This window comes from Bacillus sp. FSL E2-0195 (genome assembly GCF_038003645.1).
GTDB lineage: Bacteria > Bacillota > Bacilli > Bacillales > Bacillaceae_G > Bacillus_A > Bacillus_A mycoides.
The window spans coordinates 5087054-5144724 of the sequence record NZ_JBBOPN010000001.1 but is presented as its reverse complement, the minus strand read 5'-3'; the positions used below and the strand labels follow the sequence as shown (position 1 = coordinate 5144724).

Genomic DNA, 57671 nt, shown 5'->3' with positions numbered 1-57671 from the left:
TATTCAAGTCCTTAGGGATAAGGAATATCCAAAGAGAAAATATAATAATATACATAATGACAAATTGTACATATTTTTTTTGATTGATCATATAATGGCTCCGTTTCAATAAAGTTGAATCACAGGGGGAAAATGCTAATTTAAATAATAGCATATAAAACAGGAGCTTTTTTACTATAAGAAATACTTTTTGAAAAAAATAGCGCAACGTTACAATTTACCATTGTATTGTTGCGCCTTTTATTCTTTTCACTCCCCTTATAGAAGAGATTTCATCTATTAACTGAAGAAGTGCTAAATCCTTTTGTTTACTTTCAATCATAATATCGAAATCATGGTCAATTTTTTTTGTAATGTGTAAAAAGGGTTTAATAAACTCTAAATCAATATAATTTGCGTGAGCCCTAAATTCTTTTACGGATTTAGGAGAAGAAATATGAACTTTAGGAAGGACATTTGTATGTGACCAAGTTTTAAATATCATAGGAAGTAATTCTTCTAGCGGTTCATTACAAAGGTTCGCTATGTGGTGATGATAATCGAACACGAAAGGGATTTGCTCTTTTTGACAAATAGCCAAAGTTTCAGAAGTTGTATATGTTTTATCGTCATTTTCAAGAGTCATTTGTCTTTTTACATGGTATGGAAGTTTTTGTATATTTTCATGAAAACGTTCGATTGCCTTTTCCTTATTTCCATACGCGCCACCTACATGGATATTAATGTAGGAAGAATCTGCAATTCCCATAGCATTTAACACGTTATAATGATAGGTCATATCTGTAATTGCATTAGTTGTAATATGTGGTTTGTCGCTTGTAAATAGTGTGAATTGGTTTGGGTGAAAACTTACGCGTAAATTGTGTTCTTGAATTAATGCTCCTATTTTACGCCATAGTGGAGCAAATATTTGAATGTAATCAAATTCAACTTCAGGATGTGTTGCAAGCGGGACGATAGAAGATGATAAACGATATAATGGAATTTCGTGTGCAATATTGTAATGAAGGATGCGTATTGTGTGTTCTAGATTTTGCAGTGTAACATTATATAATTTATCTTCACGCTCTTGTTTTTTTAGCTTTTTCCAGCTTGTAAATGTCATTGTTTTGGCAGGCGAACAGTCCCATAATGCCGTAGCATGTGAGACATATCCAAATCGAATTATCATATGTGATGCACCTCCTTGGCCCTTGAAATTTCTCTATAAAAAGAACGCGAGTATCGTTCCTATCCATTCCTTTCCTCTATCGATAATGGAGAGGGGATTGACATCTTCAAAGGAAAGTAATAAGGAGCGTTCCAAATCTTCCTCGAATTTACGTTTTACTTCTTGTATGAAATGTTTATCGTATAAAAGGCAATTGATTTCATGGTTAATATATATACTTCTCATATCGAAATTAGCAGTTCCGATATCACAAGTATGATCGTCTACTATAATAATTTTTGCGTGGAAAAATCCTTGCTGAAAAGCGTAAATATCACAACCAGCTTGTATTAACTTTCGGCAATATGGGAATTTTGCTTCTCGAACGAGGGCGTGATCAGCTTTTTGTGGAACGAGAATAGTTATTTGAACCCCACGTTTTCGCGCTTTTAATAATGCATTCATAATTTTTTTTCCAGGAATAAAATATGGTGTACCGATAAAGAGTTCTTTTTTCGCGCTTTCGATTAAATGTAAAAATGTATTTTGTAAATAGGCACCATCAGTAGGGATGAAACGATGTAGAATGGTCCCTGGTTGTTGCATAGGAAAATAAAGAGATGAATCTAATAAATTTTGGTCTGTATCGTCGAGCCAATCATGTAAAAATTGTTTTTGTAAATCTTGTATCCCTTCTCCTGTAAGACGTAAATGATAATCTCGCCATAACCCTAACCTTTGATTATGCCCTAAATATTCTTCGCCAATGTTAAATCCACCAATATAACCAATTTTCCCGTCAATAACTGTAATTTTTCTATGGTTTCTTTGATTTGCAGAAAAGAAAGGAAAAGGAAATTTCACTTTATGACAAAATGAAAAAGAGACACCATGCTTTTGTAGCGAGTAAATCGCTTCTTTTGATAAATAATGACTTCCAAACCGGTCGAGTAAAAGTCTTACTTCAATTCCTTCTTGTGCTTTATCGATAAGTAACTTTAAAAACGTACGACTTATATCATCGTTTTTTACAATAAAAAATAAAACGTGCACATGGTGTTTAGCTTGTTTTATATCAGTAAAGAGAGCATCGTATAGATCATTTCCGTATGTATAAAGGCGAAAATCACTTTGACGTAAAGGGAAAGAACGAGAACGTACACGCTTTAAATGAACAATTCTCCCATATGAAAGGTCGATTGTAATCCAGAGAGCGCTGCCTAATAACAAGAGAGATAAGAAAAACATAAGTAAATTCCCTCCTTCACGGTCTTTTCACCATCAATTTTTTACAAATCAAAATTTCACTGTATCCCGCTATTTGCGGGCAGTAAGACTCCCACCTCGAAATTGGGTTAAAGCAAAGAAGTTGGTTTGGATTCGGACCGCCCGTAAAATCCCGATTGGTGAGGACTAATAATCAGTAGGGAATAAACAGCTCCCTACTGATTAAAGTTTCACTTTATAGTTTCACCGAAATAAACAGCTTTATTAAAAAATGTGTTGTTGTATAACAAAAAACTGTTGACTGAATGCTCACTCATTATATAATGGGAATAGGGGATATAATTCAGAAAATTATATATTTTCGAAGATTCTAAAAAAGAAAGAGAGCTTACAAAGAGAGGGGTAGCATAAAATGAATAGCTTACTAATCATTAATTGGCTGGCTGCCATTGCTGTTATTGCTTATGCGGGGTATTTGTTTGTATATCTTATACGAACAAGGATGGCCTACATACAATTAGGAAAAAAGATTGAATTTGACCGTCGTTTTAAAGAGCGTTGGGATCTTCTTAAGGTCAATGTTTTCGGTCAGAAAAAGCTGCTGAAAGATAAAAAGAGCGGCATCATTCACGTTATGTTCTTTTACGGATTTATTCTTGTCCAATTTGGAGCAATTGACTTCGTTTGGAAAGGACTTGCACTAGGATCGCATCTTCCACTTGGACCACTATACCCTGCATTTACATTCTTCCAGGAAATTGTCACACTCGTTATTTTAATTGCAGTCTTTTGGGCTTTTCATAGACGCTATATTGAAAAGCTTGTTCGTTTGAAACGTAATTTTAAATCAGGCCTTGTTCTTATCTTTATTGGTGGCTTAATGATTTCTGTGCTACTTGGTAATGGGATGGGAATTATATGGCACGGCGAGGAGCTTTCATGGAGTGAACCTATCGCTTCTGCAATCGCTTACGTTTTCTCGGGATTAAATGAAACCGTAGCCATTTCAGTGTTCTATTTCTCTTGGTGGGTGCATTTACTAATTTTGTTAACGTTTTTAGTTTATGTTCCACAATCAAAACATGCGCATTTAATTGCTGGACCAGTTAACGTGTTTTTTGGTCGTCTTTCAAATCCGGGAAAACTTGAAAAAATTGATTTTGAAGATGAAACACAAGAAACATTCGGTGTTGGTAAAATTGAAGACTTTAGACAAAATCAACTTATCGACTTATATTCCTGCGTCGAATGTGGTCGTTGTACAAATATGTGTCCGGCAACAGGAACAGGGAAAATGTTATCACCGATGGATTTAATTTTAAAACTTCGTGATCATTTAACTGATAAAGGAGCAGCGGTAACATCAAAAGCACCGTGGGTTCCAGTTGTTGCTTTTAATAATACACAAGGAAATCAGTTAGCGATGATGGCAGCTGGAAAAGGACAACAAGAATCAGCGGCTACAGCGCTAGCGTACGACCCAAGTTTAATCGGAGACGTTATTACAGAAGAAGAGATTTGGGCATGTACAACGTGTCGTAACTGTGAGGACCAGTGCCCAGTTATGAATGAGCATGTTGACAAAATTATTGATTTACGCCGCTATCTCGTTTTAACAGAAGGAAAAATGGACGCGGAAGCGCAGCGTGCAATGACAAACATTGAGCGTCAAGGTAATCCGTGGGGACTGAACCGTAAAGAGCGTGAAACATGGCGCCAAGGTGACGATGAAGTAACAGTTCCAACTGTAAAGGAGAAATCAAAAGCTGGCGAAGAGTTTGAATACTTATTCTGGGTCGGATCCATGGGTTCGTATGACAATCGCAGTCAGAAGATTGCGATATCATTTGCGAAGCTAATGAATGAAGCAGGCATTTCATTCGCAATTCTTGGTAATAAGGAAAAGAACTCTGGTGATACACCGCGCCGCCTTGGAAATGAATTTGTATTCCAGGAAATGGCGACTAAAAATATTGAAGAATTTGAAAAAGCAGGAGTGAAGAAAATCGTTACGATTGACCCTCATGCTTATAACACTTTTAAAAATGAGTACCCGGACTTTGGCTTACAAGCAGAAGTCTATCATCATACAGAATTACTAGCCCAGTGGGTGAAGGAAGGTCGTTTAAAACCTGTCCATTCTATTGAAGAGACAGTTACGTACCATGATTCCTGTTACTTAGGAAGATACAACGAAGTATACGAAGCGCCGCGCGATATTCTAAAAGCAATTCCAGGTGTAAACCTTGTAGAAATGGCGCGTAACCGTGAAACGGGAATGTGCTGTGGTGCGGGTGGCGGCCTAATGTGGATGGAAGAAACGACAGGTTCTCGTATTAACGTTGCTCGTACAGAACAAGCGCTAGCTGTACAGCCGTCAATTATCGGTACAGGATGCCCGTATTGCTTAACGATGATTAGTGACGGCACGAAAGCAAAAGAAGTTGAAGAAACAGTTCAAACTTTGGACGTAACAGAGATTTTAGAACGCTCAGTTATCGGACAGAAGAAAGAAGCAATGTAGTTTGTAGGAATGCATTCAAATTTAGAAAGAGGTGCAATAATTGCACCTCTTCTAGGCGCAAGGATACCGAGCGAGCGCTCGGTGCTAAAAAAAGAAATGGGGGAAAGAAACATGAGTAAAACAGTTATTTTAAGTGCTGCAAGAACACCGGTTGGAAAATTTGGAGGAACTTTAAAAGACGTGAAAGCAACAGAGCTTGGAGGAATCGCAATTAAGGCAGCGCTTGAAAGAGCGAATGTTTCCGCTAGTGATGTTGAAGAAGTTATATTTGGAACGGTTATCCAAGGAGGGCAAGGACAAATTCCATCACGCCAAGCAGCAAGAGCGGCCGGCATTCCTTGGGAAGTGCAGACAGAAACAATAAATAAAGTTTGTGCATCAGGGCTTCGCGCAGTTACGTTAGCAGATCAAATTATTCGTACTGGTGATCAATCACTGATTGTAGCTGGTGGAATGGAATCGATGAGTAACAGCCCTTACATTTTACGAGGGGCAAGATGGGGATACAGAATGGGTAACAACGAAGTTATTGATTTAAACGTTGCAGACGGTTTAACATGCGCATTTTCAGGTATACACATGGGTGTTTATGGCGGAGAAGTTGCGAAGGAAGATGGAATCTCTCGCGAAGCACAAGATGAATGGGCATATCGTAGCCATCAACGTGCGGTTTCGGCACATAAAGAAGGGCGTTTTGAAGAGGAGATTGTACCAGTAACAATTCAGCAAAGAAAAGGCGATCCTATCGTCGTGGCTAAGGATGAGGCACCACGCGCGGATACAACGATTGAAAAATTAGCGAAATTAAAGCCTGTATTTGATAAGACGTCAGCGGTGACAGCAGGTAATGCTCCGGGACTAAATGATGGCGGTGCTGCACTTGTATTAATGAGCGAGGACAGAGCGAAGCAAGAAGGAAGAAAACCATTAGCGACAATTTTGGCGCATACGGCGATTGCGGTAGAATCGAAGGATTTCCCAAGAACGCCAGGTTATGCAATTAATGAATTGCTGAAAAAGACAGGTAAGACAATTGAAGACATAGATCTATTTGAAATCAATGAGGCATTTGCGGCTGTAGCAATTGCAAGTACAGAAATCGCAGGGATCGATCCGGAAAAATTGAATGTAAATGGCGGTGCTGTAGCAATGGGGCATCCAATTGGAGCGAGCGGAGCACGTATTATCGTTACACTTATCCATGCACTGAAGCAGCGCGGCGGCGGAATTGGAATTGCTTCTATTTGTAGCGGTGGCGGTCAAGGTGATGCAGTGATGATTGAAGTTCACTAATTAAGATTAGAAGATATATAGTTTATTAACAATTAAGGGGGAAGAAAAAATGAGTGTACAAAAGATTGTTGTAATTGGTGCAGGGCAAATGGGTTCAGGTATCGCACAAGTGTGTGCAATGGCAGGCTATGATGTGAAAGTGCAAGATTTAAAGCAAGAGCAATTAGATAGAGGGCTAGCTGTTATTTCAAAAAATTTAGCCCGCCAAGTAGAAAAAGGCCGTATGAAGGAAGAAGAGAAAGATGCGACTTTAAATCGTCTTACATGGACTCTCGATTTAAATAGTGTCAAAGAAGCTGATCTTATTATTGAAGCAGCTGTTGAAAAAATGGATATTAAAAAGAAAATTTTTGCGAATTTAGATGAAATCGCTCCAGAACACGCAATTTTAGCGACGAATACGTCATCGTTACCAATTACGGAAATTGCAGCGGTAACGAAACGTCCTGAGAAAGTAATCGGCATGCACTTTATGAATCCAGTTCCAGTTATGAAACTCGTTGAAATTATTCGTGGTTTAGCTACAGATGATGCAGTGTACGAAACGATTGAGGATATTACGAAAAAAATCGGGAAAGTGCCAGTTGAAGTAAATGATTTCCCAGGGTTTGTATCGAACCGTATTTTATTACCGATGATTAACGAAGCGATTTATACGTTATACGAAGGAGTAGCGACGAAAGAAGCGATTGATGAAGTAATGAAACTCGGTATGAATCATCCGATGGGACCTCTTACGTTAGCTGACTTTATCGGTTTAGATACATGTTTATACATTATGGAAGTGTTGCATGAAGGATTAGGAGATAGTAAATATCGCCCATGTCCATTATTACGTAAGTATGTGAATGCAGGATGGTTAGGACGTAAAACGGGTCGTGGTTTCTACGTTTACGAATAAAGGCCTCCCTTTATTGAAGTAGTGGTCTTACCAGATTGTTAAAAAGATATATAGCAAACGGAGGCGAAGTACATGAATTTTCACTTTACTGAAGAGCAACAAATGATGAGGAAAATGGTTCGAGATTTTGCACAGAAGGAAATAGCTCCCTTTGTTCCTAGTATGGAACAAGGGGTGTTCCCGAAAGAGATTTTGCAAAAGATGGGTGAGCTTGGACTAATGGGTATTCCAGCGCCTGCAAAATATGGCGGGGCAGAAATGGATTTTATTTCTTACATTCTAGCAATTGAGGAAATTTCAAAGGTAAGTGCAACGGTTGGTGTAATTTTAGCTGTACATACGTCAGTTGGAATGAATCCGATTTTATACTTCGGAACAGAAGAACAGAAGCAGAAATATGTTTCTAAATTGGCGACGGGTGAATATTTAGGCGCATTTGCTCTAACAGAACCGAATGCAGGATCAGATGCAGGTAGTTTGAAATCAAGAGCTGTAAAGAAAGACAATCACTACATCATTAATGGATCGAAAGTCTTTATTACAAATGGTGGTGAAGCAAGTACATATATCGTCTTCGCGTCTACAAATCCAGATGCGGGGAAAAGCGGGATTTCAGCATTTATAGTAGAGAAAGATACACCAGGCTTAATCATTGGAAAAGATGAGCATAAGATGGGTCTTCTTGGTTCTCGTACAGTGCAACTTACGTTTGAAGATATGAAAGTACCGGCCGAGAATTTACTTGGTGAAGAAGGACAAGGATTTAAGGTGGCAATGGCGAATTTAGATGTTGGGCGAATTGGGATCGGAGCACAGGCATTAGGAATCGCGGAAGCGGCGCTTGCATGTGCGATTGATTATGCGAAAGAGCGCGAGCAATTCGGCAAGCCAATTGCGGCGCAGCAAGGAATCGGATTCAAACTTGCAGATATGGCGACTAGCGTAGAAGCAGCGCGATTACTTGTATACAGAGCGGCATCGCTAAGAGCACAAGGGTTACCATGCGGTAAAGAAGCTTCTATTGCGAAATTATTTGCTTCTAAGACGGCCGTTGAAGTTGCGATTGAAGCGGTGCAAGTATTTGGCGGTTACGGTTATACGAAAGATTATCCAGTAGAAAGATTTTTCCGTGATGCGAAGATCACGCAAATATATGAAGGAACGAGCGAAATACAAAAGCTTGTAATTAGTCGAGCTTTATAAAAAGGCAGAGGGGGAGACGGGAATGCATTTTAAGTTATCAGAAGAACATGAAATGATAAGAAAAATGGTTCGGGATTTTGCAAGGAATGAAGTAGCACCGACAGCAGCAGAGCGTGATGAGGAAGAGCGATTTGATCGTGCTTTATTCGATCAAATGGCAGAGCTTGGTTTAACCGGTATTCCGTGGCCTGAAGAATACGGCGGAATTGGAAGCGATTACTTGGCGTATGTAATTGCCGTTGAAGAATTATCCCGCGTTTGTGCTTCTACAGGTGTAACGTTGTCTGCACATACTTCACTTGCTGGATGGCCAATTTTTAAATTTGGAACGGAAGAGCAAAAACAAAAGTTTTTGCGCCCAATGGCTGAAGGGAAGAAAATTGGTGCATATGGCTTAACAGAACCAAGCTCTGGATCAGATGCTGGTGGAATGAGGACGACTGCAAAACGAGATGGAGACCATTACATTTTAAATGGTTCGAAAATTTTTATTACAAATGGCGGTATTGCTGATATTTATGTTGTTTTTGCATTAACAGATCCTGATTCGAAGCAGCGCGGCACGAGTGCATTTATTGTGGAGAGTGATACGCTAGGATTTTCGGTTGGGAAGAAGGAAAGCAAGCTAGGAATTCGTTCTTCGCCAACAACTGAAATTATATTTGAAGACTGCCGTATTCCTGTAGAGAATTTACTAGGGGAAGAGGGCCAAGGATTTAAAGTTGCGATGCAGACATTAGATGGTGGCCGTAATGGTATTGCGGCACAAGCAGTCGGTATTGCACAATCCGCTTTAGATGCTTCTGTAGAATATGCAAGAGAACGTCATCAGTTTGGGAAGCCAATTGCGGCGCAACAAGGAATTGGCTTTAAACTTGCGGATATGGCAACGGATGTAGAGGCAGCGCGTCTTTTAACATATCAAGCGGCTTGGCTTGAATCTGAAGGGCTTCCGTATGGGAAAGAGTCAGCGATGTCAAAAGTATTTGCAGGTGATACAGCGATGAAGGTAACGACTGAAGCGGTACAAGTATTTGGTGGTTATGGTTATACGAAAGATTATCCAGTAGAGCGTTATATGCGCGATGCAAAGATTACACAAATATATGAGGGAACACAAGAGATTCAAAGGCTTGTAATTTCTCGTATGTTAACGAAGTAGGAACAAAAGCGTAGGTATTTTCCTACGCTTTTTACTTCCAAAAATAATAGAGAGAGGTGAAGGGATGGTTAAACATAATGTACATGCGTCAGTGAAAGATGAAAAATTAGTTGCGTTAAGACGTGAACAAATGATTAAAGGTGCGGTGCAGCTGTTTAAGCAAAAAGGATTCCCACGTACAACAACGAGAGAAATTGCGAAAGCGGCTGGATTTAGTATCGGAACACTTTATGAGTATATTCGCACAAAAGATGATGTATTATATTTAGTTTGTGATAGTATTTATGAACATGTAAAAGAGCGGTTAGAGGAAGTAGTGTGTACAGAGAAGGGAAGTATAGAAAGCTTAAAGATAGCGATAATGAATTATTTTAAAGTGATGGATGAATTGCAAGAAGAAGTATTAATTATGTATCAAGAGGTACGTTTTTTACCGAAAGAATCACTCCCATATGTATTAGAAAAAGAGTTTCAAATGGTCGGGATGTTTGAGGATATTTTAGAGCAGTGTACGGAAAATGGGACATTTACACTAAATAAAAAGGAAATACAGCTTCTTGCACATAATATTTTCATACAAGGACAAATGTGGGGATTTAGACGTTGGGCCCTGCAAAAACTGTATACTCTCGAAGAATATACAGAAATGCAAATTAGGTATGTACTGCAAGGAGCACATATGTCTCCGAAATAAAGAATGGACAAATTATAATTTTATTGCCCGTAAATAGCGGGATAAAAGTTTCCCGTTTTTTTTGTAGCATATTTGTGCGACTTTTGTTTATAATGAATAGTATGGATTTTTTTAAGCAGACCGTTATATATAAGCTTATATTTGAAGAAAGGAAGTGCCGCATAAGTGGGTTTTAAGCAATATTCACCAGAAGAGCTAAAAGAATGTTCAATGATTGAAGTTGTACATAGTGTTTTAGGGAATAAAAGACAAGCAACGACATTCAACGAGTTGGTTCAAGAAATCGCTCAAGTGCTGGGACTATCTCAAGGGCAAGTTAATACGAAACTCGCACAATTTTATACAGATTTAAACATCGATGGACGTTTCATTAATTTAGGAGAAAATCGTTGGGGGCTACGTAGCTGGTACCCATATGAGCAAATTGATGAAGAAATTCTGCCTCAGCCAAAACCGAAGAAGAAACGCAAAGTTGAAGAAGACGGTTTTGACGACTACATTGAAGAAGATGATGTAGAAGAAGAAGAAGAAGCAGAAGAAGTAGAAGAAGATGTAGTAGATTTGGACAAAGTTCTTGAAGACGAAGACGCAGACGATGAAGATGATGATCTTGATGATTTAGAAGAAGATAATGAAGACTTCGCAGAAGAAGAACTTGAGTATGATGAAACTGAAGAAGAAGAAGAGGAAGAGCGGTAGTTCTTGACTTTTCATTATCGTCCATGTAGAATCATTTTTGGGCTCTTTAAAAAAAGACGATAATACTTTTAAAGTGTAAATATAAAAGAAAATTGCTCCCTACTTATTACTTTATGTGATGAGGGGAGCAATTTTCTTTTTTGTTTTTTGTTTAGAAAATAAAAAGAGCCTAACAATAAGATAGATACAGTGTTATCTACATACGTTGCGCTTTGCAACGGTGATTATATAACAACGAAGTAGAAGGGAGTATTTTCATGACTAAGTATATTTTTGTAACAGGCGGTGTAGTATCGTCTTTAGGTAAAGGTATTACAGCAGCATCTCTTGGAAGACTTTTAAAGAATCGTGGTTTAAACGTAACTATTCAAAAGTTTGATCCATACATTAACGTAGACCCAGGGACTATGAGCCCCTACCAACACGGTGAGGTATTCGTAACAGATGATGGTGCAGAAACGGACTTAGACCTAGGTCACTATGAGCGTTTTATCGACATCAACTTAAACAAATACAGCAACGTAACAACAGGTAAAATTTACTCTTCAGTTCTTCAAAAAGAGCGTCGTGGTGAATATTTAGGAGGAACAGTTCAAGTTATTCCTCACATTACTAACGAAATTAAAGAACGTGTATATCGTTCTGGTCGCGAAACAAATGCCGACGTTGTTATTACAGAAATCGGTGGAACTGTTGGTGATATCGAGTCTTTACCATTCTTAGAAGCAATTCGTCAAATTAAGAGCGACATCGGTCGTGACAATGTAATGTACATTCACTGTACGTTAATCCCGTACTTAAAAGCAGCGGGTGAAATGAAAACAAAACCAACGCAACATAGCGTTAAAGAGCTTCGCAGCTTAGGTATTCAACCAAATATTATCGTTGTTCGTACAGAACTACCTGTTTCTCAGGACATGAAAGACAAGCTTGCATTATTCTGTGACATCGATACAAAAGCAGTTATCGAAGCACGCGATGCAGATACTTTATATGCGGTTCCATTATCTCTTCAAGAACAAAACATGGACCAAATCGTTTGTGATCACTTGAAGTTAGACAATCCAGCTGCAGATATGACAGATTGGACTGCGCTAGTTAATAAAGTACGTAACCTTTCTAAGAAAACAAAAATCGCTCTTGTTGGTAAATACGTAGAGCTTCAAGATGCATACATTTCTGTTGTAGAAGCGCTTCGTCATGCAGGTTATTCATTCGACACAGATGTAGAAGTGAAATGGGTAAATGCTGAGCACGTAACAGCAGAGAACGTAAAAGAATTAGTTGGCGACACAGATGGTATCCTTGTACCAGGTGGCTTCGGCGATCGTGGTGTAGAAGGTAAAATCGTTGCAATTCAATATGCTCGTGAAAACAAAGTTCCATTCTTAGGAATTTGCCTAGGTATGCAACTTGCATCAATCGAATTTGCACGTAACGTATTAGGATTAGAAGGAGCTAACTCTTCTGAAATTAATCCTGACACACCTTATGCAATTATCGATTTATTACCAGAACAAAAAGATGTAGAAGATTTAGGTGGTACACTTCGTCTTGGTCTATACCCATGTAAGCTTGCTGAAGAAACAAATGCTTACAATGCTTACAATGAGCCGGTTGTATATGAGCGTCATCGTCATCGTTATGAGTTCAACAATCAATTCCGTCCAGATATGGAAAAAGCAGGATTTGTATTCTCTGGTACAAGCCCAGACGGTCGTCTAGTGGAAATTATTGAATTACAAGATCACCCTTGGTTCGTGGCAGCACAGTTCCATCCAGAACTTGTATCTCGTCCAAACCGTCCACAACCATTGTTCCATGACTTCGTAAGTGCTTCTATTACGAATAAAGAGAGCAAGTAATAAAAAAAAGCGCCTGAAATAGGGCGCTTTTTTTAATATTCGTTTAACATTTCATCAATTGTAAATTTCAATCCGTGATAAGCAAATAAAGCTATAATTAAACTTGGGAACCCATAGCGGTTACCTTCATCATCTGGAATAAGACCTTTTAACAGCTTTGTATCAATATGTACATCTGTATATTGTTCCAGTGATTCAACACCTTCTTGAATAGCCGAGATTCCAACGATAGATTGGCCTTCTTCATGAAGTTTTTTCGCGGTTTTTATAATTTCTTCATCTGTCGAAAAACGACTAATAAGAAGTACGCGGTCCGCAGAAGTCACTGCCGCCGGTTCACCGTTTTCTATTAAACGTTTTGCTTGTTTCATTGGTTCGGCGCCAAATAATGCTTCTGAAACAATACCTTCCATTTCGTTTGTACCATGCAAGTAAATGAAGCCATCGCCAACTAACGCCTGGGCAAGTAGACGAGCGCTATCTTCTATATTCATTTCCTCTTTTTGAGAAATTTTGGAGAAATATCCACTTAATTGAGTCGAGAAAATTTTTAACATGTTGTTGCTCCTTTCTTTCGTGTTAGCTGGTTCTCATTATAGCTTATTTTTTTTGGAAAGGGGAAATAGTAGGGTGGCATAACAAAATAGGAAACGGTAAAATAAGAAAGAATAGGAAGGGATTTGGCAAAGAGTAGCGAAAATAAACCGATAAGATATAAGAAGCTTTAAATCTTGTACTTACACAGAAAGGTTGGGAGTTATGGAAGGGAAAATTTTAATCGTTGATGATCAATATGGCATTCGTGTTTTATTGCATGAAGTGTTCCAAAAAGAAGGTTATCAGACGTTCCAAGCAGCGAATGGATTTCAAGCTTTAGATATCGTGAAAAAAGATAATCCGGATTTAGTAGTGTTAGATATGAAAATCCCAGGTATGGATGGTATAGAGATTTTAAAACATGTAAAAGAAATTGATGAGAGTATTAAAGTGATTTTAATGACTGCTTATGGAGAATTGGATATGATTCAAGAAGCGAAAGATTTAGGAGCTTTAATGCACTTTGCTAAACCGTTTGATATTGATGAGATTCGTCAAGCAGTGAGAGATCAGCTTGCTGTAGAGGCGTAAAAAATGAATTTTTTATAAAAAATATGGAAAAAAGCGTTTACATGGACTATTGAGCAGGTGAATACAGTTGAGTTTTTGAGTACAAGTTGTTATCCTATTGAGTGTAGAAAGAAGTCCGGTATGTAAATATACATATTTTACCTTATTCTGGTCATACTACCAGCGATAAGAATTTATCGGATACAAAAAACGTTTTTTAGGAGGATTCACCATGCCTTTAGTTTCTATGAAAGAAATGCTAAACACAGCACTAGAAGGAAAATACGCAGTTGGTCAATTCAACATGAACAACTTAGAGTGGACTCAAGCTATCTTAGCTGCTGCGGAAGAAGAAAAATCTCCTGTAATCTTAGGTGTATCTGAGGGTGCAGCTCGTCATATGACTGGTTTCAAAACAGTTGTAGCTATGGTTAAAGCTTTAATCGAAGAAATGAACATTTCTGTTCCTGTAGCGATTCACCTTGACCATGGTTCAAGCTTCGAAAAATGTAAAGAAGCAATTGATGCAGGTTTCACATCTGTAATGATCGACGCTTCTCACCACCCATTCGATGAAAACGTTGAAACTACTAAAAAAGTGGTAGAATACGCACACGCTCGTAACGTATCTGTTGAAGCTGAGCTTGGAACAGTTGGCGGACAAGAAGACGACATCATCGCTGAAGGCGTAATTTACGCTGATCCAGCAGAGTGTAAGCACCTTGTTGAAGCAACAGGTATCGATTGCCTAGCTCCAGCTCTAGGTTCTGTACACGGTCCTTACAAAGGTGAGCCTAACTTAGGATTCGCTGAAATGGAACAAGTTCGTGACTTCACTGGCGTACCTTTAGTATTACACGGTGGTACTGGTATCCCAACTGCTGATATCGTAAAAGCTATTTCTCTAGGTACTTCAAAAATTAACGTAAACACTGAGAACCAAATTGAGTTTACAAAAGCTGTTCGTGAAGCATTAAACAAAGACCAAGAAGTTTACGATCCTCGTAAATATATTGGACCTGGCCGCGACGCTATCAAAGCAACTGTTGCTGGTAAAATGCGTGAGTTCGGTTCTAACGGTAAAGCGTAAGAATAAAATTCCGTTTTGGAAACCGTCTAGTCTTTTAGACGGTTTCCTTTCGTTGTATAATGAAAGCGCGAACAAGTCTAAAGATTTTATAAAGTGAATTTTTGGTTTGCAAATATAGAAAATAATGTGCATAGTCCTATTAATAAATGTGGTAAGTATCTGAATTGAGTAATTTGATTCGATGAATAGTTAATCTTCATCTATTTGTACAGCAGGGGAGCTACAGGTGATGGTTTTCTACTTATTGAGTTTCAGGATGGAAAGAGTGATTGAGATTCTTAAGGGGGAATCTTCTACTTCTTATAAAGAAGTAGAAGATAAATACATTCACAAGAAGGGAGCTCAATATGGAAAAGTTGCTAATTGAAGGCGGAAGAGCTTTAAATGGAACGATTCGTGTGAGTGGTGCAAAGAACAGTGCTGTTGCACTAATTCCAGCGACAATTTTAGCAGATACTCCAGTAACTATTGGCGGTGTTCCTAATATTTCGGACGTGAAAATGTTAGGAGACTTACTAGAGGAAATTGGAGGGAAAGTAACTTATGGGCAGGAAGAAGAGATGGTAGTCGATCCTTCTAACATGGTTGCGATGCCTTTACCAAATGGAAAAGTGAAAAAATTGCGCGCCTCTTATTATTTAATGGGTGCAATGCTTGGCCGTTTTAAAAAAGCTGTTATTGGGCTTCCAGGTGGATGTCATTTAGGGCCACGACCGATTGATCAGCATATTAAAGGGTTTGAAGCGTTAGGGGCATATGTTACAAATGAACAAGGTGCCATTTATTTAAGAGCAGACGAACTACGTGGGGCACGTATTTATTTAGATGTTGTTAGTGTAGGAGCTACGATTAATATTATGCTAGCGGCTGTACGAGCGAAAGGTAGAACTGTTATTGAAAATGCAGCGAAAGAACCAGAGATTATTGATGTAGCTACATTGTTAACGAGTATGGGAGCACGTATTAAAGGTGCTGGTACAGACGTAATCCGAATTGATGGTGTGGATTCACTGCACGGTTGTCACCACACTATTATTCCAGACCGTATTGAAGCTGGTACGTATATGATTTTAGGGGCTGCGTCAGGAGGAGAAGTAACAGTTGATAATGTTATTCCTCAGCATTTAGAATCCGTTACTGCGAAGCTAAGAGAAGCTGGTGTTCAAATTGAAACGAACGATGACCAAATTACAGTGAACGGCAATAGAAGGTTAAAAGTAGTTGATGTAAAAACGCTTGTATATCCAGGGTTTCCAACGGATTTACAACAGCCGTTTACAACGCTTTTAACAAAAGCGCATGGAACAGGAGTTGTAACTGATACAATTTACAGCGCACGTTTCAAGCATATTGATGAATTGCGCCGTATGAACGCGCAAATTAAAGTAGAAGGCCGTTCAGCAATTGTGACTGGACCGGTTTTATTGCAAGGTGCGAAGGTGAAAGCGAGTGACCTACGAGCTGGTGCGTCCCTTGTTATTGCGGGTTTAATGGCAGATGGCATTACAGAAGTAACGGGACTTGATCATATTGATCGAGGTTACGAAAATATAGTAGACAAGCTTAAAGGGCTTGGTGCAAACATTTGGCGAGAACAAATGACAAAGCAAGAAATTGAAGAAATGAAGAATGCATAAAGTGAAACTTTAATCAGTATGGGGTATCCCACGCCGATTATTAACCCTCACCAATCGGGATAAGGTGGTGATACTTCCGTTAATGGGGAGCGAAGAATCACTACTAACGGAAGTATACTTTATAGAAAAACAAGGTTCACAAAATACGGCAGAAATATAAAGACTTAAAGGAGAGGGATTATCGTGGAAAGAAGTTTATCTATGGAGTTAGTACGTGTAACAGAGGCTGCAGCATTATCATCAGCGCGTTGGATGGGGCGCGGAAAAAAAGATGAGGCAGATGGTGCAGCAACATCAGCTATGCGTGATGTATTTGATACAATTCCGATGAAAGGTACAGTTGTAATTGGCGAAGGTGAAATGGATGAAGCGCCAATGCTATATATCGGAGAAAAATTGGGTACAGGATATGGACCACGCGTAGACGTTGCAGTTGATCCTTTAGAAGGGACAAATATCGTAGCGGCTGGCGGCTGGAATGCGCTTGCTGTTATTGCAATTGCAGATCACGGCAATTTGTTACATGCTCCTGACATGTACATGGATAAAATAGCGGTTGGTCCAGAAGCAGTTGGTGCAGTTGATATTGACGCACCTATTATCGACAACTTACGTGCAGTTGCGAAAGCGAAAAATAAAGATATCGAAGATGTTGTAGCGACAGTTTTAAACCGTCCACGTCATCAAGCAATTATCGAAGAAATTCGTAAAGCTGGTGCTCGTATTAAATTAATTAACGATGGAGATGTAGCTGGAGCAATCAATACAGCATTTGACCGTACTGGTGTAGATATTCTATTCGGTTCTGGTGGAGCACCTGAAGGTGTATTAGCTGCGGTCGCATTAAAATGCTTAGGTGGAGAAATTCACGGGAAGCTCTTACCTCAAAACGAAGCTGAACTAGCTCGTTGTAAAAGAATGGGTATTGAAGATATCAATCGTATCCTTCGTATGGAAGACTTAGTAAAAGGTGACGATGCAATCTTTGCAGCAACAGGTGTAACAGACGGAGAACTATTACGAGGCGTTCAATTTAAAGGTAGCGTCGGAACAACACAATCCCTTGTTATGCGTGCAAAATCAGGCACAGTACGCTTCGTAGACGGCCGCCATAGCTTAAATAAAAAACCGAATTTGGTTATTAAATAAAAAGCGTAAGCGGCTCGTTTAGAATCGCAGGGCATTGGAACTCTCGACCTTGAAGCGTTTTTTGCTTCGAGTGAGAGAGTGAAATGACCGGAGATTCTAGCCGCTGGAACTGGATTAAGTAAAAAGCGTAAGCGGCTCGTTTAGAATCGCAGGACACTTCAAACTCCTGACGAAGAGGCGCTTTTTGCCTCGCAGGAAGAAGCGAAACCACCGACCATTCTAGCCGCTGGAACTGGATTAAATAAAAGCAGAAATGCCTTATCTATTCTGCCTTAAAATCAGGTGAGTAGAAAAAAGAAAGAAATATGAAAAGGCGAAGACAAATTTTCTTGTCTTCGCTTCTTGTATTTGTGTTTCAACGTATTGATTAAAACTAGATAAAAGGGTTACAATAGTGAATATTATCCTACTTGAACTTATTGCCTTTCATTATTATTTATTTGCCTTCCGTATTTTTCCCTTTACCCATGTGAAAAGAGAATAAAGTTAAAGTGTGGTGTCTGAATGAATTTGTCAATTGCAGCATTAGAAAACATGAAATTAAAAGAGTTATACGAGCTTGCGAAGGAATTTAAGATTTCGTATTACAGCAAGTTAACGAAAAAAGAGCTAATCTTCTCTATCTTAAAAGCTCGAGCAGAAAAAGAAGGTTTCTTTTTCATGGAAGGCGTATTAGAAATTATTCAATCAGAAGGATTTGGATTCTTACGTCCTATCAATTATTCTCCAAGCTCAGAAGATATTTATATCTCGGCTTCGCAAATTCGTCGTTTCGATTTACGTAATGGAGATAAGGTTTCTGGTAAAGTACGACCTCCGAAAGAAAATGAGCGCTATTTTGGATTGCTACAAGTTGAAGCTGTAAATGGAGATGATCCAGACTCAGCAAAAGAGCGTGTACATTTCCCTGCATTAACACCGTTATACCCAGATCGCCAAATGAAATTGGAGACGGAAACGAAAAAGTTACCGACACGCATCATGGATTTAATCGCACCAGTTGGATTTGGACAACGTGGTTTAATTGTTGCGCCTCCAAAGGCTGGTAAAACAAGTCTGTTAAAAGAAATTGCACACAGTGTCACAACAAATCATCCGGAAGCAGAATTAATTGTACTTTTAATTGATGAGCGTCCAGAGGAAGTAACAGATATTGAACGTTCTGTTAAAGGTGATGTTGTAAGTTCTACTTTTGATGAAGTGCCAGAGAATCATATTAAAGTAGCGGAGCTTGTATTAGAGCGTGCAATGCGTCTTGTAGAACATAAAAGGGACGTTGTCATTTTAATGGATAGTATTACCCGTTTAGCGCGTGCTTACAACCTTGTTATTCCGCCAAGTGGTAGAACCTTATCGGGTGGTATTGATCCTGCTGCTTTTCATAGACCAAAGCGTTTCTTTGGGGCTGCGCGTAATATCGAAGAGGGCGGTAGCCTAACGATTTTAGCAACAGCGCTTGTTGATACAGGGTCTCGTATGGATGATGTAATTTACGAGGAGTTTAAAGGAACTGGAAATATGGAACTTCACTTAGATCGCTCATTAGCTGAGCGCCGTATCTTCCCAGCGATTGATATTCGTCGCTCTGGTACGCGTAAAGAAGACCTATTAATTCCGAAAGAACATTTAGACAAGCTGTGGGGTATTCGTAAAACAATGCGTGATACACCAGACTTTGTTGAAGGCTTCTTACGTAAACTTCGTCAAACAAAGACAAATGAAGAATTTTTACAAAACATTGTTGCAGACTCAAAAAGGTATGTAACCACTAAGTAAAGGGAAAAGATGGGGACTCGCTTATTTCGTAGTAAGCGAGTTTTTTATGTTTTTAAGGGAATATTAGAGAGAGTAATATATGGAAAAAATTTGTTTTTTGAGATGGAAATCATATTTGGATTGAGAGCTTGAAGTGTCCTGCGATTCTAAACGAGCCGCTTACGCTTTTTACTTAATCCAGTTCCGGCGGCTAGAATCTCCGGCCATTTCGCTCTCTCGGTCGAAGCAAAAAGCGCTTCTTGGTCGAGAGCTTGAAGTGACCTGGATTCTGAACGAGCCGCTTGTGCTTTTAATTTTTAAAAAGACAAAAACAGGTAGTTGCAAAATGGAGTTAGCCTTGTTATAATTTCATCATATGTGTTTCATCAATATAGTTGTGTAAGCAGCTGAAGATGAAAAACTCTGTTTCGAAAATGATTCAGGGCGGAAGGAGATGAAAAGAATGAAAGCAGGAATCCATCCAAATTACAATAAAGTTGTATTTATGGACACGAACACTGGCTTCAAATTCTTAAGCGGGTCTACAAAAGGCTCTAGCGAAACTGTTGAGTGGGAAGATGGTAACACTTATCCATTACTAAAAATTGAGATCAGTTCTGATTCTCACCCATTCTACACTGGACGTCAGAAGTTTGCTACTGCAGACGGACGTGTTGACCGCTTCAATAAGAAATACGGCATCAAGTAATAAAGAACATAAAACAGGCAAGTGTATGTATTCGCTTGTCTGTTTTTTTTGCGAAAATATTAAACCTTTACCCTACTTTGGATTAGGAAAGTAGATGAAAGGAGAGCTCAATGTACTTAATGAATCAAAATGGTTGGATTGAAGTGATTTGCGGGAGTATGTTTTCTGGGAAATCAGAAGAGCTCATCCGCCGTATACGTCGTACACAATTTGCGAAACAACATGCGATTGTATTTAAACCATGTATTGATAATCGTTATAGTGAAGAAGATGTTGTATCACATAATGGATTAAAGGTTAAAGCAGTTCCTGTTTCAGCTTCAAAAGATATATTTAACCATGTAACAGAAGAAATGGATGTTATTGCAATCGATGAGGTACAATTTTTTGATGGGGACATTGTGGAAGTGGTGCAAGTATTGGCAAATCGTGGCTATCGTGTCATTGTAGCTGGATTAGACCAAGATTTCCGTGGTCTACCATTTGGACAAGTTCCTCAGCTGATGGCGATTGCTGAACATGTAACTAAATTGCAGGCAGTTTGTTCTGAATGTGGATCTCCTGCAAGTCGTACGCAACGTTTAATCGATGGAGAACCAGCGGCATTTGATGATCCAATTATTTTAGTTGGGGCTTCAGAATCGTATGAACCACGTTGTCGTCATTGTCATGCAGTACCTACAAAACAAAGATAAGTGAAACTCGCTATGTAGAGCGGGTTTTTTTCGAAAATAGATGAAGATTGGTGGCAAGCTCTTCGTGTCTAAGAACCGCCGCTACTCAAGGTGAAAAGCACCTTTTGTGCGAGAGAACCTTAGCCAGTCAGAGCTGAGCGAGCCGCTTGCGCTTTTAAATATTATCTAGCTCCAGCGGCTAGAATGGTCGGTGGTTTCGCTTCTTCCTGCGAGGCAAAGAGCGCCTCTCTGTCAGAAGCTCCAACCTTCTCCCATTCTGAGCGAGCCGCTTGCGCTTTAAATATTATCTAGCTTCAGCGGCTAGAATCTCCGGCCATTTCACTCTCTCGCTCGAAGCAAAAAGCGCTTCAAGGTCGAGAGTTCCAATGTCCTGCGATCCTGAGCAAGCCGCTTACGCTTTTAAATATAATTTGCGTTTTTTTGATTAAGTACCATATACTATTTGTATTAGATACTAGGATGTAGAGGTGAATGGTGTGTTAGATCGTTTGCAAGCTGTAGAAGATCGTTATGAGAAGTTGAATGAGTTGTTAAGTGACCCAGAGGTTATTAGCGATACAAATAAGCTTCGTGAGTATTCAAAAGAGCAATCTGATATTCAGGACACGGTAGAGGTGTACCGTGAGTATAAAGATGTTCGTGAGCAATTACGAGATGCAAAAGCAATGTTAGAAGATAAGTTAGACGCTGATATGCGTGATATGGTAAAAGAAGAGGTTTCTGAATTAGAAGGACAAGAGAAAACATTATCAGAACGTCTGAAAATTTTACTTGTTCCAAAAGACCCTAATGATGATAAAAACGTTATCGTTGAGGTTCGTGGCGCTGCTGGTGGTGACGAGGCAGCTTTATTTGCTGGTGATTTATATCGTATGTATAGCCGTTATGCTGAGGTGCAAGGTTGGAAAACTGAAATTATCGAAGCGAGCTATACAGAGTTAGGCGGATATAAAGAGATTATCTTTATGATTAACGGTAAAGGTGCTTTCGCGAAGCTGAAATTCGAGAATGGTGCTCACCGTGTACAACGTGTTCCTGAAACGGAATCTGGCGGACGTATTCATACATCTACAGCAACTGTAGCTGTACTACCAGAGGCAGAAGAAGTAGAAATTAATATTCATGAAAAAGATGTTCGTGTTGATACGTTTGCTTCTAGTGGTCCTGGTGGACAAAGCGTTAATACAACGATGTCAGCGGTACGTTTAACGCATTTACCGACTGGTGTAGTTGTATCTTGTCAGGATGAGAAATCACAAATTAAGAATAAAGAAAAAGCGATGAAAGTATTACGCGCACGTGTTTATGATAAATTTAGACAAGAAGCGCAAGCTGAGTATGATCAAAACCGTAAACAAGCTGTTGGTACGGGAGATCGTTCAGAGCGTATTCGTACGTATAACTTCCCGCAAAACCGTGTTACAGACCATCGAATCGGTTTAACGATTCAAAAGCTAGATCAAATCCTACAAGGTAAGTTAGATGATTTCATCAATGCCTTAGTGATGGAAGATCAGGCGCAAAAGATGGAGGCAGCTGAGTAATGCGTGTCTATGAAGCCCTGAAATGGGCTTCTTCTTTTTTACAGGAAAATGGACGAGATGAAAATGCGGGAGAAATTGTCCTTTGTCATGTATTAAAGACGAACAGAACCGGAATGCTCATGAATATGCGTGAAGAAATAACTGCGGAACAAGAGGAAAGTTTTGCAGAATTTATCCACAAGCATGTAGAAGGTATTCCGATCCAATATATGCTCGGTTATGAAATGTTTTATGGCCGATCATTCTTTGTAAATGAAGAGGTATTGATACCAAGACCGGAAACAGAGGAACTTATAGTTGGAGTACTAGAGAGAATTGAGCGCCATTTCGGTAATGAGGAGCTTCACATAGCGGATATTGGAACAGGTAGTGGAGCGATTTCTATTACGCTCGCTTTAGAAAATAAAAATCTTCATGTGTATACAGTAGATATCGCACAGGAGTCGATTGAAGTTGCAAAAGAAAATGCAAAAACTTTAGGGGCGGATGTAACATTCTATCACGGCGATTTACTGTCTCCGTTTTATGAAACAGGTCAGAAGTTAGATGTTGTTGTTTCCAATCCTCCGTACATACCAGAGGAAGATTGGCGTGGTCTTTCTACTGTTGTGAAGGAGCATGAGCCGAAGCGTGCGCTTGTTGGTGGGGAAGATGGACTAGATTTCTATCGTCGTTTTATGGAGGAATTGCCGAATGTATTACAGAACAAGGCGATTGTGGCGTTTGAAATTGGTGTAGGGCAAGGTGAAGATGTGAAAGCATTATTACAGCAAACTTTCCCGCGCGCTCAAGTTGAAGTTGTATTTGATATTAATGGAAAAGATCGCATGGTATTTGCAGAGATGGAGTAAGGCATAAGCCTTACTCTATTTTTTGTATGAAAAATTCGCAACTACTCAGCCATACATTTTATTTAGAATTTTGGTAAGGGGAATTATTTCAGCGAAAATACGCACCTTATTACCTATACATAGCCAGTTCCTCTCGCCAATTAAAAAAATGCTTTTCTATCGGTTTTTTATATAGATTTTGAATTTAATAGTTTAGAAAGATGAAAGTCTGTCCACACTGTTTCTAGAGGGGACGGTGGAGGAAATGAAAAAACAAGTTATTGCTTACTTTCTTTTATTATTAATTGGTGCACAGTTACTTGTGCAGTTTGGATATATGAAAGCTGATGCAAAAGGGCCTACTGTTATTCCGAAAGAGGCCGTTCGATTACGTATTTTAGCTAATAGTGATTCCGATAAAGATCAGGCGTTAAAGCGTAAAGTACGCGATGAAGTAAAAGCGCAAATTGATGGATGGGTAGCGGATTTAACGTCATTTGAAGAAGCTCGAAAAGTAATTCAAAATCATATTCCTGAAATTGAAAAGACAGTGGCAAATACACTGAAAAGAGAAGGAAGTAAAGAGGCGTTTCAAGTGAAATTCGGTAAGAATGTGAAGTTTCCTACAAAGGTATATGGGAATTTTATTTATCCGGCAGGAGAATATGAAGCGGTACTTATTACAATTGGAAAAGGTGAAGGTGCAAACTGGTGGTGTGTATTATTTCCACCGATGTGTTTCTTAGATTTTTCAAGTGGTACAGCTGTAAGGAAAGAAGAACATGTTGTGAAAGCTGAATCTCCTGAAGAGGAGCAGGTGAGACAATCAGATGAGGAAGTGGTGGATGTACCGGAGAAGAAAGAGGATAAGGTGAAAGAAAAGAAAGTAGTAAAGCCGGAAAAAGCTGAAAAAGTAACAGCACAGGAAAAGAAAGTAGTAAAACACGAAACACAAGTAGAAGAACAGCCTGTAAAAAAAGTAGAAACAAAAACTGTGGAAAAAGTGGAGAAACCTGTGGAGCAAAAACAAGAAAAGCAAAATGAGTATGTAACAGTAGAAGAGGAAGAGAAACCAGAGGTTAAATTATTTATCGTCGAAGCTTTTACATCTTTATTCTCTAAATAGTGCTATTAATAAATCCTTCCTCATATATATCAATGAGGAGGGATTTATTATGAAGAACGTGTATTTTGCTACGAAAGCAGATGTAGAAAGATTACATTCTTTTTTCGGACAAGCTAATAAAAAAGATGATAAAATAAATGAGTTGTACGCACAATTTATGATCTTGGAAGAGGCGGGAGAAATACGAGCGGTAATTGGATATGAACAAAGTGGAGAAAATGCACTTATCCGTTCTTGTTTATTCACACCTAATGTGGATAAACAGACTTTCTTATATTTTTTCGAGATGTTTTTGCAGTATATGAAAGAAAAAGATATTCGACAATTGTACTTACTCACAAATCATCCACAATCTGTGACCATCTTTCAGTTTTTTAACTTTGTCATTATAGAGAAAGAGGAAGTGCCAGAGGAAATTCGACAGTTAGAACACTTTTGTAAAAATATAAAAGAGCTAAATGCAATAATACTAAATTGTCAGCTATTCACAAAGTTATCCACGGATTAACAAGGTTTATCCACATTTTGTGGATAAACCTTGTTTGTCTTTTGGATAAATCTCATAGTAAACTAAAAATAGACAAGTATTTCATGGTAGAAAAGGACGTGGGAAAAAATGCATACAAATATGTGGGTTGTGGATAATGTTGTGGAAAGAAAAAAATATTATCCACAATTAAAAGAAGCAGCAAGATTATTAAGAGAAAATGAAGCGGTAGCCTTCCCAACGGAAACGGTATATGGGTTAGGAGCAAACGCAATGGATGATGAAGCGATAGCGAAAATTTTTGAAGCGAAAGGGAGACCGAGCGATAATCCACTGATTGTCCACATAGGAACAAAATCTCAGTTAGATGGTATCGTAAGAGAAATTCCGCCGGTTGCAGAAAAGTTAATGGAGCATTTTTGGCCAGGACCATTAACAATCATTTTACCGAGAAAAAAAGGGATTTCAGAGAGGGTTACAGCAGGACTTAATACAGTCGGAGTGAGGATGCCGGATCATCCAGTAGCGCTCGCCCTTATTGAAGAGGCAAACGTGCCTGTTGCGGCACCGAGTGCGAATCGTTCAGGACGCCCAAGTCCAACGTTAGCTTCTCATGTGTATGAAGATTTAAATGGGAAAATTGCTGGTATTGTTGATGGCGGGGCAACAGGAGTAGGCGTTGAATCAACTGTAATTGATTGTACGAGCGAGGTTCCGACGATTTTACGTCCAGGTGGGATTACGAAGGAGCAATTAGAGGCCGTGATAGGAAATGTTTCTTTAGATCCAGCTTTAAAGGATGAGAAAGAAAAACCAAAATCACCTGGAATGAAATATACACATTATGCACCGAAAGCGCCACTTAGTATTGTTGAAGGGTCCCGTGAGTTTATTCAACGTATTGTGGATGAGAAAAAGAAAGAAGGATTTAAAGTAGGTGTATTAACGACAGAAGAGTATCAGCATGTGTATAGTGCAGATGTTGTATTGTCTTGTGGTGTACGAAGCGATTTAGCCAGCGTTGCGACTAAGTTATATGATGTGCTTAGAACGTTTGATGCAAGTGAAGTAGATGTTATTTTTAGTGAATCATTCCCGAATGAAGGCATAGGAAATGCAATTATGAATCGTTTAACAAAAGCTGCGGGACATCAGATTATTATTGAATGATAATGTACCTTTAGCAAACAGAATATTTCTCCTCGGATAAGCATATTGTGAAGTAGCACGTCCGAGGGGGGATATGAATGACACTTGAACAATTAATACCTTTAATAATTATGGCATTTGCCCTGGGGATGGATGCATTTTCAGTGAGCCTCGGTATGGGGATGGTAACATTAAAGTTAAGACAAATCCTTTATATAGGTATGACGATTGGGATATTTCATATTATTATGCCATTTATCGGAATGGTACTAGGACGTTTTCTATCAGAGAGGTATGGGGATGTCGCAAATTTTGCAGGAGCTATTTTATTAATTGGGCTAGGGTTCTATATCGTATATTCGTCTATTTTAGAAGGGGAAGAGACTAAAACTGCTCCAATTGGAATTAGTTTATTTGTATTTGCATTTGGTGTCAGTATAGATAGTTTTTCAGTAGGTCTTAGTCTTGGAATTTACGGAGCAGAGACAATTATTACGATATTATTGTTCGGACTAATAAGTATGCTACTGGCTTGGATGGGTTTATTGCTTGGTAGCCATGCCAAAAATATACTTGGCACATACGGTGAAATAGTAGGTGGTATTATTCTTGTTGGGTTTGGATTGTATCTCCTTTTTCCTATATAATTTTATGTAGGAGGGAATTATGAACAAGCTATTGGAATGGTATGTTAAGCTTTTAACCTTCTTTCCTCGATGGCTAAGAAGACTTATAATATTGGGTGTTATTTTGCAAATTTCGATGTTAGGTTGGATTAAGTTAATTCGTGAATGGTGAGATAGTTCCTTTCTGTGCATAGTTTCGTTTGTACTATATTGATCACACTAAAAAATTACAAATATAGAAAGGATGAGATGAATGACGAGATTAAAGCAAGTTTTTGGTATTATTATTAGTTTTTTTGTTTTTTGGTTCAGTATGCTCGGTGTACAAATGTTTGCTGAGTTTTTAGATATTGAGTCATTGAAGTTTGTTGCAGGAAAATCGGAGGCGGCGCGTACTTTTTATTCTCCGTATCCGTTTTTAATTGTTTTCCTTATTACGTTACTTTCCTTATATTTCTTTGTAATAAAGCTTAGTAGATCTAAAAAAGAGAAATTCCCGTCATTAGAGGAGAAGAACGAAGAATTACGATAAAAAATTCCCCGCTTTCAGCGGGGGTTATGTTTAGGTGATGGAAGTGAACGGGCCCCTTGCGCTTTTAGGGGATATATCCAGTTCCAGTGGCCAGCTAAGAACCTTCCCCACGAGAAGATAAAAAGCATCTTCTGTGAGGAAGAACCTTAGCCACCGGGCCTGGGCAGTCGGTTCCGCTTTTAAATGTATCCAGCTCCAGCGGCTAGATTGGTCGGTGGCTTCGCGCCTTCCTGCGAGGCAAAAAGCGCCTCTACGTCAGGAGCTCCATCCCCCTCTCATTCTGAACGAGCCGCTTCCGCCTTTAGGGTGTGATATCCAGTTCCGGCGACTAGCTCTTCGCATCTAAGAACCTTCCGCCCGAAAGGCAAAAAGCGCCTTTAGGACGAAAGAACCTTAGCTGGTCAGAGCTGAACGAGTCGCCTCCACTTTTAGATAGGCCTCACTAATTCAAATTGTTCTCCTAGTTTTGCGTAGTTGTGTCCTGCTAGGCGGCTTATTGGTTTTAGTTCTTCGGCGTGAATTCGACCGTTTTCGTATAAGTGTTCAGCGACGTGAAAGCGAACGACGCGGCCGATTAGTAGGTCACAAGCTGGCGAGTCTTCGGTTCCGCCGAGTGGGATAGCGCGTTCTAATATGCACTCCATTCGAATGTTTGCTTCTTTAACCCCTGGTACTGAAATGACATCACTGTCAATCGGTGTTAGTTTTGCTAATTCGATTTCACTTTCATTAGGAGGTAGGTTCGCTGCTGTTTCGTTGATCGCTTCTACGTAAGATTCATCAGAAATATGTACGACAAATTCCCCTTTTTCTATTGCGTTTCTGGAAGTGTCTTTCGGTTTTCCTTCTTTGCGTTGTACTGAAACTGAGATAAGTGGTGGATTGGCAGCGACGATATTGAAATAACTATATGGCGCACCGTTCAATACGCCATCTTTAGTTACAGAAGTAACGAATGCAACAGGACGTGGAATGATACTTCCTGTTAGTAATTTGTAATTATCTTTTTCGGTTTGTTCGTTTGGATTAATGGATAACATGTTGTAATCCCCTTTCTAAATATGAATACTTATTGTTCCTTTACAAGATATCAATGGGAATCTCCTGCTGAAAATAATATTTTTTTGATGATGTAAAAAAAAGAGATTACTTCGATTGTACTGAAGTAATCTCTTTTTTGGTAAATATCTTGAAATAGAGATAAATATTAAAGTAAAACGTAAGCGCCAGGTCCAATTAAAGCTACACCGATAGCGACAGCGATTAACATTAAATTATATTCGAATCCGTTTTGTGTTACCCAGTAACCATTTTTTCCGTGAACTGTGAAAATTGCTACTAACATTGTTCCTACGATAAATAAAGAACCAACTACAGTGAAAATACCTGCTGCGAATAAGAAACCACCTAATAGTTCAGTTGCGCCAGCCATAAATGCCATAAATACACCAGGACGTAAGCCAATTGACTCCATCCAGCCGCCAGTTCCCTTTAAGCCGTAACCGCCGAACCAACCAAATAATTTTTGAGCACCATGACCCATGAATGTAATTCCTATAATAAGACGAATAATAAGAAGACCGATATCCATCATTTTAAAAAACCTCCTAAAAGTTATTAACTTACCTTATGTAAGTAATAATAAAATAGTTACTTACTTTAGTCAAGTGGATTTTAACGAAAATTTGAAAGGAATTTTACAAATTAACAACAAAAAATAAAATGTAGTAAAGACCTCTAGACAAGTAAGCGAAAAAAAGAGAAAATATAAGTAGAAGTTAAATTCTCATTGTTATTCAGACAATCAGAATTGACTGGAATTTTGTGAAGCGCTACAATAAGAGTCTAGTAGTAATGACATGATTTATTTCGAAAGAGTTTTTACAGTATAACATTCGAAGTATGAAGTCTTACGTGTATTTCGATCTTGAATAGAGATTGCCCTATAAACTTTTAGGTAAATTATAAGGAGGACTATCCTATGTTTAAAAAATTATTCGGTTTTGGTTCAAAAACAAATGAAGAAACAATCGTAGCTCCATTAACTGGAGCAGTGAAAAATATTGAAGAAGTACCAGATCCAGTATTCGCTGGTCGTATGATGGGTGACGGTGTTGCGATCGATCCTACTGAAGGTGTAGTTGTATCTCCAGTTGATGGTGAAATCGTACAATTATTCCACACGAAACATGCTATTGGAATTAAAGCGAAAAACGGTACAGAAATTTTAATCCACGTTGGATTAGAAACTGTAAAAATGGAAGGTGAAGGTTTCGAAGCTCACGTTTCTGAAGGACAAGCTGTAAAAGCTGGAGATAAATTAATCTCATTCGACTTAGAATTAATTCGTGAAAAAGCGAAAAGCACAATTACTCCAATCGTTATTACAAACACAGATGCAGCTGAGTCTATTAAGACAACTGTAGGTGTAACAGCTACAAAAGGTTCAACAGAAGTAATGAAAGTTACAATGAAATAATTATTTGATAGAAGGAATCCGTTTCATATGAAATGGATTCCTTATTTTGTTTCGTAGTGTGTTCATTATGTATGGTAAAATACTTTGGGCACTTGGAAATAGGGTTTCATATATGTGGATAAGGCGCATTTTTCTTAGAAAAAATATAAGAGAAATGCGCCTTTCGTATATTCACATTCCTTTTGTTCTATTCTAATGTACGCTATGATAAAGTGAAACTTTAATGAGTGGAGGGTGTTCATCCCCCGCTGATTATTAGCCTTCACCAATCGGGATAAATGTAGGAAACAGAAAAAAAGGGGTGGGTTTAGATGAAACGGGTGTTATTTGTTTGCACTGGAAATACATGCCGTAGTCCGATGGCTGAGGCTTTGCTTCGTCATTATGGAGAAGGTAAATTTGAAGTGCAATCTGCTGGTGTTTTCGCCTATCCTGGAAGCGATGTGTCGATACATGCAAAGGAAGCTTTAGCTGAAAAAGGAATTGTAATCGATCATGCCGCGCAGCAGGTAAACGATACTTTGGTTGATTGGGCGGATATTGTAGTAACAATGACGGAAAACCATAAGCAAATTGTACTTGGGTATTATCCGAGCGTGGAAAAGAAATTGGATACATTATATGGATTAACTGAGGGTGTAAGTAAGGATATTTCAGATCCATTTGGCGGATCGCTTTCTATTTATAAAGAAACGTTAGAAGAGATGGAAAAACTTGTACAAACTTTACTGAAAAAACATTCAGAAGGTTGATGTTTCGTGTATAATACGATATTGGAGATCACTTTGTTCCATTAAGGTAGCGAGTGTGAAATGAAGATAATTGATTGAAACTTCGGAGGGGTAAAAATGAAAGTAGTAGTAGCATCTGATCACGGCGGTATGAATATCCGTAAAGAACTTGTAAGTTTATTAGAAGAGTTAAATATTGAATATATTGATTTAGGTTGTGAATGTGAAGCTGGTTCTGTTGATTACCCTGATTTTGCGTTTCCAGCAGCAGAAATGGTCGCGAATGGTGAAGTGGATCGTGGTATTTTAGTTTGCGGGACAGGCATTGGTATGTCAATCGCAGCAAACAAAGTAAATGGTATTCGTTGTGCATTAGTTCATGATACTTTCAGTGCGAAAGCGACGAGAGAGCATAATGACACTAACATGTTAGCGATGGGCGAGCGTGTAATTGGAGCTGGTCTAGCGCGTGATATCGCGAAAATTTGGCTAACAACTGACTATGAAGGTGGCCGTCACGAAAACCGAGTAGGAAAAATTAAAACTTACGAAACAAAGTAATAGATTCTAACTATAAGTAGTATGAAATATAATTTGGTGAACCAACCTGTGAAAGGAAGAGGCGTAATGACAGAAATCGTAAAGGTAAGAGAACAGCTACAAATGTCGCTTTCTGATTTCCAAGAACAAGCCACGCTACAAAGTGGTCAAATTTTTGTAGTGGGGTGTAGCACGAGCGAAGTGCTAGGTGAAAGAATTGGAACATCAGGAACGATGGAAGTGGCAGAGGCGATTTTTTCTGAGTTAAAACAATTTCAAGAGAGAACAGGTATTGAATTGGCGTTTCAATGTTGTGAGCATTTAAATCGTGCTTTAGTAGTTGAGAGAGATGTAGCGATGAAATATCAATTTGAAATTGTAACAGTTACGCCTGTTAGATCAGCAGGTGGTGCATTAGCGACGTATGCGTATCACAATTTTAAAGATCCGGTAGTAATTGAGTTTATTAAAGCAGATGCAGGAATGGATATCGGCGATACATTTATCGGTATGCATTTAAAGCATGTAGCTGTACCGGTTCGTACAAGTGTGAAGGAAATAGGAAGTGCGCATGTAACGATGGCGAAAACACGTGGGAAACTAATAGGTGGAGCACGTGCCGTTTATGCGGCAAATGAAGAAGCTATTCCTTGCCGTTAAACATGAAAAATTATAAAGTCTTATAACAGCTGTATATCGAAAGGTAAAAGGTATGTGGTCTGACTTTATAATAGAAGAAAGAAAAGACCAATTTTGGTCTTTTTTTTTCTTTTATGATATAGAAAGTCATGTTAGAATGTAGTTGAAAACATGAAGGTTCGAAAGAATTACAACCTGAATTTTCGTTTTTTCTGAATAAATGAGAAAAAACTATTGGGAATTGATGTAATTCGTTCAGAAAAGGGGGATTTTGGTGAATCATTTAAAACGTCAAGATGAAAAGGTATTTGCTGCAATTGAGGCAGAACTAGGAAGACAGCGTTCAAAGATCGAGTTAATTGCTTCGGAAAACTTCGTAAGTGAAGCAGTAATGGAGGCGCAAGGTTCTGTTTTAACGAATAAGTATGCTGAAGGATATCCTGGAAAACGTTACTATGGTGGTTGTGAACACGTAGACGTAGTAGAAGATATCGCACGTGATCGCGCGAAAGAAATTTTTGGCGCAGAGCATGTAAATGTTCAACCACATTCTGGTGCACAAGCGAACATGGCAGTATACTTTACGATTTTAGAGCAAGGCGATACAGTACTTGGTATGAATTTATCTCATGGTGGTCACTTAACACACGGAAGCCCTGTTAACTTCAGTGGAGTACAATATAATTTCGTAGAATATGGCGTGGATGCTGAATCTCACCGTATTAATTATGATGATGTATTAGCAAAAGCGAAAGAACATAAACCAAAATTAATCGTTGCAGGTGCAAGTGCATATCCTCGTGTTATCGATTTCAAACGATTCCGTGAGATTGCAGATGAAGTGGGTGCATACTTTATGGTTGATATGGCACATATCGCTGGTTTAGTAGCTGCTGGTTTACATCCAAACCCAGTACCACATGCACATTTCGTTACAACGACAACACATAAAACATTACGTGGTCCACGTGGCGGTATGATTTTATGTGAAGAGCAATTTGCAAAACAAATTGATAAATCAATCTTCCCTGGTATTCAAGGTGGCCCACTTATGCACGTAATTGCTGCAAAAGCTGTTGCATTTGGTGAGACACTACAAGATGAGTTTAAAACATATGCACAACATATCATTAATAATGCGAACCGCTTAGCTGAAGGTCTTCAAAAAGAAGGACTTACACTTGTTTCTGGTGGAACAGACAATCATTTAATCTTGATTGATGTTCGTAACTTAGAAATTACAGGTAAAGTAGCAGAGCACGTATTAGATGAAGTTGGTATTACAGTGAACAAAAATACAATTCCATTTGAAACAGCAAGCCCATTTGTAACAAGCGGCGTACGTATCGGTACAGCAGCTGTAACATCTCGTGGTTTCGGTTTAGAAGAAATGGATGAAATTGCGGCACTTATTGCTTATACATTAAAAAATCATGAGAATGAAGTTGCATTAGAAGAAGCAAGTAAGCGTGTAGAAGCGTTAACGAGCAAATTCCCAATGTATACAGATCTATAATAGATTGAAAAAGACTGCTGAAACGTAATTGTTTTGGCAGTCTTTTTTGTGGACATATATTATTTTTAAAGTATGTATACAAATGATGAATAAATTTTGGCGATATAATGAAGGATACAGCTCCCATAATTGGTAAAGATACTAGATAGATTCATCGCAAAATCATGATTTTGCCAAATTTGCCCTTGAATATTAGTAGCGTTTTCTTTACAATCGTAAATAGTGTAAAGAAGCGTGTAAACGCATGAATATCATCTAAAGGAGAGATTCACATGGGAAAACTGTATGTATTTGATCACCCGTTAATTCAACATAAGATTACATATATTCGCGATAAGAATACAGGTACGAAAGATTTTCGTGAATTAGTGGACGAAGTAGCAAGCTTAATGGCTTTCGAGATTACTCGTGACCTTCCACTTGAAGACATTGAAATTGAAACGCCTGTAAGCAAAGCGACAACAAAAGTGATCGCTGGTAAAAAACTTGGCTTAATTCCGATTTTACGTGCAGGTTTAGGAATGGTTGATGGAATTCTGAAATTAATTCCAGCAGCAAAAGTAGGACACGTTGGTTTATACCGTGACCCTGAAACATTGCAACCGGTAGAATACTATGTGAAACTTCCAACGGATGTAGAAGAGCGTGACTTTATCGTACTAGATCCGATGCTAGCAACAGGTGGTTCTGCGGCTGAAGCAATTAATTCTCTGAAAAAGCGCGGTGCAAAGCAAATTAAATTAATGTGTATCGTAGCTGCTCCAGAAGGAGTAAAAGTAGTGCAGGAAGAGCATCCTGATGTTGATATTTATGTAGCGGCATTAGATGAGAAGTTAAATGACCATGGTTATGTAGTTCCAGGTCTTGGTGATGCTGGTGACCGTTTATTCGGAACAAAGTAAGACAACAGACGAGAGGGGGATTCCCCGCTCGTTTTTTTTTTCGCCCTCAGCGCACGGGGGAGGGGGAGATAAATATACAGGGTATATACAACATAAGTTATATACACATCACATATAATATAGAAGTCTTACGTCTCGGGGACACTATATTATGGAAGAAAAGCGCTATATCTTAAAAATATAATAGTGACAAACTTGTGAACATTTTCTTCTATTATAAAGAGAAAACTGTTAGAAATTGCATATCTCTAACCAGTATTTAGAAGGGGAACGTTTTCATTTTTGGGAGGAAATGCCTAATACTCAAATTTTTTGATTTTTTACGATTTCTCGTTGACACTGTTAATACCCTATTGTATGCTAACAACGGGGATAGATGGTAGGGCTTTCAGTGACAAAAATGCATCTATTCCGTGACGAAAATGTAAACTTTTTATTTTGTATAGAATTTATGCAGAAAAATGAGTTATTATTAACACATCGTGAATGAGGGTTACATATTGGAGGGATGAATCCTTGCAAAAAAACGATCGCAGCCATATAAAAGCGTATGCTTTAATGTCAGGAATACTTGCTCAGTTAGTTGGTTCTATTCTTATCGGAATCTTTGGTGGGCAATGGATTGATAATAAGGTTGGAACGTTTCCGTTGTTTCTTATTATAGGGTTATTACTCGGGTTAGGAACAGGGGTATACGCAATGATTCGACTCATTCAACATTACTATTCGGGAGAGCAATGATGATAGACGTACATGGACTTGTCCAACGACAAAAGAAATATATGTACTACTTGCTTGCGCTTCTAGTGCTAGGATGGGGAATTACCTCTTACAAGGATGTATTTCTTGGGCTGATTATCGGAACGATTTTCAGTTTTCTTAGTTTGCGCATCATTGCACGTAGAACAGACAAGCTATTAGATCGCGTAACAAATGGAGAAAACGTGAAGTTTAAGGCGACAGCGGTAAGTACATATTCAAGATTCGCCACGATTGGGTTATTAATTTTATTTGCAGCCAAATATCAAGAGTTAATTGCGATGTGGGGCTTAGGTGTAGGATTGCTGACAGGATACCTTGTCATGATCATAGATTTTCTTTATTTAGAGTATACGAGCAGGGAAGAGAGGTGAATTACTAGTGGAACACGGTAAATTAGTTGAATTTCTAGGTTTAACGTTCGATTTGTCATCAGTTATGATGGTTACTGTAGCAGCAGTTATTGTTTTCTTAATCGCTGTTATCGGAACTCGCAGCTTAGCGCTTCGCCCAACCGGGATGCAAAATTTCATGGAATGGGTGTTTGACTTCGTGAAAGGGATTATCAATAGTACGATGGATTGGAAAACAGGTGGACGTTTCTTAACGCTTGGCGTTACGCTTATCATGTTTATCATCGTATCGAACTTCCTTGGTTTACCATTCATGTATTCAACAGTTGAGGCTGGCGAACATATTGCATGGTGGAGATCACCAACGTCTGATCCAGCAGTTGCATTAACATTAGCCGTGATGGTAGTTACCCTCACCCATTATTATGGAATTAAGATGAAGGGTACGAAAGAATATGTTAAAGGTTATTTCCAACCTATGAAATTCTTATTCCCATTAAAGGTTATTGAGGAGTTTGCTAACACATTAACGTTAGGTCTTCGTTTATTTGGTAACATTTACGCAGGTGAAATCTTATTAGGATTACTTGCTAAGTTAGGCGGGGCATCATTCTTAGGAGCATTAGGTGCACTTGTACCGATGTTAGCATGGATGGGATTCAGCGTATTCGTTGGTTCAATCCAGTCATTTATTTTCGTAATGTTAACGATGGTTTATATGGCTCATAAAGTAAGCCATGACCATTAATATAATTTAAGTAAGAAAAAATTTATTTTTTTATAATACAAAGGAGGACAAATTAAATGAGTTTAGGTGTAATCGCAGCTGCAATTGCAATTGGTTTATCAGCATTAGGTGCAGGTATTGGTAACGGTCTTATCGTATCACGTACAATCGAAGGTGTTGCTCGTCAACCAGAATTAAAAGGCGCACTTCAAACAATTATGTTCATCGGGGTTGCATTAGTTGAGGCACTTCCAATTATCGGTGTAGTTATTGCTTTCATCGTAATGAACAAATAAGGGAGACTCCCCTTACATAGATGGCGAAGAGTGTTTTTCCGAACTTTCTTCGCCATTGCTTTATGAACGAAACGTATGTCTTTTTTTTTCATATGATCAATTTAGATATTTTGAAGGGAGTGAATCCTTGTGCCAACTTTATTATTAGGGGCTTCCATTCCATTTGGAACGATTGCTTATACATTGTTCATTTTCTTACTTCTATTAGTAATGCTACGCAAATTCGCGTGGGGTCCTTTAATGGGAATTATGAAAGAACGTGAAGAGCATGTTACTAATGAAATCGACGCTGCAGAAAGAAGTAATGCTGAAGCGAAGAAATTAGTAGAAGAACAACGTGAAATGTTAAAACAATCGCGTGTTGAAGCACAAGAGTTAATCGAAAGAGCGAAGAAACAAGCTGTAGATCAAAAGGATGTTATTGTTGCTGCTGCGAAAGAAGAAGCAGAATCAATTAAAACATCTGCTGTACAAGAAATTCAACGCGAAAAAGAGCAAGCGATTGCTGCTTTACAAGAACAAGTTGCTTCTTTATCTGTTCATATTGCTTCTAAAGTAATTGAAAAAGAATTAAAAGAAGAAGATCAAGTGAAGTTAATTCGCGATTATATTAAAGAAGTAGGAGAAGCGCGATGAGCAATGGGATTGTAGCAAAACGTTATGCTGTCGCTCTTTTCAAAATTGCAAAAGAAAAACACGTATTAGAAATGTTTGAAGAGGAATTACGCCTTGTACAAAACGTTTTTACAAAGAACGGAGAACTACATAGCTTTTTAACGCAACCGAACATTTCAAAAGAGCAGAAGAAAACGTTTCTTGCAAACGTATTCGCATCTGTTTCTGAATCTATTTTAAATACGTTATATATTTTAATTGATAACAAGCGTATTGATATCCTACCTGAAATTGCAAATGAATATGTTGTTCTTGCTAATGAAGAACGTAACGTAGCGGATGCAACTGTATATTCTATTCGTCTTCTATCGGAAGAAGAAAAACTTAACATTGCAGAAGCATTTGCAAAAAAAACAGGAAAAGATGCAATTCGCGTGAAAAATGTTGTGGATGAAGATTTACTAGGCGGCATTAAAGTACGTATTGGAAATCGCATTTACGACGGAAGCTTACAAGGAAAATTAGCACGTATACAGCGTGAATTAATGAAGAATAGATAGGGGTGAAGCACATGAGCATCAGAGCTGAAGAAATTAGCGCACTGATAAAGCAACAAATCGAGAACTATCAGTCTGAAATCGAAGTTAGTGATGTTGGTACAGTTATCCAAGTTGGTGACGGTATTGCGCGTGCTCATGGTCTTGATAACGTTATGGCTGGTGAACTTGTAGAGTTCTCTAATGGCGTTATGGGACTAGCACAAAACTTAGAGGAAAACAACGTAGGTATCATTATTTTAGGACCTTACACAGAAATCCGTGAAGGTGACGAAGTTCGTCGTACTGGTCGCATCATGCAAGTACCAGTAGGAAAAGAACTAATCGGTCGTGTTGTAAACCCATTAGGTCAACCAGTTGATGGTTTAGGCCCAATCAATACAACAAACACTCGTCCAATCGAAAGTCCAGCACCAGGTGTAATGGATCGTAAATCTGTTCATGAGCCACTTCAAACAGGTATTAAAGCGATCGATGCTCTTGTACCAATTGGCCGTGGTCAACGTGAGTTAATCATCGGTGACCGCCAAACAGGTAAAACAGCAGTTGCACTTGATACGATCATTAACCAAAAAGATGAAGATATGATTTGTATCTATGTAGCTATCGGACAAAAAGAATCAACAGTACGTAACGTAGTAGAAACACTACGTAAGCACGGTGCATTAGATTACACAATCGTTGTAACTGCATCAGCTTCTCAACCAGCTCCATTATTATACCTAGCTCCTTACGCTGGTGTAACAATGGGTGAAGAGTTCATGTACAATGGTAAACACGTATTAGTAGTATATGATGACTTATCAAAACAAGCAGCGGCTTACCGTGAGCTTTCATTACTATTACGTCGTCCTCCAGGTCGTGAAGCATATCCAGGGGATGTATTCTACTTACATTCTCGCTTATTAGAGCGTGCAGCAAAATTAAGTGATGCAAGAGGCGGCGGTTCTTTAACTGCACTACCTTTCATCGAAACACAAGCAGGGGACGTATCAGCTTACATCCCAACAAACGTAATTTCTATTACGGATGGACAAATCTTCTTACAATCTGACCTATTCTTCTCTGGCGTACGTCCAGCAATCGATGCGGGTACTTCTGTATCTCGTGTAGGTGGATCAGCTCAGATTAAAGCGATGAGTAAAGTATCAGGTACACTTCGTCTTGACCTTGCATCTTATCGTGAGTTAGAAGCGTTCGCTCAGTTCGGTTCTGACCTTGATAAAGCAACACAAGCGAAATTAAACCGTGGTGCTCGTACAGTTGAGGTATTAAAACAAGGATTACACAAACCGTTACGTGTAGAGAAACAAGTTATCATTCTTTACGCTTTAACACGTGGATTCCTAGATGATATCCCAGTAGTAGATATCACTCGTTTCGAAGAAGAATTCCATGCTTGGTTAGATTCAAATGCAACTGACTTATTAAGCGAAATTCGCACAACTAAGAAACTTGCGGATGACGACAAATTTGCAGCAGCAATTAACGGATTTAAAAAAGTATTCGTAGCTTCTGAATAATAAATAAAAGTGGAAGCGGCTCGTTCTGAATGTGAGGGGGATGGAGCTTCTGACGAAGAGGCGGTCTTTGCCTCGTAGGAAGAAGTGAAGTCACCGAGCATTCAAGCCGCTGGAGCTAGATAATATAAAGGCATCTCAAACTTTGAGATTGCTGACGGTTATGTAAAGGAAAAGAGTAGGTGCACCTATTCTTTTCCTTCAATCATGAGCAAGAATATCTTGCAACGTAGATTAGGAAGAGGATTCTTACTAATCGTGCCAACTTCCGGAAAAAAGGTGGTGAAAACCTGTGGCATCTTTACGCGATATAAAAGCGAAGATTAACTCGACAAAGAAAACGAGTCAAATTACGAAAGCGATGGAGATGGTATCTGCATCTAAGTTAAACCGTGCAGAACAAAATGCTAAATCTTTCGTTCCGTATATGGAAAAGATTCAAGAAGTAGTAGCGAGCATTGCGCAAGGAAGTAAAGGGATTAATCATCCAATGCTAAATGCGCGTCCTGTAAAGCGTACAGGGTACATCGTTATTACATCTGATCGCGGACTAGCAGGTGGTTATAACAGTAACGTATTACGTACAGTAAGTAACGTAATTCGTGAACGTCATAATATGGATTCAAACCAATATTCAATTATTGTGCTTGGACGACTAGGACGTGATTATTTAAAACGTCGCGGCTTTAACATTATTGATGAAGTAGTTGGATTATCTGACCACCCATCATTTACTGATATTAAAGATATTGCTTCTCGAGCAATTGCGATGTTCGCAGATGGTGCTTATGATGAGCTGTATATTTACTACAATCATTATGTAAGTAAAATTTCACAAGAAGTAACGGAAAATAAAATTTTACCGCTTACGGATGTGGCGTCTGATAAACCGACGACAGCTTATGAATTCGAACCTTCTGAAGAAGAAATTTTAAAAGTATTATTGCCACAATACGCAGAAAGCTTAGTGTACGGTGCATTACTAGACGGTAAAGCAAGTGAGCACGCGGCGCGTATGACAGCAATGAAGAGTGCTACAGACAACGCAATGGAAGTTATCGATTCACTTACACTTTCATTCAACCGTGCGCGTCAAGCAGCGATTACGCAAGAAATTACGGAAATCGTTGGTGGAGTAGCAGCGTTAGAATAGTATTAAAAAGCGTAGGTGGCTTGCTCAGAAGGGGAGGGCATTGGAACTCCTGACAAAGAGGCGTTCTTTGCCTCGTAGGAAGGGGTGAAATGACCGACCCTTCTAGCCACCGGAACTAGATTCAATAAAAAGCGGAAGCGGTTCGTCCAGAACAGGAGAGTCGCGTAAGCTATAAACTAATAAAAATTAAAAGCCGACTTCTCTTAGAAAGCTGGCTAATTAAAAGAAAGCTAGGAGGGAACCCGATGAATAAAGGGCGCGTTACGCAAATCATGGGTCCGGTTGTAGACGTTAAGTTTGATGGCGGAAAGCTACCAGAAATCTACAACGCCCTTACGGTAAAACAAAGCAACGAAAACGGAGCAAGCATTAACTTAACATTTGAAGTTGCACTTCATTTAGGTGATGACACAGTTCGTACAGTTGCAATGTCTTCCACAGATGGACTTGTTCGTGGCACAGAAGTAGAAGATACTGGTAAAGCAATCTCTGTACCAGTTGGTGATGTAACACTTGGTCGTGTATTTAACGTATTAGGTGATGCAATTGACTTAGATGGTGATGTTCCTGCGGATGTACGTCGTGATCCAATTCACCGTCAAGCGCCTGCGTTCGAAGAGTTATCTACTAAAGTAGAAATTCTTGAAACTGGTATTAAAGTAGTAGACTTACTTGCTCCTTACATTAAGGGTGGTAAGATCGGTCTATTCGGTGGTGCCGGTGTAGGTAAAACAGTATTAATTCAGGAATTAATTAACAACATCGCACAAGAGCACGGTGGTATCTCTGTATTCGCTGGTGTAGGTGAGCGTACTCGTGAAGGTAACGACTTATACCACGAAATGAGCGATTCTGGCGTAATTAAGAAAACTGCGATGGTATTCGGACAAATGAACGAGCCACCTGGAGCACGTCAACGTGTTGCATTAACAGGTTTAACAATGGCTGAACATTTCCGTGATGAGCAAGGACAAGACGTACTATTGTTCATCGATAACATCTTCCGTTTCACGCAAGCGGGTTCTGAAGTATCTGCCCTTCTTGGTCGTATGCCATCTGCGGTAGGTTACCAGCCAACACTTGCAACAGAAATGGGTCAATTACAAGAGCGTATTACATCTACAAATAAAGGATCTATCACGTCTATCCAAGCGGTATACGTACCAGCCGATGACTATACGGATCCAGCACCAGCTACAACGTTCGCTCACTTAGATGCAACAACAAACTTAGAGCGTCGTTTAACACAAATGGGTATTTACCCAGCCGTAGATCCATTAGCATCTACATCTCGTGCGCTTTCTCCAGAAATCGTAGGAGAAGAGCATTATGGAGTAGCTCGTCAAGTACAGCAAACTTTACAGCGTTATAAAGAGCTTCAAGATATCATCGCTATCTTAGGTATGGATGAGTTATCTGAAGAAGATAAGTTAGTTGTACATCGGGCTCGTCGTATTCAATTCTTCTTATCACAAAACTTCCACGTAGCTGAACAGTTTACAGGTCAAAAAGGTTCTTACGTACCTGTAAAAAATACAGTTAGTGGTTTCAAAGAAATTCTAGAAGGAAAATATGATGACCTTCCAGAAGATGCGTTCCGTCTTGTTGGTAGCATTGAAGAAGTTATTGAAAACGCGAAGAAAATGATGGCGTAAGGCCTTAGGAGGGACGAATTATGAAGACATTTCCAGTCAGTATTGTAACTCCTGATGGACCGGTTTACGAAAAAGAAGTAGAAATGGTAAGCGTAAAAGCAGAGAGTGGGGAAATGGGGATCTTACCAGGTCACATTCCAACTGTTGCACCTTTAAAAATTAGTGCGGTCCGTCTGAAAAATGGTGGGCACACTGATTATGTAGCAGTAAGCGGTGGCTTTATCGAAGTTCGTCCAGATAAAGTAACTGTGTTATCATCATCTGCTGAAGAAGCAAACCATATCGATATCCATCGTGCAAATGAATCGAAACGTCGCGCTGAGCAACGTATGCAAGATAAACAAGCGCATGTTGACTTTAGACGTGCAGAAATGGCTTTGCAGCGTGCTGTGAACCGTTTAAACGTTTCAGATATGAAGTAAAAAAATCCGTAAGGGCTCTTGCCTTTACGGATTTTTTGTTATGGATATAAATAAAAAGGGGAAAAAATGCCTCTCTTTAGGTAGGAGAGAGCATTTAGCCGTCAGAGCCTTTTTTTGCCCGATGCCAAGTGAAAATCAAGAAATAAAAAGAACTGCAGGTTCGTTTTTTGTTATGCATAGATGTGTTTTATTTAAATGTCGAAACTGAAACTCAATTTAATAGATAGAATAAACTTACAAAATTGGTATAATTATATTGTTGTTTGTATAAGTAGAAAATATATAACAATTTATATTTCATAAAGGAGATGAACAAATGATCGGTGAAATGAAACGAGAAGCATTGTACTCTTTAAAGGGAAAATGGGGACTAGGTGTTGGATCAACGATTTTACATATTATTTTAAGTTATGTTGTTTCAATGGCTGCAATGCTTATACTTTTAATTCCAGGAATTATTATATTTTTCTTAGTTGTTGGTTTAGCGGGTTCAATTGAAGAGGAAGCGATATCAGTCGGGGCAGGTATTACATTTGGAATTTTTTATTGCATAATAATCATTTTGAGTAATGCATCTTATGGTATTACATCATACGGTTATACGAATGTGTTGCTACAAATTAGTAAACGAGAAGATGCTAGAGTAGATTATTTATTTGAAGGATTTCGTGGCTTTAAAAGAATGATGAAAACAATGTGGGCTATGCTTGCGATTTTGTTATATACAGGTACGTGGATTCCGATGTTGTTACTAGGTGTATTCGCGTTTTTGGGTGAGGAAGGGAATGTATCGTTAACAATTGCTTTCTTTGTACTATTAGCTATTTCGATTGTTGTAATGATTGTGATGTATTTTTCTTATGCGATGACGTATTATGTTATGGTTGAAAATCCAGATTATAGCGTTTCACAGGCGATGAAAGAAAGTAAGAACTTTATGAAGGGACATAAACTAGATTTATTTCTTTTATGGCTTAGCTTCATAGGATGGGCTATTTTAGCAATTCTTACTCTTGGAATAGGATTTCTTTGGCTTAGTCCATATGTAGGTACAACGACAGCACATTTTTATCGCTATATTGCAAAAGGTGAATTGCAGTAGGAACATGCTATACTAATAGAATTATTACGTATTGGAGGCTAATTATGATTAGTGATTTAAAAGGAGAAGCACTAGATTCACTAGAAGGAAAATGGGGCTTAGCTGTTGGGGCAACATTACTTATTTCGATTCTTATTTCAGCTTTTAGTTTTAGTGTTGATTTCATTTTCTCTCAGGTTTGGGATTGGAAAGAAGTAGATAACTCACTTTCAGTAGATGTTATTACAATATTGATGGTAGGTCCATTAACGCTAGGTGGTTATTGTTTAGCACTATATATAATTCGTGAAAAAGAAGCGCGTATTGGGCATATATTCAGATGGTTTACGGAAGGAAGTAAGTTTATAAAGTCATTTTTATTATATATAGTAGTAAACATTTATATTTTCTTATGGTGCTTACTATTTATTATTCCGGGCATTATTAAATCATTTTCTTATGCGATGACGTATTTTATTATAAATGATCATCCTGAGTATTCAATAAATCAAGCTATTACAGAAAGTCGTCGTATGATGGCTGGACATAAGATGGAGTATTTCATTTTATGTTTAAGTTTTATTGGTTGGTTTATATTAAGTTGTATTACATTAGGGATTGGATTTTTATGGTTGATTCCATATTTTTATACAACGACAGCAGCTTTTTACGAAGAGATTGCAGAAGAATATTACGAAAAAAGAATTCCGACACTTTAAAAAACACCCAGTGTGAACTATTGGTTCATACTGGGTGTTTTTTGTAGGAATTTTATAAACTGTTTACTTGTTAGAGGTTTACTGAAATAGTAACCTTGCATGTATTTACAGTTGTTTTTTTGCAGAAACTTAAGCTGTTTTTCTGTTTCAATTCCTTCAGCAACTACAGAGAGATTTAAAGTATTTGCAAGGGAAAGGATAGTGGAAACGATGGCTCTTTCTTCAGGCCGATGATCGGCTAGTTGTGTAAATTCTTTTGGTACTTTTAATGTATCGATAGGGAAAATTGATAAATAAGCAAGAGAAGAGTAGCCGGTACCGAAGTCATCAATGGACGTTTGAATACCATATTCTTTTAATTGCTTTAGTCTCGATAATGTTTCTTTTTCATCAATCATCGCAATTCGTTCTGTTAGTTCAAGTGTTACATCTTTCGGGTCAATTTTAACGTCCTTTAGTATTTGTGAAATATTTTCGATTAATTGATTTTGTTGAAATTCTTTCGCTGATAAATTGACACTCATTTTTAAGTTTGTGTATCCAAAACTTTGCCATATTTTTAGTTGACGACAAGACTCTCGTAGCACCCAATGCCCAAGTGGGATGACCTGCGGAGTCTCTTCCACAATTGGAATGAACTCACATGGTGAAATGTCACCTAATAGTGGATGTTTCCAACGCATTAAAGCTTCGGCACCGATGATTTTATTCGTTGTAATGTCAACTTGTGGTTGATAGACGAGAAAGAATTCTTTATTTACTAAAGCAAGTGGTAAATCTTTTTCAATTCGAGCTTTTCGCTCCATTTTTTTATATAACTCTTTCGTATAAAGTGAGCTACCATTCTTTCCTTTATTTTTGGTTTCGTACATGGCCATATCAGCATGTTGTAAAATAGATAACGGATCTTCGCCTGCTTCGGGGTATATTGCAATCCCGATACTTGGCGAGATTTGTAAATGTTGATTTTCAATTTCGAAGGGCTCATTCATAGATAGTACAATCATATCAGCTATTTTTTGTACATCTCTATCTTCTTTATAATCTTCTATAAGAATTGTGAATTCATCCCCAGCTAACCGAGCAAGTTTCATATTTGACGTCGATATTCGTTCTAGTCTTTTTGCTACAGCAATTAAAAGAAGATCTCCTACCCGGTGACCGAGAGTATCGTTAATAACTTTAAAACGGTCTAAATCGAGAAACATAACAGCAAAAGGTCTTTTTGATATTTTTGCTCGTGCAATTGCCTTTTCTAACTGTTGATGAAATGAACGGCGATTCGCAAGTTCCGTTAAAGTATCGTGATATGCTAGGAAATTAATTTGCTCTTGTTGCTGCTTGCTTTCTGTAATATCTTTAATCATTAAATAGGCCCCAGAAATATGTTCCTTTAAAAAGATGGGAACAGCTGTAACATGTAAGTAGTAAATATCTCTATTTTTATGATATGCCCGTATTTCTAAAGAAATAGATTTCCCTTTTTTCACGTGATGAAAGGCAGTAATGATTTCTTCTAAATCTTCTTCATACATAAGTGAATAGTATGGTTGGTTTAATAATTCATTCGTTTGATAACCGAGTAAAGTAGTTCCAGCGTTGTTCACATTGAGAAAATTACCGTACAAATCTAATGTGAAAATTGGATCTGGATGATGCTCGTATAAAGATTTAAACATTTGTTGGTTATGATATAACTCATTTTTTTGTTCTACTAAATCTTCTGTACGTAGTTCGATTTGTTTCTCGAGTTCTAAGCTGAATTGCATTTGTGCTAGCAATAATATTTTATTTTGTCTTCGAACTAACGTATGGCGTATGAGAACGAAGGCGAAAGTTACCATAAGTCCAATTACTACGATAGGTGCAAAAACATTTTCGACCAATATAAAAACAATAAGCATCACGACAGAAATATACGGTAATGATAATCGGATTGATTCACCAAATTGAGGCGTTAGTAATATTTGTTCTTGTTTTTCGGGCTCTTTTGTGTGAAGTATACAAGCGATTGCTACCAATAATAAGGTTACTTGATATAATGGAGCAACTGTGAACATAGAGTGCTCAGGCTGGAAGTATTTTATATAAGCATAAATAGAATCCGTAGTAGCATACAAAATTAAAGCACTGCCAAGAAGAGCACCAACTTGCTTTGGTAGTAAGGATAATGGTCTGAATAAAAGGTTGATTCCTATTAAAAGAAAGAGTAGATCAGCCATTGGATACGTGAGTTGAACAAACATGTCGATATATGATGTTGTAAAAATATGAATGGTTCTTTCAATAAGTAAATAGTAGCTTAAAGTAAATTGAGCAGTAACAATAATACAAATATCACATATCGTAAAAAGCTGTTCCAATAAATCTCGGCCATAAATAATTTCATATAGAAAGGCAAATGCAAAGCTAACTAAAAATAATAAGTAAAAAAAGTCTGATGGATCAACGAATGTATAGTAGTCATGCAGAATTAAGCGTTGATAAGCAACTATTATATCGCCGATGAAATAAGAGAAGGATCCGATAGTTAATGTTATCCAAAACAAACGAGATAACCCTTGTTTTATATTTGAAAAATAAAATATATAACTGCAAATTGTAATATCAATTAATATGGTACTTATTCCAGTTAATATTTGAAATGGGAGTGCGTACTCATATAAAACGGACATTGATACGTAATGAATAGCTATATACAATAATGAAATGCTTATAAGAATACTTACATGTGTTTGTTTTTTCATTTATATCACCCACTGTATATACATAAGAACCACCTTTTTGTAGTTTATGTTTTTTATGATTGCTTGAAAACATATAGAATTTCTATATTTATTTTACACATTTATAATGAGTTGTAAAAATAGATTTGCTCAGCAAGTATTAATTGTTGTTTCTGTTCCCAATATATCGACATAGGAATTTGAAGTTTGCTATAATGAATTAAATAGTTGCATTATTTAGAAAAATTTAAAAATAATAAATAATGCAAGTAAGACATATTGTTTACTATGTGAACTTGTTCTTAATTCAGGGGGGGAGGGTTTCACAATGGCAAGTGTATATGAAAATAGTTATATGATCGTTTTGATTTTCTTGCTATTAGGTATATTGCTGCCGGTAGTGGCTCTTACATTAGGGAAAATGCTGCGTCCAAACAAACCGAGTGCAGCGAAAGCGACGACGTATGAGAGTGGAATTGAGCCTTTTCATGATGCAAATATTCGGTTTCATGCTCGTTATTACATTTTCGCTTTATTGTTCGTCATCTTTGATGTAGAAACTTTATTTTTATATCCATGGGCTGTTGCATATGACAAGCTTGGTTTATTTGCACTGATTGAAATGCTCATTTTTGTTGTGATGTTGCTAGTTGGATTAGCGTATGCTTGGAAAAAGAAGGTGTTACAATGGTTATAAATTTTGAGGAATTACACCCACAGGAGCGAGCGGAATTAGAAAGGAATATCTTTTTTTCTACATTGGAACAGTTGAAGGGATGGGCGCGGAGCAACTCTTTATGGCCGATGACATTTGGACTGGCATGCTGTGCGATTGAAATGATGGGAGTAGGCTCATCACATTACGATTTAGATCGATTTGGGTCATTTTTTCGGACTTCACCAAGACAATCGGACGTCATGATTGTGTCAGGAACGGTAACGAAGAAAATGGCACCTATTGTTCGGCGCCTATATGATCAAATGCCTGAACCGAAGTGGGTAATTGCGATGGGATCTTGTGCAACGGCCGGTGGTCCGTATGTGAATTCGTATGCTGTTGTGAAAGGTGTAGATCAAATTGTACCAGTTGATGTGTATATTCCTGGATGCCCTCCAAATCCTGCTGCTTTAATTTATGGAATTAATAAATTAAAAGAAAAAATTCGTTACGAGGCGAGGACCGGAAAGCAGGTGACGAATAAATGAGTGATCCAAATAAAGACTTAGAAAGTATGAAAAGAGAAGCAGCCCGTCATGCGAAAGAGGAAGCGCGAAAACGTCTTGCTGTGAAACATGGGGCGGAAATGTCTAAACTTGAAGGAGAACATCGAGAAAAAGAGAAAGCGCTACCAAAAGATAAGGGGATTAATGTAGAAGAAGCGAAGGCAAAGGCCGCAGCAGCTGCAAAAGCAAAAGCAGCGGCATTAGCGAAGCAAAAGCGAGAAGGATCAGAAGAAGTAACGGATGAAGAAAAAGCCAAAGCGAAGGCAAAAGCCGCAGCAGCTGCAAAAGCAAAAGCAGCGGCATTAGCGAAGCAGAAGCGAGAAGGATCAGAAGAAGTAACGGACGAGGAAAAAGTTAAAGAAAAGGCGAAAGCTGCAGCAGCTGCAAAAGCAAAAGCAGCGGCATTAGCGAAGCAAAAGCGAGAAGGATCAGAAGAAGTAACGGACGAGGAAAAAGTTAAAGCAAAGGCGAAAGCCGCAGCAGCTGCAAAAGCAAAAGCAGCGGCATTAGCGAAGCAAAAGCGAGAAGGATCAGAAGAAGTAACGGACGAAGAAAAAGCCAAAGCGAAGGCAAAGGCCGCAGCAGCCGCAAAAGCAAAAGCAGTGGTATTAGCGAAGCAAAAGCGGGAAGGATCAGAAGAAGTAACGGACGAAGAAAAAGCGAAAGCGAAGGCGAAAGTTGCAGCAGCCGCAAAAGCAAAAGCAGCGGTATTAGCGAAGCAAAAGCGGGAAGGATCAGAAGAAGTAACGGACGAAGAAAAAGCGAAGGCAAAGGCTGTAGCAGCTGCAAAAGCAAAAGCAGCAGCGTTAGCGAAGCAGAAAGCCTCACAAGGTGAGGGGGATTCTGGAGATGAGAAAGCAAAGGCAATTGCAGCCGCTAAAGCGAAAGCCGCTGCTGCGGCAAGGGCAAAGGGAGCTGTAAATAAGATAGAAGACGAACTGCAGCAGGAAGAACCATCAGTTAACCAACCATATTTAAATCACTATGTGGAGGTTGTTAAGGAGAAGATAGGAGAATATGCATTAGTAGATTCCTATATTAATAAGCTTTCAAAAGATGTTCCAACGCTTGTGGCGGAGCCTTCGAAATATTATGAAGTGATGGAATTAATGCGATTCCATGAGGGGCTTGCTTTTGATTATATGTCAGAGCTACATGCGACAGATTTTGTGACACATATGGAAGTATACGTTCATTTATTTTCATATGGAAAGAAACAGTCAGTAGCAGTGAAGGTAAAGCTGGATAGGGAAGCGCCGCAAGTACAATCGGTGACGCCGCTTTGGAAAGGGGCAGATTGGCCGGAGCGTGAAACGTATGATTTGCTCGGTATTGTATTTGAAGGTCATCCTAATTTATCTCGCATTTTAATGCCGGATGATTGGGTGGGGTATCCGCTTAGGAAGGATTATGAACCGTATGATGTGGAGGTGTAGCTTGTGATCCGTACGGAAGAGATGCTCTTAAATGTAGGGCCGCAGCATCCGAGTACACATGGTGTGTTTCGGCTTGTGATTAAGATTGACGGAGAAATTATTAAAGAGGCTACACCGGTTATCGGATATTTGCATCGCGGAACAGAAAAGATAGCTGAGAGCTTGCAATATACACAAATTATCCCGTATACAGATCGAATGGACTATTTATCAGCAATGACGAATAATTACGTCCTTTGCCACGCTGTAGAGACGATGATGGATCTTGAGATTCCAGAGCGTGCTGAATATTTACGGGTGCTTGCGATGGAGCTTGGGAGAGTTGCGAGCCATCTCGTCTGGTGGGGAACGAACCTGCTTGATATAGGAGCGGTTAGTCCATTTTTATATGCCTTTCGTGAACGAGAGATGATTATAAATTTATTAAGTGAATTGTGCGGTGCAAGGCTTACTTTCAACTATATGAGAGTCGGCGGTGTGAAGTGGGATGCGCCAGACGGCTGGATTGAAAAGGTGAAAGAGTTTGTTCCGTATATGAGAGAGCAATTGGCAGGTTACCACGACCTCGTTAGCGGAAATGAAATTTTCTTGAATCGTGTGAAAGGCGTTGGCGTATATAGCGCGGAAGAGGCGATCTCGTATTCTTTAAGTGGCGCAAATTTGCGGTGCACGGGAGTCCACTGGGATCTTCGCAAAGATGAGCCGTATTCTATTTATGATCGTTTTGACTTTGATATTCCTGTTGGGATCTCGGGAGATGCTTGGGATCGCTACGTTTGCCGGATGGAGGAAATTGAGGAGTCATTGAAAATTATTGAGCAAGCAGCCGAGCAGTTCCCGAAAGACGGCGCTGTGCTGGCGAAAGTGCCGAAAATTATTAAAGTACCTAAGGGAGAAGCGTTCGTCCGTATAGAGTCACCGCGGGGAGAGATTGGCTGTTATATTGCTAGTGATGGAAAGAAAGAGCCGTACCGCTTGAAATTTCGCAGACCGTCTTTTTATAATTTGCAAATCTTACCGAAGTTATTGAAAGGTGAAAACATCGCCAATTTAATTACGATTTTAGGTGGGGTTGATATTGTACTTGGGGAGGTTGACGGCTAATGATTGAGACGCTCTTACAATCACCTTCAAGCTGGACGAATTTCTTCATTTTTTTCGGATTAGCGGTGCTTCTATTATTTGCAGTCCTTGGCTTCGTTACATACGGTATTTTGGCAGAACGGAAAGTGATGGGATTTATGCAAGGGAGGATTGGACCAAACCAAGTTGGGGGCCGGTTCGGTTTACTCCAAACGGTAGCTGATGTTTTGAAACTATTATTAAAAGAAGATAGCATTCCGAAAGCTGCTGATAAACCGTTGTTTATATTAGCACCTGTTATTGCATTCGCACCAGCATTTATGGTACTTGCGGTTATCCCATTTACTGATAAATTTCAGTTCGCGGATATTGGCATAGGGTTACTGTATTACATTGCTGTTTCTGGGATTACGACGATCGGCGTCGTAACTGGGGGATGGGCATCAAATAATAAATATTCCCTTTTAGGAGGGATGCGTGCGGCAGCGCAAATGATTTCTTATGAGATTCCACTTGTGATGAGTGTAATTGGCGTCGTTTTGTTAGCTGGTAGTCTTAACTTGAATGAAATTGTAGCGGCGCAGGAAAAGGTATGGTACATTTTCGCACAGCCAATCGGTTTCGTCATTTTCTTAATCGCGGCAGTTGCAGAGTTAAATAGGACACCGTTTGATTTACCCGAAGCGGAGTCAGAACTTGTTTCAGGATACCATACGGAATACTCAGGTTTTCGATGGGCGTTTTTCATGCTTTCAGAGTATGTGTATTTCTTCGGGATGTCATCTTTAATTACAGTACTCTTTTTAGGAGGCTGGAATCCAGTTATGTTCCTTGGGTTTATTCCAGGAGCCGTATGGTTTGCTTTGAAATTCAGCAGTGTGGTCTTTCTATTGATTTGGTTCCGCGTTACGTTCCCGCGCATAAGAGGTGACCAGTTAATGGAGTTTGGTTGGAAAGTATTATTACCAATCGCACTTGCAAATATTTTCTTAACGGCATTGATTAAGGAGCTATTCTTCTAATCTATAAAGGGGGTGCCAGTAAGAGATGAAAGGACTATTTAAAGGGTTAAAATATACGCTTAGTAATTTGAGTAAGAAAAAGGTGACGTATGATTATCCAAATCAACCGTTGCCATTACCAGACCGATTTCGAGGTATTCAAAAGTTTTATCCAGAGAAATGTATTGTTTGTAATCAGTGTTCCAACATTTGTCCGACAGATTGCATTCAATTAACAGGAAAAAAACATCCTGATCCTACGAAAAAAGGGAAAATTATCGACACGTATGATATTAATTTTGAAATTTGTATTCTTTGCGATTTATGTACAGAAGTTTGCCCGACAGAGGCGATTGTAATGACAAATAACTTTGAACTTGCAGAGTATTCACGTGATGATTTATTTAAAAATTTGCAGTGGCTTGACGAGAACGACGAGAACATCAGGAAGGAGAATAAAGCATGAACGGCGAGTTTGTAGCTTTCTTTATATTATCCTTGTCTGCGATTATCGGTGGCGTTCTTATGCTGAATTTAACGAAAGTAATGCATATGATGCTGGCCCTTGTGCTTACGTTCCTTAGCATTGCGGGTTTGTACTTTCTCTTATCAGCCGAATTTATCGGAGTGGCACAAATTTTACTTTACTCTGGTGCAATCACTATTATTATGATTTTTGGCATTATGTTAACGAAACATAACGCGGAAAATGAATCGCGCCTTACTCTTCGAAAATGGATTATCTTCTTTGCGGTTGTAGCATTTGGAGCAGTTATGTATTTCGCTGTTAATAGTATCGATTTTTCAAATCAAAGCACACAAGGAAGTTTACCTCTCCATGAAAATAACACACTTCAAATCGGTACACTTCTCTATTCAAAATATATTATTCCATTCGAATTAACCTCAGTTATTTTACTTGTAGCACTTGTAGGAGCGATTATCCTTGCGAAGAAGGATGAGGGAGAGGAGGATTCCCATGAGTAGCGTTCCGGCTTCTGCGTATTTAACACTTGCGATTATTTTGTTTTGCATCGGCTTATTTGGAGCTTTAACAAAGCGAAATACAGTAATTGTACTAGTTTGTATCGAATTGATGTTAAACGCCGCCAATTTAAATCTAGTAGCGTTTAGTAAATTAGGCTTGTTTCCGAATTTAACAGGACAAATTTTTTCGCTGTTTACGATGTCTGTAGCGGCAGCGGAGGCAGCGGTAGGTCTTGCAATTTTGATTGCTTTGTACCGTAATCGCCCGACAGTTCATGTAGATGAGATGGATACGCTCAAAGGATAGCATTGTGACCGAAAAGGGGGAAGGAAACAATGATCGATTATGCATGGCTCATACCGCTTTTCCCGCTTGTTTCGTTTTTGTTACTTATTGTGTTCGGGAAGAAAATTAGAGAGGGAAGTAGTGTACTAGGTATTTTCTTTACCTTTCTCTCTTTTATATCCGCGGTAGTGGTACTAATAGAACGATTTTCATCCGAGGCAGTGAAGCATAAGTGGGTATGGCTTAGGGTAGGAGATATAGATATATCATTTGGTTTTGAAGTTACCGCATTAGGGGCTTTAATGTTGTTTATCGTTACACTTGTGAGTTTTCTTGTACATGTGTACTCAAAAGGTTATATGAAAGGTGACACCAGATTACCAACCTTTTATGCATATTTAGGGCTCTTTACTTTTGCGATGCTTGGGCTAGTTATATCGACGAATTTATTACAGCTTTATATATTTTGGGAGCTAGTCGGCCTTGGTTCGTTTTTACTTATCGGTTTTTATTTCTTTAAAGAAGAAGCGAAGGCTGCTGCGAAAAAGGCTTTTATTATGACACGCATTGGGGATGTTGGGCTATTTATTGGGATGATATTAATTTTTTGGCACGCAGGTAGTTTTGAATATGACGCGATTTTTAAAGCGATTCATACGGGCGACCTCTCTCCTTCTATGATTACAATAACGGCGATATTAATTTTTATCGGTGCGATGGGGAAATCGGGTCAGTTCCCGCTTCATACATGGTTGCCAGATGCAATGGAAGGACCGACGCCTGTTTCGGCGCTTATTCACGCGGCAACGATGGTTGCAGCCGGCGTATATTTAGTAGCGACGATGTTCCCGCTATTTTCAGCAAGTGCGGTAGCGATGCAAACTGTGGCAATCGTTGGGGCTTTCACCGCAATCTTTGCGGCCTCTATCGGTCTAGTGCAAACAGATATTAAGAGGGTTCTTGCTTATTCTACAGTTAGTCAGCTCGGGTATATGATGCTTGCGCTAGGCTCGGCTGGTTATGTAGCTGGTATCTTTCACTTAACGACACACGCCTTTTTTAAAGCATTATTGTTCCTGGCAGCAGGAAGTGTAATTCATGCAGTCCATACGCAAAACATTAATAAAATGGGCGGTTTACAGAAAAAGATGAAAGTAACCGGTGCACTATTTTTAATAGGCACACTTGCAATTAGTGGTGTTCCTCTTCTTTCCGGATTTTTTAGTAAAGATGAAATTTTAGCGGCGGCTTGGATGAATGGCAATTACTTTCTATTCGTTTTAGCAGTAATTGCGGCATTTCTAACAGCATTTTATATGTTCCGTCTATATTTTCTTGTCTTTACGGGGGAAACGAAGACGAAGGAAGAGGTGCATGAATCACCTCGCACCATGACGTATCCGATGATTGTCCTTGGTGTTCTTGCGGTAGTGGCAGGTTATATAAATACACCGTGGTTCGGGACGTTTCTTGGGGATTGGCTTACGAAAGATATAGGATTCCAGGTGAAGGAAGTGCATGGACCTGTTTGGATTATGGTTGTTGCGACGCTCGTTTCATTTGCGGGAATTGCCCTCGCATATTTCATATATGGCAAGAAATCTATCTCTAGAGATTGGGCCGGCGGAGAAGGGACGTCTTTTTATAACCTTTTGAAAGAAAAATATTATGTGGATGAACTATACAATGCGGCAGTACTTCCTATTACGAAAGGAATCGCTCATGTGCTTCGCTTATTTGAAGTATACGTTGTAGAAGGAATCGCAGTTTTAATTGCTGGACTCGTTAAAGGTATGAGTGGACTAGGATCGCGGCTTCAAAACGGGAATGTACAAGTGTATGGAACTGTAACAGCAGTTTCGCTCGCAGTGCTCCTAATTATTTTGTTATATACGGGAGGGGATTTACGGTGAATGGATTGCTATTAACGTTCTTCATTTTTTCCCCGCTTTTAGGAATTCTCTTGCTTTTATTAACGCCGAAACGAGAATCGCGTACAGTGCAGGCGCTTGGTTTATTCGGAACGGCGCTTCCATTTGGAATTGCTATCGTCCTTGCTTGTACATACGCTTCAGGAAAGAGCTTATCGATATTTGATGAAAAGGTGAAATGGATTCAATTTGGGGATTTCACAGCAGTGGACAAAAGGTGGTTTTCAATTTATTACGAGCTCGGCATTGATGGTTTATCACTTGTAATGATGGTGCTCACAGCCCTTCTAGCGATGCTTGCAGCAATTGCGGCATTTTCTATTAAAAGAAATTTGAAAGCATTCTACATGCTGTTACTCATGTTAGAAATAGGTATGCTCGGTGTCTTCGCTGCTCAAAATTTAATGTTGTTCTTCATGTTCTTTGAGATTACGTTGCCACCAATGTTTTTATTAATTGGCAAGTGGGGGAAATTGTCGAGTGAAAAGGCTGCATATAGTTATTTAATATATAACGGTATTGGATCAGCTATTTTACTTATCGTTTTCTCGGTTTTATTTGCGAAAACAGGTACAACAAATATTGCGGAGCTTAAAGAAATATTAACGAGTGTAGGTGCTGGGAGAGGAATAGCCGTCTCAAGTAGCGTACAGTTCGGCTTGTTTCTTGCCATAATGATTGCTTTTGCGATTAAACTCCCTGTTTTCCCTTTGCATCGCTGGATGGTCAATGTACACATAGAAGCGCATCCTGCTGTAGTTATGCTTCACGCGGGGGTTTTGCTGAAGATTGGCGCGTACGGTATTGTTCGCTTCGGGAAAGGATTATTCCCAGAATATTTTCGTGATTTTGCAACGCTAATTGCGATTTTAGGGGTAATTAATTTATTGTATGGGGCCTTTCTAGCACTCATCCAAACGGACTTTAGAAAGGTACTTGCTTACTCTAGTATTTCGCATATGGGCATTGTATTAATGGGGCTTGCAGCGTTAAATGCACCAGGTACACAAGGGGCATTGTTCCAAGTTGTGTCTCACGGTTTAATTGCGGCCTTACTCTTTTTCTTGCTTGGCATTATTGAAGAGCGTTTCGGGACTTCGGATATTACAGCACTTGGTGGACTTGCCAAAAGTGTTCCGGTGCTTAGCGGTTTCTTCCTAGCGGGCGGTATGGCATCGCTTGGAATGCCAGGGATGTCCGGATTTATTAGCGAATTCCTTGCCTTTCTCGGTTTATTCCAGGGGAAACCTGTTATCGCCGCCGTCGGTGTAATTGGAATTATTTTAACCGCTGTATACGTATTAAGAGCGACACTTCAAGTGATATTTGGTAAGAAAGAATGGGAAGCGAAATTTGATATACACGGATGGGAGTACGTTCCTGTTATAGTGCTTATCGTTTGTATTATTGCAATTGGGGTAATGCCGGAACTACTAGGGGATCCACTTCAAACTACATTGAAAACATTGGGGGTGAAGTAGGATGGATATGAACACGTTACTTAGTTTATCATGGCATCTTATGGTACCAGAATTCATTATTCTCGGGGCAGCCATCCTTCTTTCCATATGTGATTTGTTTTTTAAGCTGAACCATAGGTACGTAGCGATTGGTGCAATTGCCGCTGCCTTGTTAGCGATCGTGTCATTAATGACGCTATATAGCGAACCGGCAGGAGATATTTTAAATGGATCGTTTGTACTAGATGGATTTTCAAAAGGATTTAAAACGTTGTTATTAGGCGGAGCAGCTCTCGTTTTATGTATGGCAATAAGCGATGACAAGAAGGAGCCTATTCAAGATAAAGGAGAATACTATTATTTGTTTTTAATGGCGCTTCTTGGAGCGATGTTCATGGCTTCTAGCGTTGATTTCATCACATTGTTCGTTGGTTTAGAGTTGCTTTCGCTCTCTTCCTATATTTTAGTAGGAATCCGAAAAAGAAACCGCGCATCGAATGAGGCTGCAATGAAATATGTCATTAACGGAGGAATTGGAACAGCAATTACACTCTTTGGAATGAGTTATTTATACGGTATTACAGGGTCGACCAACATAGTGGAAATGCAAAAGGTATTTACGCAAGGATTGGCTGGGGGCATTCAGTTATTGTTAGCTCTCGCATTTCTACTTTTGCTCGTTGGACTCTCATTCAAAATTGCAACAGTGCCATTTCATATGTGGGCACCAGATGTGTATGAGGGAGCGGCTACACCTGTCACTGCTTTTCTCGGAACGATTTCTAAAATTGCTGGTTTTCTACTCATTACGCGTTTGTTTCTTATGGTGTTTGCAGGTGTGGCAATCCAAGGAGACGCACAATCCTTGTACGGGCGTATGAGTATATACATTGCGGTACTAGCTAGTATTACGATGATTGTTGGGAACGTAGTAGCATTAAAGCAATACAACGTAAAACGTCTATTTGCCTATTCAGGTATCGCGCATGCTGGGTATTTGCTAGTCCCTCTTGTAGCACTATCGCAGTTTACGATGGATAGTATGTGGTTTTATATGCTTGCATATATGCTTATGAATATAGGAGCATTTGCAATCATCCACGGATTAATCTTACAAAATGATAAGGAAAATATGACGATTTTTACAGGGTTATATAAGAGATCCCCCTTTACAGCTATAGTGATGACGGTCTTTATTTTATCGTTAGCTGGAATACCGGGGACAGCAGGTTTCATCGGAAAAATTAACATTTTTTTAGGGGCACTTCATGTTGAACCTGCTCATTACGTATTAGCTTCTATTATGATGGGGACGACGGTTATTTCATTCATATATTATTTCCAAATATTACAGCAAATGTTTTTCCGCAAGGGAGAGACAGAAGAAAAGCTCCGATTACCGTTAAATATAAAGATTGTCATGAGTCTTTGCGCAATTTCAATTGTAATACTAGGGATTATGCCGATGATTGGTTACAATTTCTTTTATGAACATTTTCCATTAATGAAGGATTTCTTCTTCTTGGGGAACGTGGTACAATAGTGGAAATAAAAGGTGTAGAGTCCGTACTCTACGCTTTTTATTTTGGAGTAACAGCAAATGAAAACGTCTATAGGCATATGTTTTCCGAGAGAAAATCACGATGTAAGATGCTTATTTGCGTTTGAAAAAGTGTGGCTCCTACTTATTTATGGTATCGTTTTTTACATTTTGCGTAA

At 38.9% G+C, this 57671-nt stretch carries 60 protein-coding genes (1 of these 60 cut by a window edge); 53 read left to right on the top strand and 7 right to left on the bottom strand.

What is annotated here, in order from left to right; all coding sequences use genetic code 11:
• The 3 genes from MHH59_RS26715 to cls form a co-directional block, all read right to left on the bottom strand.
• Window positions 1-91 carry the 5' portion of a DUF4084 domain-containing protein gene (locus MHH59_RS26715; RefSeq protein ID WP_340852817.1) on the bottom strand. The gene continues 2588 nt to the left of window position 1, outside the view, so the window shows 91 of its 2679 coding nt (coding positions 1-91); its start codon is at window positions 89-91; its stop codon lies off the left edge, out of view.
• Window positions 92-217: 126 nt separating this feature from the next.
• On the bottom strand, window positions 218-1171 hold the full coding sequence (gene uvsE / locus MHH59_RS26710; RefSeq protein WP_002130079.1) for a UV DNA damage repair endonuclease UvsE: 954 nt from the start codon (window positions 1169-1171) through the stop codon (window positions 218-220).
• Between the two features lie 33 nt (window positions 1172-1204).
• The gene (gene cls / locus MHH59_RS26705; RefSeq protein ID WP_002143887.1) at window positions 1205-2398 is read right to left on the bottom strand and encodes a cardiolipin synthase; all 1194 of its coding nucleotides are present in this window, start codon (window positions 2396-2398) and stop codon (window positions 1205-1207) included.
• A 391-nt stretch (window positions 2399-2789) separates the two neighbouring features.
• Between cls and MHH59_RS26700 the strand changes: the two genes are divergently transcribed.
• The 8 genes from MHH59_RS26700 to pyrG all read left to right on the top strand — a co-directional run bounded on the left by MHH59_RS26700 (window position 2790) and on the right by pyrG (window position 12718).
• On the top strand, window positions 2790-4901 hold the full coding sequence (locus MHH59_RS26700) for a heterodisulfide reductase-related iron-sulfur binding cluster (RefSeq protein ID WP_340852814.1): 2112 nt from the start codon (window positions 2790-2792) through the stop codon (window positions 4899-4901).
• 9 nt (window positions 4902-4910) lie between these two features.
• Window positions 4911-6194: an acetyl-CoA C-acetyltransferase gene (locus MHH59_RS26695; protein WP_078203580.1), complete on the top strand. Its 1284-nt coding sequence runs from the start codon at window positions 4911-4913 to the stop codon at window positions 6192-6194.
• 49 nt (window positions 6195-6243) lie between these two features.
• A complete protein-coding gene (locus MHH59_RS26690) occupies window positions 6244-7095 on the top strand; it encodes a 3-hydroxybutyryl-CoA dehydrogenase (protein WP_002016322.1) in 852 nt (283 codons plus the stop codon).
• 72 nt (window positions 7096-7167) lie between these two features.
• A complete protein-coding gene (locus MHH59_RS26685; RefSeq protein ID WP_340852812.1) occupies window positions 7168-8298 on the top strand; it encodes an acyl-CoA dehydrogenase in 1131 nt (376 codons plus the stop codon).
• A gap of 22 nt (window positions 8299-8320) precedes the next feature.
• Window positions 8321-9460 (top strand): acyl-CoA dehydrogenase AcdA, encoded by a 1140-nt coding sequence (gene acdA, locus MHH59_RS26680; protein WP_002016320.1) that lies wholly within the window; start codon window positions 8321-8323, stop codon window positions 9458-9460.
• Window positions 9461-9524: 64 nt separating this feature from the next.
• Window positions 9525-10154 carry a TetR/AcrR family transcriptional regulator gene (locus MHH59_RS26675; protein WP_002034889.1) on the top strand — a complete coding sequence of 210 codons (630 nt, stop codon included), beginning with the start codon at window positions 9525-9527 and terminating at the stop codon, window positions 10152-10154.
• A 165-nt stretch (window positions 10155-10319) separates the two neighbouring features.
• A complete protein-coding gene (gene rpoE, locus MHH59_RS26670; RefSeq protein ID WP_016096482.1) occupies window positions 10320-10853 on the top strand; it encodes a DNA-directed RNA polymerase subunit delta in 534 nt (177 codons plus the stop codon).
• A 257-nt stretch (window positions 10854-11110) separates the two neighbouring features.
• On the top strand, window positions 11111-12718 hold the full coding sequence (gene pyrG, locus MHH59_RS26665; RefSeq protein ID WP_002016314.1) for a CTP synthase: 1608 nt from the start codon (window positions 11111-11113) through the stop codon (window positions 12716-12718).
• Between the two features lie 32 nt (window positions 12719-12750).
• On the opposite strand, the gene MHH59_RS26660 is transcribed toward pyrG, so the two are convergent.
• Window positions 12751-13275, bottom strand: coding sequence for a DUF2529 domain-containing protein (locus tag MHH59_RS26660; RefSeq protein WP_002034892.1), 525 nt, complete (start codon window positions 13273-13275; stop codon window positions 12751-12753).
• A 202-nt stretch (window positions 13276-13477) separates the two neighbouring features.
• On the opposite strand from MHH59_RS26660, the gene spo0F reads away from it, so the two are divergent.
• From spo0F to MHH59_RS26585, 15 genes are all read left to right on the top strand, one after another.
• Entirely contained in the window at window positions 13478-13846 is a 369-nt protein-coding gene (gene spo0F / locus MHH59_RS26655) for a sporulation initiation phosphotransferase Spo0F (RefSeq protein ID WP_000398592.1), read from the top strand.
• 211 nt (window positions 13847-14057) lie between these two features.
• Window positions 14058-14915: a class II fructose-bisphosphate aldolase gene (locus MHH59_RS26650; RefSeq protein WP_002016312.1), complete on the top strand. Its 858-nt coding sequence runs from the start codon at window positions 14058-14060 to the stop codon at window positions 14913-14915.
• A 347-nt stretch (window positions 14916-15262) separates the two neighbouring features.
• Window positions 15263-16552: a UDP-N-acetylglucosamine 1-carboxyvinyltransferase gene (murA, locus tag MHH59_RS26645; protein ID WP_002034893.1), complete on the top strand. Its 1290-nt coding sequence runs from the start codon at window positions 15263-15265 to the stop codon at window positions 16550-16552.
• Window positions 16553-16735: 183 nt separating this feature from the next.
• The gene (gene glpX, locus MHH59_RS26640) at window positions 16736-17701 is read left to right on the top strand and encodes a class II fructose-bisphosphatase (RefSeq protein WP_002016310.1); all 966 of its coding nucleotides are present in this window, start codon (window positions 16736-16738) and stop codon (window positions 17699-17701) included.
• Window positions 17702-18205: 504 nt separating this feature from the next.
• A complete protein-coding gene (gene rho, locus MHH59_RS26635; RefSeq protein WP_002016308.1) occupies window positions 18206-19477 on the top strand; it encodes a transcription termination factor Rho in 1272 nt (423 codons plus the stop codon).
• Between the two features lie 442 nt (window positions 19478-19919).
• Entirely contained in the window at window positions 19920-20165 is a 246-nt protein-coding gene (locus tag MHH59_RS26630; protein ID WP_000643447.1) for a type B 50S ribosomal protein L31, read from the top strand.
• 110 nt (window positions 20166-20275) lie between these two features.
• Window positions 20276-20860, top strand: coding sequence for a thymidine kinase (locus MHH59_RS26625; RefSeq protein WP_002016305.1), 585 nt, complete (start codon window positions 20276-20278; stop codon window positions 20858-20860).
• Window positions 20861-21336: 476 nt separating this feature from the next.
• Window positions 21337-22404, top strand: a complete 1068-nt coding sequence (gene prfA, locus MHH59_RS26620) for a peptide chain release factor 1 (protein WP_002113060.1) — start codon at window positions 21337-21339, stop codon at window positions 22402-22404.
• Window positions 22404-23255, top strand: a complete 852-nt coding sequence (gene prmC / locus MHH59_RS26615) for a peptide chain release factor N(5)-glutamine methyltransferase (RefSeq protein WP_002034895.1) — start codon at window positions 22404-22406, stop codon at window positions 23253-23255. The genes prfA and prmC overlap by 1 nt, the downstream gene beginning before the upstream one ends.
• A 244-nt stretch (window positions 23256-23499) precedes the next feature.
• Window positions 23500-24360, top strand: coding sequence for a stage II sporulation protein R (gene spoIIR / locus MHH59_RS26610; protein ID WP_016093640.1), 861 nt, complete (start codon window positions 23500-23502; stop codon window positions 24358-24360).
• A 49-nt stretch (window positions 24361-24409) separates the two neighbouring features.
• A complete protein-coding gene (locus tag MHH59_RS26605; protein WP_002016300.1) occupies window positions 24410-24868 on the top strand; it encodes a mechanosensitive ion channel protein in 459 nt (152 codons plus the stop codon).
• A 108-nt stretch (window positions 24869-24976) separates the two neighbouring features.
• Window positions 24977-26017 (top strand): L-threonylcarbamoyladenylate synthase, encoded by a 1041-nt coding sequence (locus tag MHH59_RS26600; protein ID WP_002016299.1) that lies wholly within the window; start codon window positions 24977-24979, stop codon window positions 26015-26017.
• 77 nt (window positions 26018-26094) lie between these two features.
• Complete coding sequence (locus MHH59_RS26595) at window positions 26095-26643, top strand: manganese efflux pump MntP (protein WP_033731119.1); 549 nt, start codon at window positions 26095-26097, stop codon at window positions 26641-26643.
• Between the two features lie 19 nt (window positions 26644-26662).
• Entirely contained in the window at window positions 26663-26794 is a 132-nt protein-coding gene (locus MHH59_RS26590) for a hypothetical protein (RefSeq protein WP_002139014.1), read from the top strand.
• Between the two features lie 81 nt (window positions 26795-26875).
• Window positions 26876-27154, top strand: coding sequence for a DUF3935 domain-containing protein (locus tag MHH59_RS26585; RefSeq protein ID WP_002016297.1), 279 nt, complete (start codon window positions 26876-26878; stop codon window positions 27152-27154).
• Between the two features lie 428 nt (window positions 27155-27582).
• Here MHH59_RS26585 and MHH59_RS26580 read toward each other — a convergent pair whose 3' ends face one another.
• Both MHH59_RS26580 and MHH59_RS26575 read right to left on the bottom strand, forming a co-directional pair.
• Window positions 27583-28194: a flavin reductase family protein gene (locus MHH59_RS26580; RefSeq protein WP_002034901.1), complete on the bottom strand. Its 612-nt coding sequence runs from the start codon at window positions 28192-28194 to the stop codon at window positions 27583-27585.
• Between the two features lie 167 nt (window positions 28195-28361).
• Window positions 28362-28748 (bottom strand): DoxX family protein, encoded by a 387-nt coding sequence (locus tag MHH59_RS26575; protein ID WP_002068579.1) that lies wholly within the window; start codon window positions 28746-28748, stop codon window positions 28362-28364.
• Window positions 28749-29135: 387 nt separating this feature from the next.
• Between MHH59_RS26575 and MHH59_RS26570 the strand changes: the two genes are divergently transcribed.
• From MHH59_RS26570 to MHH59_RS26480, 19 genes are all read left to right on the top strand, one after another.
• Window positions 29136-29633, top strand: coding sequence for a PTS sugar transporter subunit IIA (locus MHH59_RS26570; RefSeq protein WP_002016294.1), 498 nt, complete (start codon window positions 29136-29138; stop codon window positions 29631-29633).
• A 311-nt stretch (window positions 29634-29944) separates the two neighbouring features.
• The gene (locus tag MHH59_RS26565; RefSeq protein WP_002130066.1) at window positions 29945-30385 is read left to right on the top strand and encodes a low molecular weight protein arginine phosphatase; all 441 of its coding nucleotides are present in this window, start codon (window positions 29945-29947) and stop codon (window positions 30383-30385) included.
• 96 nt (window positions 30386-30481) lie between these two features.
• Window positions 30482-30925: a ribose 5-phosphate isomerase B gene (gene rpiB, locus MHH59_RS26560; protein WP_000869917.1), complete on the top strand. Its 444-nt coding sequence runs from the start codon at window positions 30482-30484 to the stop codon at window positions 30923-30925.
• Window positions 30926-30991: 66 nt separating this feature from the next.
• Window positions 30992-31564 carry a TIGR01440 family protein gene (locus MHH59_RS26555; protein WP_002130064.1) on the top strand — a complete coding sequence of 191 codons (573 nt, stop codon included), beginning with the start codon at window positions 30992-30994 and terminating at the stop codon, window positions 31562-31564.
• Window positions 31565-31817: 253 nt separating this feature from the next.
• Window positions 31818-33059 (top strand): serine hydroxymethyltransferase, encoded by a 1242-nt coding sequence (gene glyA / locus MHH59_RS26550; protein WP_002016291.1) that lies wholly within the window; start codon window positions 31818-31820, stop codon window positions 33057-33059.
• A gap of 272 nt (window positions 33060-33331) precedes the next feature.
• Complete coding sequence (upp, locus tag MHH59_RS26545) at window positions 33332-33961, top strand: uracil phosphoribosyltransferase (RefSeq protein WP_002034907.1); 630 nt, start codon at window positions 33332-33334, stop codon at window positions 33959-33961.
• Between the two features lie 376 nt (window positions 33962-34337).
• Window positions 34338-34451, top strand: coding sequence for a DUF4024 domain-containing protein (locus MHH59_RS26540; RefSeq protein ID WP_000232963.1), 114 nt, complete (start codon window positions 34338-34340; stop codon window positions 34449-34451).
• Window positions 34452-34477: 26 nt separating this feature from the next.
• The gene (locus MHH59_RS26535; protein WP_002089742.1) at window positions 34478-34702 is read left to right on the top strand and encodes an AtpZ/AtpI family protein; all 225 of its coding nucleotides are present in this window, start codon (window positions 34478-34480) and stop codon (window positions 34700-34702) included.
• Window positions 34702-35094: an ATP synthase subunit I gene (locus tag MHH59_RS26530; protein ID WP_002016288.1), complete on the top strand. Its 393-nt coding sequence runs from the start codon at window positions 34702-34704 to the stop codon at window positions 35092-35094. The genes MHH59_RS26535 and MHH59_RS26530 overlap by 1 nt, the downstream gene beginning before the upstream one ends.
• A gap of 7 nt (window positions 35095-35101) precedes the next feature.
• A complete protein-coding gene (gene atpB / locus MHH59_RS26525) occupies window positions 35102-35821 on the top strand; it encodes a F0F1 ATP synthase subunit A (protein WP_000399874.1) in 720 nt (239 codons plus the stop codon).
• Between the two features lie 56 nt (window positions 35822-35877).
• Window positions 35878-36096, top strand: a complete 219-nt coding sequence (gene atpE, locus MHH59_RS26520) for a F0F1 ATP synthase subunit C (RefSeq protein WP_000052064.1) — start codon at window positions 35878-35880, stop codon at window positions 36094-36096.
• A gap of 129 nt (window positions 36097-36225) precedes the next feature.
• Window positions 36226-36732, top strand: a complete 507-nt coding sequence (gene atpF / locus MHH59_RS26515) for a F0F1 ATP synthase subunit B (RefSeq protein WP_002016287.1) — start codon at window positions 36226-36228, stop codon at window positions 36730-36732.
• Window positions 36729-37271: a F0F1 ATP synthase subunit delta gene (atpH, locus tag MHH59_RS26510; protein WP_002130060.1), complete on the top strand. Its 543-nt coding sequence runs from the start codon at window positions 36729-36731 to the stop codon at window positions 37269-37271. Before atpF ends, atpH begins: the two co-directional genes overlap by 4 nt.
• An 11-nt stretch (window positions 37272-37282) precedes the next feature.
• On the top strand, window positions 37283-38791 hold the full coding sequence (gene atpA, locus MHH59_RS26505) for a F0F1 ATP synthase subunit alpha (protein ID WP_002016284.1): 1509 nt from the start codon (window positions 37283-37285) through the stop codon (window positions 38789-38791).
• 289 nt (window positions 38792-39080) lie between these two features.
• Window positions 39081-39941, top strand: coding sequence for a F0F1 ATP synthase subunit gamma (gene atpG / locus MHH59_RS26500; protein ID WP_002016283.1), 861 nt, complete (start codon window positions 39081-39083; stop codon window positions 39939-39941).
• A gap of 245 nt (window positions 39942-40186) precedes the next feature.
• Window positions 40187-41596 (top strand): F0F1 ATP synthase subunit beta, encoded by a 1410-nt coding sequence (gene atpD / locus MHH59_RS26495; RefSeq protein WP_002016281.1) that lies wholly within the window; start codon window positions 40187-40189, stop codon window positions 41594-41596.
• Window positions 41597-41616: 20 nt separating this feature from the next.
• A complete protein-coding gene (atpC, locus tag MHH59_RS26490; RefSeq protein ID WP_002016279.1) occupies window positions 41617-42018 on the top strand; it encodes a F0F1 ATP synthase subunit epsilon in 402 nt (133 codons plus the stop codon).
• Window positions 42019-42334: 316 nt separating this feature from the next.
• Window positions 42335-43120, top strand: a complete 786-nt coding sequence (locus MHH59_RS26485) for a DUF975 family protein (RefSeq protein ID WP_201057083.1) — start codon at window positions 42335-42337, stop codon at window positions 43118-43120.
• 44 nt (window positions 43121-43164) lie between these two features.
• Window positions 43165-43818, top strand: coding sequence for a DUF975 family protein (locus tag MHH59_RS26480; protein ID WP_002016276.1), 654 nt, complete (start codon window positions 43165-43167; stop codon window positions 43816-43818).
• A 17-nt stretch (window positions 43819-43835) separates the two neighbouring features.
• Here the strand turns inward: MHH59_RS26480 and MHH59_RS26475 are convergent, their stop codons facing one another.
• Window positions 43836-46565 (bottom strand): EAL domain-containing protein, encoded by a 2730-nt coding sequence (locus MHH59_RS26475; protein ID WP_340852808.1) that lies wholly within the window; start codon window positions 46563-46565, stop codon window positions 43836-43838.
• A 307-nt stretch (window positions 46566-46872) separates the two neighbouring features.
• Here MHH59_RS26475 and nuoA point away from each other — a divergent pair, with 307 nt between their 5' ends.
• The 11 genes from nuoA to nuoN are packed head-to-tail and all read left to right on the top strand — an operon-like array spanning window position 46873 to window position 57495.
• A complete protein-coding gene (nuoA, locus tag MHH59_RS26470; RefSeq protein WP_000179270.1) occupies window positions 46873-47241 on the top strand; it encodes an NADH-quinone oxidoreductase subunit NuoA in 369 nt (122 codons plus the stop codon).
• Entirely contained in the window at window positions 47232-47750 is a 519-nt protein-coding gene (gene nuoB / locus MHH59_RS26465) for an NADH-quinone oxidoreductase subunit NuoB (protein ID WP_002089729.1), read from the top strand. The genes nuoA and nuoB overlap by 10 nt, the downstream gene beginning before the upstream one ends.
• Window positions 47747-49204, top strand: a complete 1458-nt coding sequence (locus MHH59_RS26460; RefSeq protein ID WP_340852807.1) for an NADH-quinone oxidoreductase subunit C — start codon at window positions 47747-47749, stop codon at window positions 49202-49204. Before nuoB ends, MHH59_RS26460 begins: the two co-directional genes overlap by 4 nt.
• A gap of 3 nt (window positions 49205-49207) precedes the next feature.
• On the top strand, window positions 49208-50308 hold the full coding sequence (nuoD, locus tag MHH59_RS26455; protein ID WP_002167331.1) for an NADH-quinone oxidoreductase subunit NuoD: 1101 nt from the start codon (window positions 49208-49210) through the stop codon (window positions 50306-50308).
• Entirely contained in the window at window positions 50308-51309 is a 1002-nt protein-coding gene (gene nuoH / locus MHH59_RS26450) for an NADH-quinone oxidoreductase subunit NuoH (protein ID WP_340852804.1), read from the top strand. The genes nuoD and nuoH overlap by 1 nt, the downstream gene beginning before the upstream one ends.
• 25 nt (window positions 51310-51334) lie before the next feature.
• Window positions 51335-51754, top strand: a complete 420-nt coding sequence (gene nuoI / locus MHH59_RS26445) for an NADH-quinone oxidoreductase subunit NuoI (protein WP_002016193.1) — start codon at window positions 51335-51337, stop codon at window positions 51752-51754.
• Window positions 51751-52275, top strand: coding sequence for an NADH-quinone oxidoreductase subunit J (locus tag MHH59_RS26440; protein WP_001012819.1), 525 nt, complete (start codon window positions 51751-51753; stop codon window positions 52273-52275). Before nuoI ends, MHH59_RS26440 begins: the two co-directional genes overlap by 4 nt.
• Window positions 52268-52582: an NADH-quinone oxidoreductase subunit NuoK gene (nuoK, locus tag MHH59_RS26435; RefSeq protein ID WP_000100081.1), complete on the top strand. Its 315-nt coding sequence runs from the start codon at window positions 52268-52270 to the stop codon at window positions 52580-52582. The genes MHH59_RS26440 and nuoK overlap by 8 nt, the downstream gene beginning before the upstream one ends.
• Window positions 52583-52611: 29 nt before the next feature.
• A complete protein-coding gene (gene nuoL / locus MHH59_RS26430) occupies window positions 52612-54474 on the top strand; it encodes an NADH-quinone oxidoreductase subunit L (RefSeq protein WP_002130047.1) in 1863 nt (620 codons plus the stop codon).
• On the top strand, window positions 54471-55973 hold the full coding sequence (locus MHH59_RS26425; protein WP_340852802.1) for an NADH-quinone oxidoreductase subunit M: 1503 nt from the start codon (window positions 54471-54473) through the stop codon (window positions 55971-55973). Before nuoL ends, MHH59_RS26425 begins: the two co-directional genes overlap by 4 nt.
• 7 nt (window positions 55974-55980) lie before the next feature.
• Window positions 55981-57495, top strand: coding sequence for an NADH-quinone oxidoreductase subunit NuoN (gene nuoN / locus MHH59_RS26420; RefSeq protein ID WP_002192256.1), 1515 nt, complete (start codon window positions 55981-55983; stop codon window positions 57493-57495).
• Window positions 57496-57671 lie beyond the last annotated feature (176 nt).

What these genes read in the sequence shown, in the direction of transcription:
- nuoB (WP_002089729.1), top strand. Translation starts at nt 47,232, where the DNA reads ATGGTTATAAATTTTGAGGAATTACACCCACAGGAGCGAGCGGAATTA.
- MHH59_RS26700 (WP_340852814.1), top strand. Translation starts at nt 2,790, where the DNA reads ATGAATAGCTTACTAATCATTAATTGGCTGGCTGCCATTGCTGTTATT.
- atpH (WP_002130060.1), top strand. Translation starts at nt 36,729, where the DNA reads ATGAGCAATGGGATTGTAGCAAAACGTTATGCTGTCGCTCTTTTCAAA.
- uvsE (WP_002130079.1), bottom strand. Translation starts at nt 1,171, where the DNA reads ATGATAATTCGATTTGGATATGTCTCACATGCTACGGCATTATGGGAC.
- spo0F (WP_000398592.1), top strand. Translation starts at nt 13,478, where the DNA reads ATGGAAGGGAAAATTTTAATCGTTGATGATCAATATGGCATTCGTGTT.
- MHH59_RS26630 (WP_000643447.1), top strand. Translation starts at nt 19,920, where the DNA reads ATGAAAGCAGGAATCCATCCAAATTACAATAAAGTTGTATTTATGGAC.
- atpE (WP_000052064.1), top strand. Translation starts at nt 35,878, where the DNA reads ATGAGTTTAGGTGTAATCGCAGCTGCAATTGCAATTGGTTTATCAGCA.
- MHH59_RS26530 (WP_002016288.1), top strand. Translation starts at nt 34,702, where the DNA reads ATGATAGACGTACATGGACTTGTCCAACGACAAAAGAAATATATGTAC.
- MHH59_RS26580 (WP_002034901.1), bottom strand. Translation starts at nt 28,194, where the DNA reads ATGTTATCCATTAATCCAAACGAACAAACCGAAAAAGATAATTACAAA.
- MHH59_RS26695 (WP_078203580.1), top strand. Translation starts at nt 4,911, where the DNA reads ATGCATTCAAATTTAGAAAGAGGTGCAATAATTGCACCTCTTCTAGGC.
- spoIIR (WP_016093640.1), top strand. Translation starts at nt 23,500, where the DNA reads ATGAAAAAACAAGTTATTGCTTACTTTCTTTTATTATTAATTGGTGCA.
- atpD (WP_002016281.1), top strand. Translation starts at nt 40,187, where the DNA reads ATGAATAAAGGGCGCGTTACGCAAATCATGGGTCCGGTTGTAGACGTT.
- MHH59_RS26480 (WP_002016276.1), top strand. Translation starts at nt 43,165, where the DNA reads ATGATTAGTGATTTAAAAGGAGAAGCACTAGATTCACTAGAAGGAAAA.
- rpiB (WP_000869917.1), top strand. Translation starts at nt 30,482, where the DNA reads ATGAAAGTAGTAGTAGCATCTGATCACGGCGGTATGAATATCCGTAAA.
- MHH59_RS26650 (WP_002016312.1), top strand. Translation starts at nt 14,058, where the DNA reads ATGCCTTTAGTTTCTATGAAAGAAATGCTAAACACAGCACTAGAAGGA.
- MHH59_RS26555 (WP_002130064.1), top strand. Translation starts at nt 30,992, where the DNA reads ATGACAGAAATCGTAAAGGTAAGAGAACAGCTACAAATGTCGCTTTCT.
- atpA (WP_002016284.1), top strand. Translation starts at nt 37,283, where the DNA reads ATGAGCATCAGAGCTGAAGAAATTAGCGCACTGATAAAGCAACAAATC.
- MHH59_RS26585 (WP_002016297.1), top strand. Translation starts at nt 26,876, where the DNA reads ATGACGAGATTAAAGCAAGTTTTTGGTATTATTATTAGTTTTTTTGTT.
- MHH59_RS26600 (WP_002016299.1), top strand. Translation starts at nt 24,977, where the DNA reads ATGCATACAAATATGTGGGTTGTGGATAATGTTGTGGAAAGAAAAAAA.
- MHH59_RS26485 (WP_201057083.1), top strand. Translation starts at nt 42,335, where the DNA reads ATGATCGGTGAAATGAAACGAGAAGCATTGTACTCTTTAAAGGGAAAA.
- nuoN (WP_002192256.1), top strand. Translation starts at nt 55,981, where the DNA reads ATGAACACGTTACTTAGTTTATCATGGCATCTTATGGTACCAGAATTC.
- MHH59_RS26605 (WP_002016300.1), top strand. Translation starts at nt 24,410, where the DNA reads ATGAAGAACGTGTATTTTGCTACGAAAGCAGATGTAGAAAGATTACAT.
- MHH59_RS26590 (WP_002139014.1), top strand. Translation starts at nt 26,663, where the DNA reads ATGAACAAGCTATTGGAATGGTATGTTAAGCTTTTAACCTTCTTTCCT.
- nuoI (WP_002016193.1), top strand. Translation starts at nt 51,335, where the DNA reads ATGAAAGGACTATTTAAAGGGTTAAAATATACGCTTAGTAATTTGAGT.
- MHH59_RS26675 (WP_002034889.1), top strand. Translation starts at nt 9,525, where the DNA reads ATGGTTAAACATAATGTACATGCGTCAGTGAAAGATGAAAAATTAGTT.
- MHH59_RS26690 (WP_002016322.1), top strand. Translation starts at nt 6,244, where the DNA reads ATGAGTGTACAAAAGATTGTTGTAATTGGTGCAGGGCAAATGGGTTCA.
- MHH59_RS26685 (WP_340852812.1), top strand. Translation starts at nt 7,168, where the DNA reads ATGAATTTTCACTTTACTGAAGAGCAACAAATGATGAGGAAAATGGTT.
- MHH59_RS26660 (WP_002034892.1), bottom strand. Translation starts at nt 13,275, where the DNA reads ATGTTAAAAATTTTCTCGACTCAATTAAGTGGATATTTCTCCAAAATT.
- upp (WP_002034907.1), top strand. Translation starts at nt 33,332, where the DNA reads ATGGGAAAACTGTATGTATTTGATCACCCGTTAATTCAACATAAGATT.
- nuoK (WP_000100081.1), top strand. Translation starts at nt 52,268, where the DNA reads ATGAGTAGCGTTCCGGCTTCTGCGTATTTAACACTTGCGATTATTTTG.
- murA (WP_002034893.1), top strand. Translation starts at nt 15,263, where the DNA reads ATGGAAAAGTTGCTAATTGAAGGCGGAAGAGCTTTAAATGGAACGATT.
- MHH59_RS26440 (WP_001012819.1), top strand. Translation starts at nt 51,751, where the DNA reads ATGAACGGCGAGTTTGTAGCTTTCTTTATATTATCCTTGTCTGCGATT.
- MHH59_RS26475 (WP_340852808.1), bottom strand. Translation starts at nt 46,565, where the DNA reads ATGAAAAAACAAACACATGTAAGTATTCTTATAAGCATTTCATTATTG.
- nuoH (WP_340852804.1), top strand. Translation starts at nt 50,308, where the DNA reads ATGATTGAGACGCTCTTACAATCACCTTCAAGCTGGACGAATTTCTTC.
- MHH59_RS26625 (WP_002016305.1), top strand. Translation starts at nt 20,276, where the DNA reads ATGTACTTAATGAATCAAAATGGTTGGATTGAAGTGATTTGCGGGAGT.
- MHH59_RS26595 (WP_033731119.1), top strand. Translation starts at nt 26,095, where the DNA reads ATGACACTTGAACAATTAATACCTTTAATAATTATGGCATTTGCCCTG.
- cls (WP_002143887.1), bottom strand. Translation starts at nt 2,398, where the DNA reads ATGTTTTTCTTATCTCTCTTGTTATTAGGCAGCGCTCTCTGGATTACA.
- acdA (WP_002016320.1), top strand. Translation starts at nt 8,321, where the DNA reads ATGCATTTTAAGTTATCAGAAGAACATGAAATGATAAGAAAAATGGTT.
- MHH59_RS26570 (WP_002016294.1), top strand. Translation starts at nt 29,136, where the DNA reads ATGTTTAAAAAATTATTCGGTTTTGGTTCAAAAACAAATGAAGAAACA.
- nuoL (WP_002130047.1), top strand. Translation starts at nt 52,612, where the DNA reads ATGATCGATTATGCATGGCTCATACCGCTTTTCCCGCTTGTTTCGTTT.
- atpC (WP_002016279.1), top strand. Translation starts at nt 41,617, where the DNA reads ATGAAGACATTTCCAGTCAGTATTGTAACTCCTGATGGACCGGTTTAC.
- MHH59_RS26565 (WP_002130066.1), top strand. Translation starts at nt 29,945, where the DNA reads ATGAAACGGGTGTTATTTGTTTGCACTGGAAATACATGCCGTAGTCCG.
- nuoA (WP_000179270.1), top strand. Translation starts at nt 46,873, where the DNA reads ATGGCAAGTGTATATGAAAATAGTTATATGATCGTTTTGATTTTCTTG.
- MHH59_RS26540 (WP_000232963.1), top strand. Translation starts at nt 34,338, where the DNA reads ATGGTAGGGCTTTCAGTGACAAAAATGCATCTATTCCGTGACGAAAAT.
- prmC (WP_002034895.1), top strand. Translation starts at nt 22,404, where the DNA reads ATGCGTGTCTATGAAGCCCTGAAATGGGCTTCTTCTTTTTTACAGGAA.
- rho (WP_002016308.1), top strand. Translation starts at nt 18,206, where the DNA reads ATGAATTTGTCAATTGCAGCATTAGAAAACATGAAATTAAAAGAGTTA.
- pyrG (WP_002016314.1), top strand. Translation starts at nt 11,111, where the DNA reads ATGACTAAGTATATTTTTGTAACAGGCGGTGTAGTATCGTCTTTAGGT.
- MHH59_RS26575 (WP_002068579.1), bottom strand. Translation starts at nt 28,748, where the DNA reads ATGATGGATATCGGTCTTCTTATTATTCGTCTTATTATAGGAATTACA.
- MHH59_RS26460 (WP_340852807.1), top strand. Translation starts at nt 47,747, where the DNA reads ATGAGTGATCCAAATAAAGACTTAGAAAGTATGAAAAGAGAAGCAGCC.